Source organism: Neobacillus phoenicis (genome assembly GCF_047302305.1).
GTDB lineage: Bacteria > Bacillota > Bacilli > Bacillales > Cytobacillaceae > Neobacillus.
The window spans coordinates 4727249-4784919 of record NZ_CP154847.1; the positions used below are offsets into that span (position 1 = coordinate 4727249).

A 57671-nucleotide genomic window follows, 5' to 3' on the forward strand; every position below is an offset into this window, starting at 1 on the left:
CATCCACTTGTTGCATCAACTATGACTCTTGGACATAATCGATATTCTACTAATACGTTATCTAGTTTTTTCCGAGTACAGCCTTTTAGTGTGCTTGGTCATAACGGTGAAATCAACACGATTGCTAAACTTCGTGATGAGGCAAAAATGATCGGTGTTCCACTTGTAAAAGACGGAAGTGACTCACAAGATCTCAGCCGAACAATGGAAACATTAATTTGCCGTCAGGGCTATTCCTTATTCGAAGCGATGGACCTTTTATTCCCTCCGATCATCAATGAAATAAAGGCTTATTCAAATGAATTACAAGATTTATATACTTATTTAAGAGAAGCATGGGGACACTTTGCACAAGGCCCTGCAGGAATCATCTCCCGATATGCTGATGAAGCAGTATTTAGTGTAGATGCCCTAGGACTTCGTCCACTTTGGATGCTTGAAACAGAAAGCTCGTACCTATTCTCCTCTGAACCTGGAATCATTCCTTCCAGTGAATATGTAAATGAGCCAAAGCCTTTGGCACCTGGTGAAAAAGTAGGTTTTAAATGGAATGGCGACAAATTGGATGTATTTGAACAGAACCGCTTCCAAAATGAAGTGTTTAACCGCTTTTCAAACCGGTTAAATCTTGGAGACTCTAGACTACGCTTACAGCCACCTGTTTTAAATAAAACGGTAACAATGAGTTATCCAGACAAAATTCATAACGGACAATATAAGGCTTTTGGTTGGGAACGTGATCACATTCAATTAATCGAACAAATGGCTGAAAAAGGCGTAGAGCCTATTCGGTCACTAGGTCATGATGCTCCACTTGCTGCCCTTAACCCTGAGCGAGTAAATATTGCTGATTATATTAAAGAAAGTGTGGCAGTCGTAACAAACCCAGCGATTGACCGTGACAGGGAAACAGAACATTTTTCTACACGTGTAATCATTGGAAAACGTCCGACTTTATTTACACATGAAAGTACAGAGACTGTCATTGAACTAGCTACTCCCCTTCTCGTCGAAGGAAAGGCTGGATTCACCTGTGCAGAGTCTTTAGGCCAGCCAAGCTTTGATCAATTGGTCCAGCACTTCCAGGAACAAAAATTAGCTGCCTATATCTCCACAACCTTTAAAAAAGAAGAAACAGTTGATCAAGCACTTATCCGATTAGCTGATGAAGCGGTTAAGGCTGTAGAGTCTGGAAAAACGCTTCTTGTCTTAGACGATGCAAAAGCACACCAAGAAGACTGTTACTGGATTGATCCACATTTAGTGACTTCAGCTATCGACCAAGCGCTTGTAAAGGCAGAGTTAAGAAGAAACAGTTCTTTATTGGTTCGTTCTGCTTCCATTCGCTCCCTTCATGATATTATTACCGTGTTTGGTTTGGGAGCTGATTTAATTAGCCCGTATTACATGTTCTTAACCATTCTTGATGAATCTACTAAACCACTAGTTAACCTTTACGGTGCATTAACTAAGGGTTTAGAAAAAGTCATTTCAACGATTGGGATTCACGAGCTTCGTGGTTATGGAAGACTGTTCTCTAGCATTGGCTTACATGAATCTATCGCCAATGTATTAAATATCGTCAACTTCTTTGGCTCTAAGGAAATTGAAACTGATTTTGAAGCAATGAAGCAAGATGCTTTCTCAAGAGCAGAAGATTACCAAAATGAAAAAGAAAGAGTCGGAAAGACCTTCCACCTATTCCCTCGTATTTGGAAAGCGATTGGGGAAGTAGCAGCAACAGGTGACTATAGTGTATATAGAGATAAAATTTCCGAGCAGGAAACACAAAATCCAACTACTATTCGCCATTTAGTTCAGCTGAAGAAAGGTGCGAAAACAGTGGCTCCAACAGAAGTTGACCTTCGTGTTGGCGACCATGATTTACCGTTTATTATTTCTTCCATGTCGTTTGGGTCACAGAACGAAACAGCATTTAGAGCCTATGCTGAAGGTGCAGACCGTTTAAATATGGTCAGCCTAAATGGTGAGGGTGGAGAAATCAAGGATATGCTTGGTAAATATCCTAAAACAAGAGGACAACAGGTTGCTTCTGGAAGATTTGGAGTGAATGCAGAGCTTCTAAACTCTTCTAATCTCTTAGAAATCAAAATTGGTCAAGGAGCTAAGCCTGGAGAAGGTGGACATTTACCTGGTTCAAAGGTTACTGCAAAAGTAGCAGAAGCTCGTAATGCGACACTTGGTTCAGACTTGATTTCTCCATCAAATAACCATGATATTTATTCCATTGAAGATTTAGCACAAATGATTCTTGAATTAAAGACAGCAAATGACCAAGCAAAAATTGCTGTTAAGGTTCCAGTTGTTCCAAATATCGGCACCATCGCTGTTGGGGTCGCAAAAGCAGGAGCAGATATTATCACCCTAAGCGGCTTTGATGGCGGTACAGGGGCAGCAAGAATCCATGCTCTTCAACATGTAGGCTTACCAGTAGAAATTGGTGTAAAAGCAGCACACAATGCATTGCTTGAGAGTGGGCTTCGTCATAAAGTTGAACTTTGGGCTGATGGCGGTATGAAGAGTGCTATGGATGTAATGAAAATCATGCTACTTGGTGCGAACCGAGTTGGATTTGGAACATTAGCTATGCTTTCTATCGGCTGTACGACTTGCCGTGGCTGTCATTTAGATACATGTCACGTCGGAATTGCCACTCAAATCGAATCTGAAGCACAAGCAAAAGAACACGGTCTAAGACGTTTCGTGCCAAGACAATTAGACTTAGCTGTTCAAGGAATTATGAATCTCTTTACAGCCTTTGGTACGGAGTTAAAAGAGCTTGCAGCATCATTAGGTATTAAGAATCTACAAGATGCTGTAGGTCGTTCAGAACTATTGGAGCAAGTAAAGGGTGAAGGTCAGCTTAGCCTTTCCTATTTACTAAAACCACTTGAAATCAGTCAATTTGCAAAAACGGCAGCTTCAAAGTCAATTGAAGAGGTACAAATGCAAGTAGCTGTTGGTGCAGAGTATCTTGATGGAAGTGTAGACCAATTACATTCTTCAAGAGAGTTTGAAAGTGTAACATCTGAACAGCGCGTCCTAGGAAGCCGCGTGTCCTGTCACCGTGTTCGCGGTAGACTCGATGGTTCTTACAAGCAGCTTCCACCAGTCCAGCTGAAATATAAAGATGGTTCCATACCAGGAAACGGCTTAGGTGCCTATAATAGTGAAGGAATCGAAATTACCGTTAATGGCGGAGGTCAAGACGGTGTCGGTAAAACATCCTTTGGTGGAAATATTCACGTCCTTAAATCAAAAGGGAAAAATGGCCAATATTATAATGGATCCGTCGGTAAAGGATTTGGATACGGTGCTCAAAAAGGATTACTTGTTGCACAAGGAAATGCTGATGCCCGTGCAGGAATTCGTCTCTCTGGTGCAGACTTAATCATTGGTGGTGCTGTAAAGAAGCCAATTCCTGCTAAAGAAGCTGGGAATATTGGCTCAAATGCAAATATCAAAGGTTTTGCCTTTGAATACATGACCAATGGCCGTGGTTTAGTTTTAGGTGATCCTGGTCCATGGATTTGTGCAGGTATGACCGGAGGTGTCGTCTATATCCGACACCAACCTGAATTAGGTTTAACGAAAGAAGCCATTAAAAGACGGATTGCTAAAGGTGCAAAAGTATCCGTTGCTGACTTAAATGAAAAAGGTAAACAAGATATTAATGAGCTGTTAGGCAAATATACAGATTTGCTTGAACAAAATGGTCAGGCAGACGAAGCAAATCAACTTCGTAGTCTATTAACAGATTCTGAAAATCACTTTGTTCAGATCCTGCCTGTTAAAGAACAAGCAGATCCATCTGTATCGACAGAATGATCCAATAGTCATACAAAAACGTCCGCTCCAGCAAGCGGACGTTTTTTTTCATTTTTTTGTCACAATTAGAATAAGGTTTTCATATAATATCTCTTGATTATATTCATTAATCCATGTATAGTACTAAAATGTGTTTGAACAGACTAGTATAAATCTTATTCTTGAAAGGAATTTATTTAGATGAAGTTAGGTGCCCGCATCTTAAAAACGGGAATTGCTATTGTTCTATCCCTTTACCTAAGTCAGTTGCTGCATTCGCCTTCCCCAGTATTTGCTGGAATTGCTGCGATTTTTGCAATTCAACCGACTATTTACCGCTCTTATTTAACCATTATTGAACAAATTCAGGGAAATATTATTGGTGCATTACTTGCAGTTATTTTTGTGCTTCTCCTCGGAAATCATTTCATTGTTATTGGATTGGCTGCAATTATTGTTATTCTTCTAAATCTAAAACTAAAGCTTGAAAACACCATTGGACTGTCACTCGTTACATTAATTTCAATTATGGAAACTCATAGTGGGAGTTTTATACAATTTGCTGGAGTTCGTTTCTCCACCATTATGATTGGCGTATTTTCGGCATTTCTAGTTAATCTTGTATTTATGCCCCCAAAATACGAAAACAAGCTATATTTTAAAATTATTACCACGACAGAAGAAATAATTAGGTGGATTCGCTTAAGCACCCGCCACGACTTCGATCATAATCTTCTTAAGACAGATATCGAGAAACTGAAAGAGAACTTGATACAAATGGGACAGTTTTATTCCATGTACAAGGAAGAAAGAAGATATTTTAAAAAGAATACTTTAGAAAAATCTCGAAAGCTTGTTATATACCGGCAAATGATCTTAACAGCAAAAAAATCACTTGATACTTTGAAGCGGCTGCATCGATTTGAAAATGAACTTTTACACCTCCCTGAAAAGTTTCAACAAGCCATTCAGGAACAGTTAGATTGTCTTATTTATCACAATGAACAACTTATGCTACGATTCATTGGCAAAATACCTACCCCACCTTCCATCACAGAAGGTAGTATTTGTATAGATAAAAAGGAATTATTTGATTTGTTTTTAGTCTATCAACAAGAAACAAAAGAACAAGATTCTCCGCACCTATACCATACCATGCAAATTATTGCCTCGATTATTGATTATAGTGAGCAGGTTGAACATCTGGATACGTTAATTACTAGCTTTCATTCTTATCATGATAATGAACTATCTATTGAAGAAGAAAGTGAATAAGAAAAGCGCAAGCGCCTTGTTCAGCCCCGACAGGCAAATGTTCTTCGGCAATAAAAGTCCGCTTTTTGACTTTTATTGCCGAAGGTTATTTGACCCGAGGGGCTAGGCGCTGGAGCTGGACAATTCTCGAAGTCGAATTTTATACTTCCTTGTAATTTAAAAAAACCGAAGCAGATTATTCCTCTGCTTCGGTTTCTTTATGTTCAAGTTGTTGGACCTGAAATAATTTAAAATAATTGCCTTGCTTAGCCATTAATTCTTCATGTGTCCCTACTTCGACAATTTGACCATGTTCGATTAAAACAATTCGATTAGCATGTGTAATGGTTGATAACCTGTGAGCAACAATAAAAGTGGTCCGATCCTTAGCTAACTCTTCTAATGATTCTTGAATGGAATGCTCACTTTCTAAATCCAATGCCGAGGTAGCCTCATCTAAAATTAATATTGGAGGGTTTTTTAGAAATACTCGAGCAATGGCTACCCGTTGTTTTTGACCCCCAGATAATTTGACCCCTCGTTCCCCCACCTTAGTGTTATAGCCATCAGAAAGGTTTAAAATAAACTCGTGGGCATTGGCCGCCTTTGCTGCCCTATATACCTCTTCATCAGAGGCACCAGGCTTTCCTAACAGGATATTGTCTCTCACTGATTCACTGAATAGAATATTATCCTGAAACACAACACCAATCTTGTCCCGTAATGTTTGCACTTTAAAATCACGGATATCTATTCCATCTAGTGTAATTCGCCCTTTAGTGACGTCGTAAAATCGTGGAATTAAACTAACTAGTGTAGACTTTCCTCCACCGCTCATTCCCACAAACGCAATTGTTTCGCCCTTTTTGACATGTAGGGTTATATCTTTTAAGACCATTTCATCCGTTTGGTCGTAAGAGAAGTAAACATTCTCAAATGAAATATCCCCTTGTACGTGGTTGCATTCTCGGGCATTTGGATCATCAATAATGTCATATTTTTCATCTAAAAATTCAAACACTCGATCCATTGAGGCAAATGATTGAGTAATTGTAGTGGAAGAGTTAACTAACCTTCTTAATGGACTATAAAGCTTGTCTATATAGGCAAAAAAAGCAACCATTGTTCCAAGTGATAGCTCTCCTTGAATGACTAAATAAGCGGAATAGCCAATAACAATTAATGGAGCAATATCGGTAATGGTATTTACAGCTGAGAAGGACTTCGCATTCCAGCTTGTATGCTGGAGGGCTTTTTCTAGGAAGTTTTTATTTTGTTTATCGAATTGTTTTTGTTCATACTCTTCAATGGCAAAACTCTTAATTACCGGCATACCTTGAACCCGCTCATGGAGATAGCTTTGGACCTCGGCCAAAGCTTGTGAACGCGTTCTTGTGAGCGTACGTAGATTTCCAAAAAAATACCTAACTGAAAAGGCATAGAGAGGAAACAGCAAAACCGACACAATGGTTAATGTTACGTTCATATAAAACATAAGAATAATTGCAATTATAATTGTGGCAATATCTAGCCATAAATTCATTAATCCGGAGATCACAAATGTTTTCGTCTGCTCCACATCATTAATTACTCTTGATATGATTTCACCAGCCCGAGTGTTAGAAAAATATCGGAAGCTTAATTTCTGAATATGAGTATACATGGTGTCACGAATATCATAAAGGATTTTACTTGATGTCCATTGGGCGAAATATTGTCGGTAATACTCGATGGGGGGGCGAACGATGACAAATACAACAATCATAACACCCATTATAAGCATTAGTTTATGTACCTTTTCATCATGTGTAAGCCCATGATTTCCAACAATATCATCGACCACATATTTAATGAGCATCGGAATAATCAGTGGTATGGAGAATTTAATTACACCTATAAAAATCGTACCAATAATTTGTAAGCGATACGGTTTAACAAATTGTAGGTATCGGCGAATACTGCTCAAGCGGGTGTCCCTCTTTCATACATAAATTAAACACAAACAAAAGAGGCTAACTCCTTTGCTTTTGAGTCAGCCTTAAGGTCACTTTTCAGCGTCTATATGTTAAGTAACGTTCATACCAAATATCAATAAAATCTGGTGCAAAGGGGCCCTGACGCTGTCTTATCCATTGAATTAATTTTTCAACATTTCTTTTAAGGATTTGATCAATCACATCCGGATAGTTCATCTCGCGGCGATGCCGCTCATATTCATCCTCGTCTAATAAGTTAAAAGTCATATCAGGATACACCTTGATATCAAGGTCATAATCAATATACTTTAATGCTTCACCATCAAAGATGAATGGTGAACTGATATTACAGTAATAATAGATGCCGTCTTCCCGAATCATTCCTATTACATTAAACCAGTATTGAGAGTGGAAATAGCAAATAGCTGGTTCTCTGGTTATCCACGTTCTACCATCTGATTCTGTTACAAGTGTCCGATCATTCCCACCAATCACCAAATTCTGAGACCCTTTTAATACGGTTGTTTCTTCCCAGACGCGATGGATGTGCCCATTGTGCTTATAGCTATGTATTTGCATTGGTTCACCTTCGATGGGTACGCCCATATTCTCCCCTACCTTCATTCCTGAACGCTTTGTAACCTATTCCAACTATAAATACAATAAATAACGACAAAAGGTAACAAAGTCCAATTCCTATTTATTATTATTATAACGGTTGAGTCCAGAATTTAAAACAAAAGAGCCATATTTCGATGGCTCTTTGTAAAAATTTGCGTATTTTTTTCAATTTTTCTATTGTTTTTCTACAATGTTGGTGTTAAATTCGTTTCCCGATACGAATTTATTACCTCTTCTGTTTGCTTTTCAAAAATTAACTGAATCTCTTTTAACTCTTTTTTCATCAGTTGAATGTCTGTCTGAATGCTCTCAAGGTCTGTAGCATGCTGCAATGTCTGAAGTTCTTCTTCGATTTGTTGACAACGCTCAAGCTCGGCTTGAAGATAGAGCAATTTTTCCATAGTCACCATCTGCTCGGAAACTAATCGGTTGAAATGATTCATTTCCCTCACCGCCTTATACTTTATCTATCTTCCTACCTACTATGTATTCTTTAGTAAACCCTTTTTTCCTTTGACTACTTCTGTAGACAAAAAGGAGGTTTTGTCGAAAACCATATACACAAAGAAGGAAGGCACTCTTGCGCATAAAGAGTGCCTTCGACTTTGAAGCTTATTAGCTTTGTCCGAATTGGCCAGAGCCTTGGTTTTTTTTAGCTTGAGATTGTTGGTTTTGTTGTCTTACTTCAGCAGCATTTGTTTCGCTAGCGAATTCAGTTCCGAATTGGCCAGCTGCTCCTGCTGCACCAGCTGCACCTGCAGAACCTTGAGCAGATTGAGCGTTTTGTTGTCTTACTTCCTGGATGTTAGTTCCAGCTGAAGTTTTGTTTGGCTGTTGATTGAAGTTTGCCATTGTAATCACCTCCACGAGATTAATGTATCCCGGTACCGTGGAGATTATCCAAAAAATTATTTAAAAATAATTTAAAAATAATTTAAACCAGTAAAGAGATTCCCCCATCAACGATGATCGTTTGTCCCCTAATCATGCTTGAGTCCTCCGATAAAAGGAACATGATACAGTTAACCATATCTTCGATTTCCACCATTCTTCCTGCTGGTGTCTTATCTTTTGCTTCTTGTAGCAATTCTTCGCGATTTGGAAAATGTTTCAATGCTTCTGTGTCCACAGCTCCGCCAGAAACCGCATTGACAATAATATTTTTTGGAGCCAATTCGACAGCCAAATATCTTGTTAACGCCTCAAGAGCTGCTTTTGAAACACCCACTACTGTGTAATTCTCTAAGTAACGAATGGATCCTAGAGAACTTATACTAACAATTTTTCCTCCGCCATTTCTCTCCATCAATTTTGCTGCTTCTTGTGCACAAAATAATAATGCTTTGCTATTAATATTTAACGTCCAATCCCAATGCGACTCTTCAAGCTCCATAACAGGACGCTGCACACCAGAAGCTGCATTGTTAACAAATACATCTAACCTGCCAAATTCCTGTTCAATTTGGGCAAACATATCTTTAATCTTAGCTACGTCACCAACATTAGCTTTTACGATGAAAGCTTTTCTACCTAATGCCTCCACTTGCTCAGCCGTTTCTAAGGCCCCTTTTTTACTTCTCGCATAGTTAATAACAATATCATAACCTGCCTCAGCTAATTTTAAGGCAGTCGCTTTTCCGATTCCTCTGCTGCTTCCAGTAATTAATGCTACTTTTTGTGTCATCCTTCTATTCCCTTCTTTTTTAAAGTTCAAAGTGGATAAGTGTGTAACTCCCACGCATAGCTGCGCGCTTTTCATTTCATTTTAGCTTTTCCATGAATAGAAGACAATTAATATAGAAAACTAATGGCAAAATGATTTGAAAGGAGAGGGAAGATTATGTATGTAGGAAGAGATATGACTGAGCTTTCCATGATGTCTAAGACGGATTGGAAGAATAGCGAGCTTGCTTTTTTTCATCATTCATTGCAGCAAATTGCCCCTTATTTAAACAGCGAGGGGCAAACCATTCATCGAGAAATTATCGAAGAAATTGAAAACCGCGGGGGCATGAAAAGACAAGAAGCGGATTATACACACGGGACTAAAATTACGTATGATTAAGAAAAGCGGAAGCGCCTTGGTCAGCCCCGACAGGCAAATGTTCTTCTGCAAGAAAAGTCGCTCTTTGACTTTTATTGCAGAAGGTTATTTGACCCGAGGGGCTAGGCGCTGGAGCTGGACAATTCTCGAAGTCGATTTTTATACCTTCTGATTAATAAAGAAATGAACGCCGTTTCCGCGGCGTTCATTTAAGGTGTTTATGATCTTGAGACAGCTTAAACATTTTTTGATATGGAACTGGAAATGCGTATTCTTTCAATTCTTCAAGTGTTACAAATTTCCACTCTTCATTTTCCGGAACAAAATGTTTAACAGTGCCTGTATACACCTTGATATTCCACACTAGATGCGAAAAAACATGCTCAATTTGCCCGATTATCTGCCCAAAATGAATGTCTAAATCCAATGATTGTTTAAACAATTCAACAATCTGCTTTCGATCATTTTGTAATGGGTGATGAAGCTCTAAAGTTGGAAACTCCCATAAATTAGCGAGTAGGCCACTAGCTGGCCGTTTATGAATGAGTATTTTCCCATCCTCGTCTTCAACGACCACTGCTGCTAGTTGAACATCTCGTGTTTTGACCTTTTTCGTTTTGATTGGAAGTTCTTGTTGGACACCTTCATGAAAGGCATGACAATGCTCACGAACAGGACACAATAAACAAGAGGGAGAAGTCGGTGTACAAATCAAAGCCCCTAATTCCATTAATGCCTGGTTAAATGCAGAGGGGTCTTCATGTGAAATGATATCTCGAACTGCTTTTTCAAAAATCTTCCTTGAAGAAGCCTTCGCAATATCCTCTCGAATTAGCAAAATTCGTGATAATACCCTCATTACATTACCATCAACAGCTGGCTCCGGAATTCCATAGGCAATGCTTAAAATGGCACCTGCAGTATAGGGTCCCACTCCCTTAAGAGAGGAAATATCCTTTGGTGTGTTTGGCACTTCCCCATTATATTTCTCTTTTACTTCTCTAACGGCAGATTGAAGATTTCTAACTCTGGAATAATAGCCTAGACCCTCCCAAGCCTTTAGGACTTTCTCCTCTTCTGCTTCGGCTAAGTCTTCAATCGTGGGAAACCATTCGATAAAACGATTAAAGTAGGGTATAACCGTATCAACTCTTGTTTGTTGTAGCATGATTTCTGAAACCCAAACCTTGTATGGATCCTGGTCCTTTCTCCATGGTAGGTCTCGTTGTTCAGCTTTAAACCAGGAAATGAGATCATTTTGAAAAGCATTTATATTGATTTTTTCTGAATTTTCTTGTTCAATTATCATAACTTTTAGTCCTCCAGATTGTTAAACACAATGAAAAAAGGGAATATAATAATATGCATTTCGTTTTACAATAAGCGAATTTGTCGATTTTGACAAGAACCTAATTCATAGAAGGAGGCTATCCTTTTGGATACTGGAACTCATGTTGTAATGGGCATTGCTCTTGGCGGTCTTGCCACACTTGACCCTGTTATAGCAAGCAGCCATGCCACTGCTACCAGTGTATTGATTGCAACAATCGCCGGATCACAAATACCAGATATTGACACGGTTTTAAAGCTTAGAAATAATGCTATCTATATTCGTAATCATCGAGGAGTTACTCATTCCATTCCGGCGGTTCTATTATGGCCGCTTGTGATTTTAGCAGTGGTCTATCCTTTTTTTCCTGATGCTAATCTTCTTCATCTATGGGCTTGGACCTTTGCAGCAGTATTTATTCATGTTTTCGTTGATATCTTTAATGCCTACGGGACGCAAGCATTGCGACCTTTTTCCTCAAAATGGGTTGCTCTAGGAGTAATCAATACCTTTGACCCTTTTATCTTTGGAATTCATGTTATTGGAATTCTCATTTGGGTTATTGGAGCAAATCCAGGTATTACGTTTTCCATCATGTATTTGGTCATCTTCGGTTACTATTTAAAGCGATATCAAGCCAAGAAAAGAGTATTAGTGGAAGTAAGAACTCTGATTCCAGATGCGACAGAAATTATTATCGCTCCTACTATGAAGTTTCATCATTGGCGGATTGCCGCTATGAACAAGGAACAATTTTTTGTAGGTAGAGCAATCGACGGGAAAGTGGAAATCTTAGATCACTTCAAACGTATTCCTGTACCCAATACACCTGTTATTGAGGCAGCCAAAAAAGATAAAAATTTGTCTGCCTTTCTATCCTTCTCCCCTGTTTACCGATGGGAAGTGGATGAATACGATAATTTTTACGAGGTGAGGTTTATCGATCTTCGCTACCGAAGCAATGGGCACTACCCGTTCGTCGCCGTCGTTCAGTTAGATTGTGAATTAAATCCGATTAGCTCCTATACAGGCTGGGTGTTTAGTGAGAAAAAACTAAGAAAAAAACTAAGTATCATCTCCAGCTAAACAAAGGCTATGTTGCTCCCAGAACGCCCGCGGAAAGCGAAGCGCCTGGAACGGAAATCAACGGACAATTTTTTAAGTGACAAAACAAAAGAAAACTCGTGTTGCGAGTTTTCTTTTTAATGTGTTTGATCCTTTTCCTAATTTAAAAAATCTTTATATTTGGGATTGGTGGCGATGAAATCATGAAGTCTATTTCCATAATTTTCAATCCATTGCCTCACAATTTTCTCGGTCATTTCACTACCCTTATACTCCCTGCCAGCTTTTGCATAACTGGTTTCGAAATCATCCCAAAGCAATTCTACCCAGGTTCTTGCTTGGTCATAGGATAACTCGTTATTTTTTTCTAACAACAACCTCGTTAATTCTTCCTGATACACAATCATACACACACCCCATTGCCATTTTCTTATAACATAACCGATGTGAAAAGCGCGAATACTAACATTACGTGGTAAGCACTGAGATGCCACCTTTGCTTTTCACGTTTTTCTCATTCCCAAAATGGAGGTACAGCATGAGAAATAAAGAAACGAATTTCCCCAATCAAAATAATAACAAGTTAGAGGGCGAGCCAAGAGCGAAAGCAGAATATGCTTCTAAAAGAGCCGATGGCACCATAAATACCCATCCACAAGAGCGTATGCGTGCTTCTGGGGAACGAGATGACGAATCCCCTCAGTATTCATAGCTACCTGTTAATAAGACAAGCCAGAGATCTCTCTCTGGTTTGTCTTCATTTTAGCCCTTTTAACATTGAAATCGGGAGAGCTTCTTCTTTTCCATCGCCTTTTAATCGATAGCCCCAAGCAAACACACCATTCATATAATCTATTTTAAAATATTGGCCAGGGTCGCCTTCAATTTCATATATTTCGCCTGGTTTAAACGATTCTGGATTAATCAGATACGCTCTTGCCATTTGTACCTTTCTTTCAAGCACAGCAAACTCATTAACCATTCCCATTTGTTCTGCTTTTCGAGCTTTTTCTTGAAGTGAAGCAATTTCCTGTTTTAACTCATGCTCCGTCATATCACTGTATCGTTTCTCCTGCTGCATCCAATTCACTCCCCTTTATCTTCTTTTTTTAGTATAGTAATTTTTATAGGATTAATAAAGGTTAAAACTCACATTAAAAGGAGACCTCAATATGAAAACAATCATCGTGACTGGAGCAGGATCAGGCTTAGGCAAAGAATTAGCTTTCTTATTTTCTAAGAAGGGGTATCACCTTCTATTGGTTGGAAGAACCATTGAAAAATTAGTCCAAGCAAAACAAGAGATAGAAGCAATGGATGGAAAGGCAGATATCTTGTCGCTTGATATTTCAGACAATGAAGAGAGCGTTTCAAAGCTATCTGAAGTAAATGAGCGTTATCAAATAGCCGGCTTGGTTAACAACGCAGGTGTTGGTTATTTTGGACCGTTTACTGAGATGGATCATACACAAATAAAAGAAATGCTGGAAACGAATGTATGGGGAACGATTTTGATGACAAAAGCCATTCTTCCACTTTTATCTCAGAATGGAGAAGGTCGAATCATGAATATTATTTCTACTGCTGGCTTGCGCGGGAAAGTAAATGAAGCAGTGTATGTTGCTAGCAAATTTGCTGTAAGAGGATTTACAGAAAGTCTACAAAAGGAATACGAAGGTTCTGGAATCAAATTTAATGCTGTTTACATGGGCGGGATGGACACCCCATTTTGGGACGAAAGCACTCATGTTTCAGACAAATCACGGTTTAGGACAGCTAAGGAAGTAGCGGAAATTATTATGGATCAAATCGATCAGGATTCTATTATTATTGAGAGTAAATAAGAATTGAGGACAGTTCTGTCCTTCATTCACCCGATGAAGGACATTTTCTTCGCACTCGGGCCGAGTTTTGTCCTTCATTCACCCGATGAAGGACATTTTCTTTGCGCTGGGGCCGAGTTTTGTCCTTCATTACCTCGATGAAGGACATTTTCTTTGCACTGGGGCCGAGTTTTGTCCTTCATTACCTCGATGAAGGACATTTTCTTTGCACTTGAGCCGAGTTTTGTCCTTCATTAAATGAATTAAGAACCTCTGGGATACAATCGGTCTATATTTCTTCGTCCTCTATTTCAGAAAGAAATCTCTCAATATTATCCATTGAAAATCCTTTACGATATAAAGCTTGTTTCATCTTTTGCTGGTATTCATAACCACTTAAATGCGCATACTTTCGATGGGTTTTTTCACCTTGGAACCGAACCGCTTCCATTTCCTCATCTTCTTCTTTTTCCACTTCTGTTTCTTTCATTGCAATTCCTATAACCTCAAAAGGATACCCTTTCCTCAAAAGTAAATGTTCTAGTTTCTGCTTTTGAATCTTCAAGGATTCCTTTGTATTTTTTTGAAAAAACTTCTCACTCATTTTCGTTGCTTTTTCAATCTGCTGCTCTCGAGGATACTCCTCAAGTGCTTGCATAAGAGTCCCCTCTCCAATCCCTTTTTCCTTTAACTCTAACCTAACTAAATCAGGTCCTTTATCTGTCGTATTCGCCTGCGTCCTTACATAAGACAATGCATATTCCTGATCATTAATGTATTTTTGCGAGATTAACCTATGGAGAACCTCGTTAATGACGGGTTCATCAAGTTCCTTTTTTAAAAGGTAATCTTTGATCTCTTTTTCCGACCTCATCCTTCTTGCCAGATAATTGACCGCCAAGTTGTAGGCCTTACGGATATCGTCTTGATACTGAATTTCCAAGAAAGAAAAATCGTCAAGCTCCATCCCTTTTTTTAAATTGAATTTAATTAGCACATCGCTGTCGACACTAAAAGCAAATTCTTCACCCTTGCCCTTGCCATAATCCATAAAAACATTATATCGGTCTACATTTTTTTGCTGTGTGGTGATTTTCGTAATAATGGCCATTTCCTTCACCTCAATCTCACTTTACCATACTTTTTTATTAAAATAAGGTAAAATAAAGCAAAAGGAGGTCTTCTACATGAAAATTGCCATTGCAGGTGGAACAGGCTTTGTTGGAAGGGCACTTGTCAATGAACTAAGTAAGTATGAACATGAAATAGTCGTTTTAACTCGCCGGGCAAGGAAGTCTAACGAGAAGGCCAACATTCGATATACTCAATGGTTAACTGACGGTGCGCACCCTGTTATAGACCTCCAAGATACGGACATCTTTATTAACCTCGCAGGTGAATCGATTAACAGCGGGCGTTGGACTGAAGAAAGAAAAAATAAAATTTTGACTAGCCGAATTGAAGCAGTCGATGCAGTCCTGGACATAATAAACCAATTAGAACGGAAACCGCGGGCTCTTATTAACGCCAGTGCGATTGGTATTTATGGAACCTCCGATAAAGAAATTTTTACGGAAAATAACGAAAAACTAGGCACTGATTTTTTAGCAGAAACAGTTGTAAAGTGGGAACAAGAGGCAAGCAAGGCCGTTCCATTAGGAATTAGAACGGTCTTATGCAGATTTGGTATCATTCTTGAAAAGGATGCTGGAGCTCTTCCTAAGATGTTGATGCCTTATAAGTGGTTTATAGGAGGCAATATTGGAAGTGGCAAACAGTGGATGTCATGGATTCATCTTGAGGATGTAGTGAAAGGTATTATTTTTGCAATTGAAAATGAACAAATTCAAGGTCCTGTCAATTTCACTGCTCCACATCCTGTGATTATGAGCGATTTTGGCAAAACACTTGCTCAAGTCTTGCATCGACCACACTGGCTTCCTGTACCTAGCTTTGCCCTTCGTTTGCTCCTCGGTGAAATGAGTACTTTAGTGGTGGATGGGCAAAAGGTTTTACCCAAAAAGCTCTTAGAACATGGTTTTCAATTTCAATACCCTGAATTAAACATGGCATTAAAAAATATATTTTCTTAAAAAAAGTATCATTCATTCCTCAAAAGGTAAAAATGGAAATAAGTACATATTTAGTGCTTCATTTTTACCACTTAGCTTGATGACAATTAACAAACAAAAAATGTTGAAAGGAATGAGCAAAATGGCGGGAAAAAAGAAAAAAGATTTGGGTAGAGGGAAATATACCTTAACTAGTACACAAGAGGTTTTATATCAGCGTGACTTTAAGATGGCTGACCGTGCCGGCGGCTATCATGACAGCAAAACTAAGCTGTAAGTGAAGGAATTCGATAAGTATACCAAAAATTAATTTAAATTTTTTCCATTAATGACCCCCTTTCTAATTGTAAAAGCTATTAGGGAGTGAGAGATTCCTTTCTCCCTCTAGCTTAAATTTGAAAGGGGTTTTAGTAATGGGTCGTATGCATAATGGAGGTTCTCACAAAAATAATAAAAGCTCACTTCCACAAACACCGAAAAATTTGAAGTCTGATGGCAACGATGTAGAATACTCTCAAGAATTTGCTGATCACGCAGATCTTGAAGCACAAGCCCGTGCTAATGCCGCTAACCAACGTGTGAAGAATAAGAAAAGATAAGCATACAAAAAGAGAAGCAGGCTTTGCCCTGCTTCTTAAAGTATATAAAAGGGGGGAAAATAAATGGTATTTCAGCGAGTTCTAATGAGAGATTTCAGCGTGCTAAGCTGTTAGAACTCGGTATTACTGTTAGTTGGTATTCACATTCCTTGCAGGTGCCTTTTTGATATAGTCTTTGATGAAAGGGACTGCATAACGGTCAAGTCCGAAGTAATAAACACCAGTTCCTACGAAAAGAAGAATCATTGCTGCTGTATAAAGAATTGGGTTCGTGCTTGTTGTGCCTGCCAGCATGAAGTTTAAGTTCATAAACGCACCGGCGATTAATGCTGGAAGAGTCGCTAAACCGACAACTAATCCTAAACCAACAAGTAATTCTCCCCAAGGAATTAATACGTTAAAGATCTGAACATTTGGAATAGCAAATTGTTGTAAGAAATCTGCGTACCAGGCTTGCACTGCTGGATGATCACCAGTTGCATTTGCGAGTGCTCCTTTTAAAAATCCGCCAGCGTCAAATCCACCTGTTAATTTATGATAGCCCGCTTCAATCCATTGTAAACCAAGCCAAACTCTTAAAACTGTCCAAACAACTGCTGCTTGAGGGGTTTTATACCATCTCATCACAATCATCTCCATTTATTTTTTTGTGAAATATTTCACAAATTAATATAATAATAATTACTTTCCCCTATCGATGAGGGGTGTTCAGCTAGCTGTTTATGTAGGGAAGTTAGTTTGTGCTTCTTGGTTTGTGAATTGTTTCACTATCTTCTCTACACTTATAATATACTCTCCTGTACTTTAAATGACAACGGCTTTCACAGTTTCTTAACATATTAATGTTAGAAAATTGAATAGAATGTGAACTTACTAAGTTGTTTATATTAGAATCGTGCTTCTACATAGTTGTGGATAAATATTCTGACTTTTGTGGATATTGTGAATAAGTCTGTGGAATACCTTTAAACCGGGACTTTTGATGTTGATAACGCAGTGGATAAACACGGAAAATTCGTGACTATTGAATTAAATTTTTACATTTTGTTCAAATAAAAAAGTAGTTCTAGTGGTTTGCTACTTCTACTTTTCCTTCTTCTCTCTGAAAATAGTAGATTTAGAGGTTTGCTACTTCTACTTTTTCCTTCTTCTCTATGAAAAAAGTAGATCTAGGACCTTGCTACTTCTACTTTTTCCTTCTTTTCTCTATAAAAAGTAGATCTAGAGCCTCGATACTTCTACTTTTTCCTTCTTTTCTCTAAAAAAAGTGGATCTAGACCCTGGCTTTCTTAAAATGAAAAAAAAGAGCCATATAGCTCTTTCATTATTTGTAGACTCTTATAAAGCCTTAAGCGTTTTTATTTGTTTCACTCTCTCGTATTCTCCTATAATCGGATAATAGATAAGATTATTTTGTTTGGCCAGAAGGGCAATTTCTCTATCTGTCGCTTTGATTACAAACGTTTCCTCCGCCACTTCTTCAATCCAAGTAATGGAAGGAGTCACCTGTTTATGCTTCACTCCATGCACCAGCCACGTTTCCTTCTTGTCACTCTTACTAAACCCCGTTACCGCTACTTGAGAACACGTATTATTCTGTTTAACTGGGGAATTTTTACACACATAGACTAAATCCTCAATTACCGCACTCGCTGTAGGAAACATTCCCGCTCCTGGTCCCTGAAGTGTAATCTCTCCAACTATATCAGATTGGACATTTACTGCATTCTGGACGCCTTCTACATGGTAAAAAGGATGTTCTTTACTCAATAGGGCTGGATTGACAGTTGCAATAATTTGATCACCTAACCTTGTAATACTCGCAATATGCTTAAACCTTAGCCCTGCATTTTCTGCAGCATCAATCAATTCACTTGTTATTGAAGTAATCCCTTCACGTTTAACATCCTGCCAATTGGGTTCTTTTCCAAAAGCCAGTCTGCTTAAAATCATGGTTTTATAAAAAGCATCAAAGCCCTCCACGTCATTTGTCGGGTCAGCTTCAGCATAGCCATTCTCTTGTGCTAATACTAACGCCTGTGCAAATGACTGCTTTTTCTCCCTCATTTCTGTGAGGATAAAATTGGAGGTGCCATTGAGAATTCCTCGAATTTGCTTCACACGATTAATGTTTAATAACTGTCTAAGTGTTTGTATAACGGGAATTCCTCCAGCAACAGTAGCTTCAAAACCAACCGAAACTTTCTTCTCCTCTGCCAGTTCAAGCAGTTCTTTCCCGTGGTGGGCGAACATTTCTTTATTCGCTGTAATGATGTGGCATCCACGCTCAATCGCTGATTTCAAAAATGTAAAAGTTGGCTCTTTGTCAACAATAGCCTCCACAACAACATCAAGCTGCTCGAGGTTTAAGATATCCGCAAAGTCTGTTGTTACTAATACATTTTGACTAATATTTCTCTTTTTTTGCGTGTTTCTGATGAGAACAGCGGCAACTTCAACCTTCTTGCCTAATGCAGCAGTGAGCTCCTCACTGTGTGATTGTATTGTTCGATATACTCCTTCTCCAACTGTTCCAAATCCAAGGATTGCCACTTTGATTACAGACACATACATCCATCCCTTCACTTCACGAATTTTGACACGAAGCTTCTTTATTTTTACAAAAGAAAAACCCTCTTCAATAAGAAGAGGGTTGGTTTCCTCCTCTTATCTATCAGGTTAAATAATAACCTGCAGGAATTAGCACCTTTTCAAGGAATACCTTGAAGGTTGCCGGGTTTCATCGGGCCTAGTCCCTCCACCACTCTGGATAAGAGTTTTTATTTGATTTTTAATTAAATTTCCAAGTTATAAAGAGAATTTTAGTTGATGCAATGTTAAATGTCAATATATTCTTTCTATTCTAACTATCGTATCCCTGTAAATCTGGCATGCTCTTCTTTTACTAAGTTGATAAAATTCTCTTTCTCAAAATCCATACTGGTAATCATTTTAATATTATTCTCATTACTTAAGAACCGTTTCACCTTCCTGTTTTGGTGAATGATGTATGCGTATCTAACATCCTTTTCCAGTAAAGTAAACCACTCTTCTTCCCTTAATCTGATTATATTTTTTTCAAATTTCGATTTCGGGGACCAATCAGGAATGAAAAATTCAATGACTTCCCCTGCTAGATCAAATAGCAAATCAATAATAAAACCACTAATGGAAATTCACTCCTTACATATTTTATATCGTTTCGCGTACTGAGTGATTTAACTCTTTTATCTTATTTTTCTTCTGTTCGCTTCATTCAATATTATCCATGTTATCTTATATTTTCAGTTATAATAAAAATACTAATTACTCCCTCTTTTACTTGAATCTCGTAGGTCGCAACTTTATAGTTATAACTTCTAAATGTTTTGGATTTTCATTAATATTATTTTCTACCTCTAACTTATGCTGCATAATGATTTGTTTTCTTTGCTGCAAGGTTTCATTCCCTAATTCATAAAGATCCATATATTTTTTATATTAGAAAAATGCATTCCTGTCAAAATAGTTTTTTATTACAGGAACTGATTTATTTGACGTACGAATAGACTGATACAGCTGTTTATGAAATGCCCTCTATAAAGATAAGTGTCTACGATACTCCATCCAAAAAAGCCCGCCAATTAGGGGGGCCTTTTTAGTCTTCTTTAGTTAAAGAACGCTGATAGCAAGCTTTATATATAATATAGACGCTACCGAAATTACCTACCCCAATAGGGACGCCGCTTTTTGATCAAGGTAATAGTGGATGTTTTCATGCTGCTGAAGCACGCTTGCAGGATTAGTATTGGTAACAGGTCCTTCAATGGTAGCTTTCACAATCTCTGCCTTTTTTTCGCCGTTCGCAAGAAGGAAGATCGTCCGGCTGTTTAAAAGATGCTTCACCCCAAGTGTAATGCCTTGCTTCAGTTCCTTTTTCTCCTCAAAGTATTTCTGTCCTACACTCTGAGTGGTCTCATCAAGGTCGATAACATGGGATTTCAGGCCGAAGTCCACTCCCGGTTCATTGAAACCTAGGTGTCCGTTCATTCCGATTCCAAGAATCATCAGGTCAAATCCGCCGTATTTTTCGACCAGTTCATCTTTCTTTTTACATTCATTTTCCAGATCTTCGCTCATTGTATCAAATAAGTGAATGTTTTCTTTCTTGGCATTCACTTGATGAAAAAAATTACTGTTCAAAAATAGCTGACAGCTTCCTATATCCTCCGGACCTACTCCTACCCAATCATCGAGTCCGATGAAAGTAGCCTGTGAGAAGTCCACACGCCCAAGCTTGTATGCCTGAACGAGATAACTGAGCATTTCTTTCGGCGTGTCTCCTCCTGGAATACAAAGAACACTGTTAGGTTTACTATTAAGCAGACTGATGATTTCCTCTGCTGCGTTTTTTGACATTTCTTCATATGTGTCATATACATGTACGTTCATTCTTTCACTCCTCCTGCGGTCATGCTTGAGACCAATTGTTTTTGGAATAGAGCCACGATGATGAGCGGAGGAAGTGTCGCCAAGATTCCGCCTGTCGCGATCATACCGTAATCGACCGCGTTCTTCCCGCTAAATTCAGCAATGGCTACCGATATAGTCTTTGATTCAAGGCTTGAGGTAAACAATAGACTGAAAAAGAACTCCTCCCAAGTCAAAAGAAAACTCAATACGCCAGTCGCTAGAATCCCCGGACGTACAATCGGGATGACGACCTTCCATAAAGTCTGAAGCCTTGAGGCTCCGTCGATCATCGCAGCTTCCTCAAGCTCCTTTGGGAAACTGCGGAAATAGCTCTGCATCACCCATATGACATACGGGATAACAAACGTTAGGTCAAGAAGTACCAAGGTCCATTTTTGATCCAGCATTCCAAGTTCCGATAAAATCAGGTACAAAGGAATTACGATTACAACTGGCGGAATCATATAGGAAAACAAAAACACATATGTGATGCTGTTCCGGAAAGGAAACTGGTAACGAGCGATACTATAGGCTGCAAGGCTTCCTACAACTAAACTGATAATCATTACAGTGATGCCAACGAAAAGGGTATTCCCCATGGCTATTTTGAAAGTATAGGCCATCTCGTTCCCTTCATTCGTGAAGATGTCCACATACCGGCTGAATGTAAGATGATCCGGAATCCATTTCAGAGGGACCTTTGTTAGATCCCTTTGAAAGGAAATGCTCGAAATGAAGAGCCACAGGTAAGGAGCAATGGTGAAAAAGGTGACGAGTAAAGCAAACGTATATTGCAGTGTTTTGAATCGTTTTGAATATCTCACCCTACTCCTCTCCTTTCTTCAAGGTCTTCACGTAAACAAAGGTAAGAATAGCCACCATAATGGCAATCAGGTACGATATCGTCGCACCCTTCGAGTAATTCACTTCTACAAAACTTGTTAGATAAGCCTCGTAGGTAAGTGTCAAGGTTCCGTTTGCAGGACCTCCCCGTGTGGTCGCATAGATGATGTCGAAAACCTTGAAAAGGTCCATAGTCCTCATAACGAGTACGACCAGGATGGTTGGCTTTAAGTAAGGAAGCGTCAGGTGATAAAATCTTTTTAAAAGGCCTGCCCCGTCCATCATGGCTGCTTCGTACACACTCTTGTTTGCCATTTGGAGGCTTGCCAGCATGAAAATCGCCACAAGAGGGGTCATTTTCCAGCTGTCGGCAAACATCACCATGTGGATCGCAACCCATGGGTCTCCGAGCCAACTTTTGTATTCGTCGATGAGGCCGATTTGACTTAAAAAGGCATTCAACGCCCCATATTCTGGGTGATAAATCCACTTCCACATCGCCCCGTTTACGATCGTCGGAACTGCCCAAGGTATAATAAATATACTCCGGAGGAACGTCTTACCTCTTAAATCCTCATTTAATAAAAGGGCAATTAGTATCCCTAGGCTCAGTTGAAGGAAGAGAGAGAATCCAGTAAAGTATGCAGTTCTTCCTACAGTCTCCCAAAATCCTTGATCCCCTAACAATTGTTTGTAATTATCGATTCCCACCATTTCGCCATAGGACGAACTGGTGATGTCCATGTTTTGGAACGTGTACCAAAAGGTTTGGAGAAGAGGGAAGAGGACGATCCCGAATACCAATATGGCGGCCGGTACGATCAATAGCAAGGCGAAGGTTCTATCTTTGATTGGTCTCATTTTCCCACCTCATCTTTCTGTCTCAAAAGGGAGGAATCTCCTCCCTTTATACTATTATTTGCTTGAGATTTCTTCTGCTTTTTTCTGAAGGATGTCCATAGTTTCCTCCGGGGTCTGCTTCCCTAAAAGGGATTTTTGGACTTCCACTTGAATCTCTGTTGAAAGTGCTCCGTACCAAGGCACGCGAGGGCGGTTTTCAAGCTGTGCATACTGGGTCTTTGATGCAGCAACCACTTCTGGGTTTGTATCGATTACCTTTTGTTCTTCATAAAGGCTCTTCCAAATTGGAAGGGCATTTTTCGCATAGTTTTTTTGTACATCTTTCGAAGACAGGTACTGGATGTACTTCCAAGCTTCGTCGACATGTTTGCTTCCACTTGTCACACTAAGTCCCATTCCGCCGTTCACACTCATTGGGATAGGTGCAATCCCTACTTTCCCAGCAACTGATGATTCCTTTTCATCGTTAGCCATGTTGTACATATAAGTCCAGTTCAAAGCAAAGGCCGCTTTTCCGCTTGAGAATACTCCGCGAACGTCTTCTTCCAGGTATTCCGTTGATTTTGGATCGGTCAGTTTCTCATTCAACGTTTCAGTCATGTACTTAAGGGCCGCAACGTTTTTCGGATCGTTCAACGTCGGTTTTCCACTCTCATCAGTCATTTTTCCACCGAATGAAGAGGTGATGGCCGTGAAATCACATACAAGTGCTTCCGCCTGGCTCCAGCTCCATACAATTGGATAAGGGACCAATTTTTTCTCTTGGATGACCTTTGCCTGTTCATTCAATTCATCAAAATTTGTCGGAGGATTTTGGATTCCTGCTTTCTCTAGAATTTCCTTATTATAGAAAAGGAATTTGGTATCGTTTAGCCATGGCATTCCGTACACTTTGCCGTCATATGATACACTGTCGATGGCCCCAGTGAAAATGTCGGATTTATCGTCACTTTTCAATTTATCGGTTACGTCCTTTACAAATCCCGCTTTCGCAAATTTCGCAGTCCACGGAGCATCAATGACCACTACATCGTATCCTCCGCTTTTTGCACTTGTCTGGATCTTTTGCTCAAGTGCTTCATATGGGGCGAATGTTGCCTTAATTTTAATGTTCGGATTGTTCTTTTCGAACTCTTTCGTAATGTTATTCACGTCTTCTTCACTATATCCGGCCTGTTTCATGAAAAGTGCGTTCAATGTAACCTTTCCATCCTTTTCCCCTTTCGAACAGCCGATGATCCCAGTGATAAGGATCAAAATCATACTCATCAGAAACCACTTTTTCATGTTTATTCCCCCTCTAATATTGTTCTACTTGCATAAAAGCATAGGCAACGGCACCAAGGGCCCCCGTGTCACTCCCAAGATGAGAGCGTTCAATTGTCACAGGTATCGGGATCAATTTTTTTACCCATTCCTCGATTTTTTTCAAGTGTGGCCCCAGGCTCCTGGAGACTCCCCCGCCGAGGATTACTTTTTCAGGATTCACAACGCAAACGACGTTCGAGATGCCGATTGCAAGGTCAAGAAGGTAGTTGTCAATGACGGTGATGCTATCCTCTTTGCCCTCATCGTATTCACGGAACCAATCATAGGCAGTCTTTCCGTCCCGCTTCAGGGCACTTCCGGATGTCCGCTTTTCGAACTGTCCAAATTTCCCCACTTCATTAAAATGTCCTTGTTCGACATCCTTCCTGTCGGTCATGTATCCGATTTCACCAGCAGAAAAGTGAGCCCCTTCAAGAAGTCCACCGTTTACATAAATACCGCAGCCGACGCCTGTCCCAATTGCGATGAAAGCAAGGCTTTTGCACGACTTTCCCGCCCCGTATTGAAGTTCGCCGAAAAGGGCGCACTTCACATCGTTGTTAATAAAAATCGGAAAAGAGAAGCTTTTTCCCATGATGGCGCGGATAGGGAGGTCTTCCCACCTTAGTGCAGGTGCATCCACTACAATTCCGTTCTCGCTGTCAAGAATGCCTGGGATTCCCATCCCCATTGTGCTTATATCTTCCTCGTTAACAGGTGAACCATTAATGAAACTTTTGATGATAGTGATAATTCCCTCTAGTTCGTGTACGGTCGGATATTCCTCCTTATGGACAACATTTCCGTCAAGATCGGTCAGAACGATAAGTATTTTGGTCCCTCCTACGTCAACCCCAATCCCGTAAGAGGAAGTAGGGTTAAACACAAGATGAATACCAGGCCTTCCGCCTTCCCTTGTCGAACTGCCATACCCTTGTTCGGTGATCAGTTTCTTTCGAATCAGGTCATCCACAATTGAAGAGACAGTGGCTCGGCTCACTCCGACTTTCCGAGATACCGCCGCACGAGTGATTGGCTGGTGTTCACGGATGTTTGAGAGAATGAGGCGTGTGTTCATTTGTTTGATAAGTTCGGCATCCCCCTTTTTGTTCAAAGTCAGCCCCCCTTTCTAGGTTTGTTTGGTAAGTGAACGAACGATCTATCTCTATCATAAAATGAAAGGGGTTTCAATTTCAAGAGTTTTTTTAATATTAAATTAGTAAATATTCGAAAATGAATTTAAATAAAAAAACACCCTTGATAAAAGTGTAGATAATAGGCTGAAGTGTATAGATCTCTTAAATTCGTGTAGCTAGAACCATAAAGTAACCTTTCACAGCAAAAAGAAACCCGCCAATGGCGGGTTTCTCACATTTTAGCGCTTCAATTTACCCTCAGCAAGCACAATTTGCTTCTCCACCTGCTTTGGAGCGGTACCGCCAAAGCTGTTTCGAACCGCAACTACGTGTTCAGGAGCTAAAACCTCGTAAATATCCTCTTCAAATAAAGGACTAAACTCTTGATATTCTTCAAAGCTCAAATCTAGTAAAAACTTATTAGACTGGATTGCGTATAAAACAATTTTCCCAATCACCTCATGGGCTTCACGGAACGGCAGGCCCTTAGTAACTAGATAATCAGCAATATCTGTTGCATTCGAGAAATCATTGTTAATCGCTTTACGCATCACATCTTTATTAACCGTCATCGTTTCAATCATTGGAGCTAATAGCATTAAAGAACCTTCCAATGTTTCAACGGTATCAAACATACCTTCTTTATCTTCTTGTAAGTCCTTATTGTAGGCTAGCGGCAGCCCTTTAAGAACAGTCAGCAGCCCAATCAAGTTACCATACGTACGGCCTGTTTTTCCACGAAGCAATTCAGGTACATCTGGATTCTTCTTCTGCGGCATAATGCTAGAACCCGTACAGAATGAATCATCTAACTCAACAAATTGAAATTCCTGACTTGACCAGATTACTAGTTCTTCGGAGAATCTAGAAATATGAGTCATGATAATAGAACCAATCGATAAGAATTCAAGAATAAAATCGCGGTCACTGACAGCATCCATACTGTTAGGATACACGGTTTCAAAACCTAACAATTCTGCTACTCGTTCACGGTTGATAGGAAAGGTAGTACCTGCCAACGCACCTGAACCAAGTGGAAGCCAATTGACACGCTTCAGACTATCAATCAATCTCTCTTTATCACGTTCAAACATCCAGAAATAAGCCATTAAATGGTGCGCAAACGATACTGGCTGTGCACGTTGAAGGTGAGTATAGCCTGGAATTAAGGTTTGGACATGTTCTTTTGCCTGCTCAATTAATGCCCCCTGAACATCCTCAATCAATTTAATCAGTTCCGTCGTTTTTGTTCTTAAGTAAATATGCATATCGGTTGCTACTTGATCATTCCGGCTGCGCCCCGTATGTAGTTTGCCGCCCACCGGTCCGATTTTTTCAATCAACAGCTTTTCAATATTCATGTGAATATCTTCATCTTCTACCGAAAACTCCACTTCGTTCGCATGAACCATTTTTTGAATCGCAAGAAGTCCGTCCTTAATCTTTTCAGCATCCTCAACTGGGATAATGCCACATTCCCCCAGCATTTGCACATGAGCCAGGCTTCCGGCAATATCATCTTTTGCTAACTTTTGATCAAAAGATATGGATGCTGTGAATTCTTCTACGAGCTTGTTGGTTTCCTTTGTAAATCGTCCGCCCCATAACTTAGACATTTCCTGCTCCTCCTTAAAATGAAAGAAGATAGCCCCCGAAATAGGATTCGAGGGCAATCCGAATTATTTTACAATCGTTTCTTTTTTTGTAACCTCTGAATATACCTTTGTTGGTAAGCCCCATATCTTAATAAAGCCAACAGCGGCATTATGATCGAACGCATCACCTTTTGAATAGGTTGCTAGCTCCTCATTGTATAAGCTATATGGTGATTTACGGCCAACAACCGTATGATTTCCTTTATGAAGCTTTACGCGAATCGTTCCAGTAACGGTCTTTTGTGTTTCCTCAATAAACGCATCAAGGGCTGGCTTGATAGGGGAATACCATAGTCCTTCATAGATGATCTTTGCCATCTGCTGTTCCACCTGCGTTTTAAATTGTGTAACCTCACGAGTTAATGTTAAAAACTCTAATTCTTTATGTGCATTAATCAAGATAAGTGCAGCGGGATTTTCATACACTTCTCTTGATTTGATTCCTACTAAGCGATTTTCAATGTGGTCGATACGGCCAACACCGTGCTTACCGCCAAGTGCGTTTAAGGTTTCAATTAACTGAACTAGTGGAAGCTTCTCACCATTAAGGGCAACAGGAACCCCTTGTTCGAATTCAATTTCTACATATTCAGCTGCATCTGGAGTTAATTCAATCGGATTCGTCCAATCGAAAGCCGCTTCAGGCGCTTCTGCCCATGGATCTTCAAGAACTCCAGCCTCACAAGCACGTCCCCAAATGTTTGCATCAATTGAAAAAGGATTATCTAAATCCACTGGAATTGGAATACCGTTTTCCTCAGCATATTTAATTTCTTCATCACGTGTCATGCCCCATTCACGAACCGGAGCAACCACCTTTAAGCTTGGGTTTAACGCTTGAATGGACACTTCGAAACGCACTTGGTCATTCCCTTTTCCTGTACAACCATGAGCAACAGCTGTAGCACCTTCTTTTTCCGCCACCTCTACTAATAGTTTTGAAATAAGTGGACGGGAAAGAGCTGAAGATAATGGATACTTTCCTTCATATAAACAATTAGCCTTTAAAGCTGGTAAAATATATTCCTTTGCCAATAATTCTTTTGCATCGACCATATATGCTTTAACTGCTCCAACATTTAACGCCTTATTCTTAATAGCTTCTAAGTCTTTTCCTTCACCTACATCTAGACCTAGAGCAATAACATCATAACCGTATTTTTCCTGGATCCATTTAACCGAAACGGATGTATCTAAACCACCTGAGTATGCTAAAACAATTTTTTCTTTTGCCATCTGTATTCTCCTCGTGCTTTTGTGAATTTTTATTCAATCAACAGAATTATTATACAACAACTCTCACAAAAAGTGAAACTATTATGCTAATAAATGTTTTAAAATTGCTTTTTGCGCATGCAGACGATTCTCGGCTTCATCAAACACGACTGAATGAGTACCGTCAATAATATCTCCCGTTACTTCTTCATCACGATGAGCAGGTAGACAGTGTAAAAAGATATAATCTGATTTAGCATGTTTGCACAGTTCTTCATTGACTTGAAAACCTTGAAATGCCTTCAGTCTTTTTTCCGTTTCCTCTTCCTGCCCCATGCTGGTCCAGACGTCTGTTACCACGACATCCGCATTCTTGATTGCTTCTAGAGGATCATTTGTAATAACAACCGAACATCCTGTTTGCATACCTTCTTTAATAGCTGCCTCAGTAATTTTCCCATCAGGTAAATAACCCGGCGGACTGGCGATACTAACATCCATTCCTACTTTTACTGCCCCTTCCATCAACGAATGGGCCATGTTATTATTTCCGTCTCCAATATAGCAAATCTTTAACCCTTCTAATTTCCCTTTGTGCTCAAGAATGGTTAAAAGATCAGCTAATACCTGGGTTGGGTGCTGTAAATCGGTTAATCCATTGATCACTGGAACAGTTGCATGTTCTGCTAATTCTTTTACAGAATCATGTGAAAACGTTCGAATCATAATTCCATCTACATAGCGTGATAACACTTTAGCTGTATCGGAAATACTTTCCCCGCGTCCGAGCTGAATGTCTTTTGAACTTAGGAAAATAGCATGGCCCCCAAGCTGCAGCATTCCTACTTCAAACGAAACCCTAGTACGGGTAGATGACTTCTCAAAAATCATACCTAACACTTTCCCACTTAAGAAAGGATGTGGTTTCCCTTGCTTTTGCATTTGCTTTAGTTCAAGCGCGTCATTTAACAGGTAAAGGATTTCATCTGTAGTGAAATCCGATAGCTGTAAAAAATCTTTCCCCTTCAGTTGCGGGTTATTTTTTTCGTTCAATTTAATTGCTTCTAACATGAACGGCACCTTCTTTTTCAATAGTATAATACTCACTAACCGTTCGTACCTGGTAATCCGATGGAGATCCTTTTTGCAAACCAAATGTCGCCTCAATCGTATCTAAATGGGTAAATACAGGTATTTTGTAACGAACAGCATGTTCACGAATTTGAAAACCAAATTTCATTTTATTTCGACCCTGATTTGGAATGTTAATGACCGCTTTAATTAACTGCTTTCGGAAAAAGTTGCTTACATCCGTATCATCCTTGACCACTACCTCAACAGGAATTCCGTTACCCTGAAGGAAGAGTGCAGTTCCTTCTGTTGCAGCAATTTTGTAATTTTTAACGATAAATTGTTTAATAATTGCAAGACTAGCAGGCTTTTCACGGTCCGAGATGGAGCAAAACAGATAATTTTTCTCTGTTTCTTCACCAAGTGATTGAATTGACTTCTCTAACGCTGCATGAAACGTTACTCCTATTCCTAAGGCTTCGCCAGTCGATTTCATTTCTGGTCCAAGTACATGGTCAACACCCTTTAACTTACTAGATGAAAACACTGGTGTTTTGACAGAATAGTAGTTCGGTTCAGCTAGTAATCCTTCGATTGGTGATAACTTGGTTAACGATTGACCTAATTGAACACTCGTTGCCCACTCAATCATTGGGACGCCTGTTACCTTGCTGATAATCGGTACGGTTCTCGACGAACGCGGGTTCACTTCAAGTACATACACTTCATCTTCATAGATAACAAATTGAATGTTCATCATACCAATGACAGAGGCAGATTTAGCGATTTTCCCTGCATAATCAATTAACGTTTCTTTGACTTTTGGTGTTAGTGAAATTGGCGGGAATACCGTGATACTATCGCCAGAGTGGACTCCAGCTTTTTCTATATGCTCAAAAATCCCAGGAACCACAATCGTTCCACCATCACATATAACATCAATCTCACATTCTAAACCCGGTAAATATTTATCTACTAATAATGGCCACATGGATGCCTGCGAGTTCCCCTCAAGCTGCACAATATATTGGCTAAGCTCTTCTTCTGAAAAAATCGTAAACATCGATTGACCGCCAATTACATACGATGGACGAACTAGAACTGGATAGCCTAATTTTTCTGCCGCTTCCTTCAATTCATCTGGGTGTGAGACTGTTTGACCCTCAATATGAGGAATATTTAAGTCCTCAAGCAGCTGATAGAATTCCTTTCGATCTTCTAAACGATCGACATTTTTTACAGAAGTACCTAAAATGTTCACGCCTTCTTCTTCTAAGGCATGTGCCAAATTAATTGCCGTTTGGCCGCCAAACTGAATCAAGACTCCATCAACCTTTTCTTTCTCAATCACGTGTAGAACATCTTCCGCTGCTAGAGGTTCAAAATATAGGCGATCCGCAACAGAATAGTCTGTACTCACTGTTTCTGGGTTGTTATTGATGACAACAGCTTCATAGCCGTTCTTCTTAATTGCTTTTGCCGCGTGGACAGAACAATAATCAAATTCAATTCCTTGACCAATACGAATCGGACCCGAACCAATAACAAGAATCTTTTTCTTATCAGTTACTTCTACTTCGTCAAAACCATGCCAAGTAGAATAGTAGTAAGGTGTGACAGCATCAAATTCTGCTGAACAGGTATCAACCATTTTATAGCCAGGTTTCAAGTTTAGTTCTTTCCACTTTTTACGAATCTGTGTTTCAGGAATATCGTAAATTTGTGATAAAAGTTTATCGGACACATTATTTCGTTTTGCTTGTTTAAGCAGGAGGACAGGAACTTGCTCCCATTGATAGGACGCCAATTCCTTTTCGATCGCAACGATTGAACTAATTTTGTGCAAAAACCATGGATCAATCTCTGTTAACTGATGTACTTTTTCAAGAGTAATCCCTCTTCTAAAGCATTCGGCAATAATGAATAACCGTCTGTCATTTGCTGTTGTAAGAAGATCATAAAGGGTGGCATCTTCTGCTGTTTTATTCCCCTCAAGACAAAGACCATAAACATTCATCTCCATTGACCGAATGGCTTTGTTTAAAGCTCCCTCAAATGTGCGGTCAATTGCCATTACTTCACCTGTTGCTTTCATTTGCGTTCCAAGTGTACGATCTGCCTCTGGAAACTTATCAAATGGGAAGCGAGGTAGTTTCACCACAATATAATCAATCGCTGGCTCAAATGAAGCAAACGTGTTACCTGTTATTGGATTCACAATCTCATCCAAATGATACCCAATCGCACACTTTGCTGCCATCCGCGCAATCGGATAACCCGTTGCTTTTGAGGCAAGTGCGGATGAACGGCTCACCCTTGGATTTACTTCGATAATATAGTACTGATTGGATTCTGTGTGTAGAGCAAACTGAATATTGCAGCCCCCGATGATTCCTAATTCTCTTATGACTTTAATGGAAACATCACGAAGCATTTGATATTGAACGTCTGTCAATGTCTGTGATGGAGCAACAACAATGGAATCCCCTGTATGAACACCAACAGGATCCATGTTTTCCATATTACACACAATAATGCACGTGTCATTTGCATCACGCATGACTTCGTACTCGATTTCCTTCCAGCCTTTAATACTTTTTTCAACCAGTACCTGCCCGATTGGACTAGCAGCAAGCCCTTTTTTCAAAACGATTTCTAGTTCATCGTCGTTATGTGCAAAGCCCCCACCCTCGCCACCTAATGTATAGGCAGGTCGGATGATCACTGGAAATCCAATTTCCTTAACGAACTGCATGCCTTCTTCGTAGCTGTGAATAATCGCAGATTCAGGAATAGGTTCGCCGATTGTAAGCATCAGATTACGGAATCTCTCTCGGTCCTCTCCGTTTTTGATTGATTCAACCGAAGTTCCTAACAGCGCTACATCGTATTTTTCTAAAATCTTTTGTTCATAAAGCTGAACAGTTAAATTTAAGCCGGTTTGACCTCCTAAGGTCCCGATCACTCCATCCGGCTTTTCTTTTTGAATGATTTTTTCTATCGTAGCCACGTTTAAAGGTTCAATATATACCTTATCGGCAATGGCCTCATCAGTCATAATGGTTGCCGGATTATTGTTAATTAAAACAACTTCAATACCTTCCTCTTTCAAAGCAATACAAGCTTGTGTTCCGGCATAATCAAATTCTGCTGCCTGACCAATGACAATCGGACCAGACCCAATGACAAGTACTTTATTTAAGTTTTTATTTAACGGCATACACAGTCTCTCCCAATGAAGCTATCTGGCTTACGAATTCTTTAATAATGTGTGCGGTATCGCTTGGTCCGGGATGTGCTTCCGGATGAAATTGCACCGTTTGGATTGGATAGCTTTGATGTTTTAGTCCTTCAATTGATTGATCATTGACATTTCTGTAGGTTACATCAAAGACCGTTTGGTCGATGCTATCGTCAACAACGACATACCCATGATTTTGTGCCGTTATTTTTACTTTTCCAGTCATGATTTCTTTTACCGGGTGGTTACCTCCCCTATGACCGTAAGCAAGCTTTTCTGTTTTGGCTCCGTATGCTAAAGCAATTAGCTGATGGCCTAGACAAATTCCAAGTGAAGGATAATGCTGGCTGATCTTTTTAATTTCTGGGAACCACTTCTTTAAATCCATTGGATCTCCAGGTCCGTTGCTAAATAAAACACCATCAGGATTCAAGGATTTTACTTTTTCAAAAGGAGTATAATAAGGAACCACGGTAACTGCACAATTTTCTTCTAACAGAGCAGTAAGAATTGACTTTTTAAAGCCGTAGTCCATTAACACCACATGTGGTCCTCTATTATTAAAATATTGCGTCTTCTTAGTCGATACTTTCTCCACCCATAAAGTGGGTTTTTCGTTTGCAGAAAAATCTACTAGCTTTGTTTTGCTTAAATATCCTTTAACTGTCCCACGGCTACGAATCGTTTTAACTAGGAGCCTTGTATCAACACCGGCGATTCCCGGAACACCTGCTTGCTTCAGTTTTTCTGAAAATTTATGAATGGATTGATAATGACTTGGTGTTTCACATAAATCACTAATGATTACCGCTGATAAAGCCGGTGTAATGCTTTCATCATCCATTGCATTAATTCCATAGCTTCCAATAATCGGATAGCAGAATGTAATCATTTGCCCGGCGTAGGATGGGTCCGTGATGATTTCCTGATAGCCAGTCATACTTGTATTAAATACTACCTCCCCGAGAGAATCTTTTTCTGCACCAATTAGTACACCTTCAAACACTTCTCCCGTTTCCAAAGTAAGGTATCCCTGTTCCAAAAACACTCACTCGCCTTTCTCTATACCTTGGAATGTTTTTTCCAACGCTTCAATAAATTCATTTATCTCTTCTTTTGTTACCGTTAACGGTGGTAAAATCCGAACGACATTCGGTCCTGCTGTTAAAATAAGAAGGTTGTTTGCAATCGCTTTTTGTACGATATCAAGGGAGTTCGTTTCGACAAGCAGTCCCTTTAGCAGTCCTTTACCACGTATATTTTTAATAAATTCGTATTTTCCCTTCAACATTTCCAGCTGACTATCAAGGTATGTTACGACTTCTTTCACTTGGTTTAGTAAGTTGGTTTCAAGTATATGACTAACAGTTGCCAGTCCTGCAGCCGTCGCTAAAGGATTTCCACCAAAAGTACTGCCATGGCTGCCCGGTTCAAATCCCTTGGCTGCTTCTTCTTTTGCAATGATAGCTCCAATTGGGAACCCTGATCCAAGCCCCTTTGCAAGACTAATAACATCTGGTTCAATACCGTACTGCTCATAAGCAAATAGTGTACCCGTTCTGCCAATCCCCGTTTGGATTTCATCGACCATTAATAGTATTCCGTTATCCTTACAAATTTCAGCTAATTTTTTTACCCAACCCTGGCTTGCTGGAATGACTCCACCTTCACCTTGGACTAGCTCAAGTAAGACTGCTGCAGGCTTTCGAGTAGGTAGCTCTTCAAGTGCTTCTTCATCATTAAATGGGAGATAGCTGAACCCTGGCATTAGCGGTGAAAAGCCTTGTTGGATTTTTTCTTGACCTGTTGCTGTTAAGGTAGCTAATGTTCTGCCGTGGAAGGATTGCTGAAAAGTCACCACTTCAGAAGATCCGCTTCCCTTTACCTTGTTCGCATATCTTCTTGCGAGCTTAATCGCTGCTTCATTTGCTTCCGCCCCACTATTACAGAAGAAAACCTGATCCCCACAGCTATTAGCAGCAAGTAGTTCTGCGAGCTTTTCCTGATTTGGAATATGATAAAGGTTTGTACAGTGCCATAGGTCTTGCAGCTGTTCCTCCAGCTTTTCTTTTACAGCGTCTGGAACATGACCTAAATTACAGGTTGCAATCCCAGACGTGAAATCTAAATATTGCTTCCCCTGATCGTCCCACACATAACTTCCTTTTCCCTTCACTAATGTGACTGGGAAACGGCTGTACGTGGCCATTAATGGGGAGGATAGAGAGATGGAAGTATCGTTTACCATTTACGCAATCTCCTCTTCTAAAACAATTTTTGTACCAATCTCTTTGCCCGCAGTGTAATCTATCAAGCTATTTTTCTCAAAACCGTTAATGATTCCTACTTCAGGTATGTTGTGAACAAGGCCGTCTATGGCAGCCTTTACCTTTGGGATCATGCCACCGTAAATGGTTTGATTGTCGATTAGTTCTTCAATGGTTGATTTCGTTGCTTTATCAAGCTTTGTTTTTACACCATTTTTTTCAATTAGAATTCCCGGAATATCACTAATGAAGCAAAGATTTGCCTCCAGTGCTTTTGCAATCGCGCTAGCTGCTATATCTCCATTGATATTGTAGCGTTGACCACTCGCATCAATGCCGATGGGAGAAATAACTGGTATATACCCTTGATTGATGATTCCTTCAATGACACTTTGATTCACACCAACTACTTCACCAACAAAACCTAACGTTTTTGCATCAGCTGTCGGCATTGCTTTCAATAATCCGCCGTCTACTCCACTTATCCCAAAAGCATTTCCGCCTACCTCGACTAGGTTTCTGACCACTAGCTTATTAACCGAACCACTTAAAACCATTTCCACGATATCTAGCACATCATGGTTGGTTACACGTAAACCATTAACAAAAGTAGTTTCCACATTTAAATTTTTTAATAAGGACGTAATGAGAGGACCTCCGCCATGAACAATGATAGGTGTCCATTCACCTGATTGATGCATTTGAACGACATCTTCATAAAAAGATCTTGGCAGATTTTCTAACACACTTCCGCCACACTTAATGACTAGGTATTTCATTTTCGTCCTCCCTTACGTGCGGTAGGATGCATTAATTTTTACGTAATCGTAAGTTAGGTCGCATCCCCATGCAGTTGCACTATATTCACCCTGGTTTAATTCAACAAGTATTTTGATAACATCCAGTTGTAAGTATTCTTTAACCTCTTCTTCTACAAACATGCTTGGCAATCCGTTTTCGAATACTGTATAAGATCCGATTGATACCTTTATGGCATTCGGTTCAACAGGAACGCCACTGTAGCCAATTGCCGTCACAATTCTTCCCCAGTTTGGATCCGTTCCATAAATAGCTGTTTTTACTAGATTAGAAGAAATAATGGCTTTACCAACAGCACTTGCGGCGTTTCGGCTGTAGGAACCAGTCACTTGTACTTCTACTAGCTTGGTAGCACCTTCACCGTCACGTGCAATTTTTTTTGCAAGGGATTCACAAACCATTTTCAACCCCTGTTTAAATACATCCCAATCCGGATGATCCTTGGTTAGCTGACTGTTTTCTGCTAAACCATTGGCCAAGACGAGAACCATGTCATTCGTACTTGTATCACCATCAACCGTGATCATATTGAATGTTTGATTAGTGACATCGCGAAGGGCTGCCATCAGGTCTTCCTGTGCTATGTTTGCATCTGTAGTGACGAACCCAAGCATAGTAGCCATATTTGGATGGATCATTCCAGACCCCTTTGATGCGCCGCCGATGCTTACCGTTTTTCCATCGATAATCATTTGCACTGCAGTATGTTTAACACATGTATCAGTAGTTAGGATTGCTTCTTTAAATAAGCTCTCATTTTCATATTTTTTATTAAGGATTTGTGTAACTCCTGTTTTCACTTTATCCATCGGCATCAATTCACCGATAACCCCTGTGGATGTCACTGCAACTAGATGCTCTTGAATTCCTAGTTCATTCGCAAAATCCTTTTGCATGGTGTAGGCATCAAGTAATCCTTGTTCCCCTGTACAAGCATTCGCGTTACCGGAATTAACGATAATGGCTTGGAGTTTATTTTCTTTTGCTACGCTCTCTTGAGTAACTAATAAAGGAGCCGCTTGAAAAATATTTGTGGTATACACGCCTGCAGCAGTTGCTGGAACTTCCGATACAATGTAACCTAAATCGAGTCGTTTTCTTTTAATTCCACAGTGCATGCCACCTGCTTTATACCCCTTTGGTAAAGTGACACTTCCTTCTTCTAGTACTACGATTTCACTTGTTGATGTTGCTTGTGTCAATTTAATTTCCCCCTTCAAATCCCTATTGTTCTATCTTTACTATGGATACATTGGAATATCAATAAGCCCCGTTTGTTCATCCCAGCCATTCATCAAATTTAGATTTTGGATTGCCTGCCCAGCCGCTCCCTTAACTAAATTATCGATAACAGAGATAATCGTTAAGCGGTTGGTTCGTTCATCGACATGTAGCCCAATATCACAATAGTTTGACCCTGATACTTCTTTTGTAGAAGGGAGTGTTCCCTCAGGCCGTACCCTTATAAAATGAGAGTCTTGATAAAATTGTTTATATATATCGATAACTTTTTTAGTTGAAATTTTTTCTTTTAGATTCACATACATCGTACACATGATTCCTCGTGTCATTGGGACAAGGTGGGTAGTAAAAGAAACCGTGATGGAATTTCCACTCTCGTCTGTAAGGACTTGCTCAATTTCTGGAATGTGTTGATGTTTTCCAAGTTTATAAGCTTTAAAGTTTTCGTTGATTTCAGCGTAGTGTGCGGTTAATGAAAGTCCTCTTCCTGCGCCTGAGACGCCTGATTTCGCGTCAATGATGATTGAATTTTTATCAGCTAGCTTCGATTTTAGGATTGGGATTAGGCCCAAACTGGATGCGGTAGGATAACAGCCTGGATTGGCTATTAAATTAGCAGTCTTAATTTTTTCGCTATACATCTCACTTAAACCGTAAATTGCTTTTTCTAAATACTGCCCATCTGCAGGGGTGTGATTATACCAGGTTTCATATTCTGCACCAGAGCGTAATCGAAAGTCGCCTGAGAGGTCAATACATTTCATACCGTGCTCTAGCAGCTGCGGAACAAGTTTACTGCTGACACCAGATGGAGTAGCAAGGAAAGTAATATCGTTCGTTTCAGATAATCGTTTTGCATCAAATGTCTCTAATGGTTGATCCATTATTTTAGAAAGATGAGGATATGTTTCACTAAAGCTGAAGCCTGCTTTAGAGTTGGATACTACTGAACCAACCTCCAAGTAAGGATGCTTCTGAATCAAGCGAATAAGTTCTACAGAGCCATATCCTGTTCCACCAATGATTGCTGCTTTCATTTTTTCAACTCCCACGTTGCTCACATAATGAATTATTATACATAGACATATATAATTATTCAACATAAAAATTGCCTAATTTTCACTTTTAACTGAAAATTATTATGATTTAGTTTGTAAACGCTTTCATAAATAAATGTAAGATTATACAAAAACCATGCATATGCACTAAAAAAGCCCTTGCCTAGTAGCAAGAGCTTCGATTAGAAAAAACATAACTCTTTATTGTTGAAGAGTTCGTCTATATTTATATTGATTCCATTGGAAGTGGATGAAACAGCCAACACAAAAACCGAGAATGGCCACAAATGCTGCTAGTGCCACCATGATGGTGAAAATATAGCCAATGACATTCCACCCTAGTAAAAAGCTGATAAACCCGATTCCGAGGCAAATCACTGCAATCGTTTGATTAAATTGCTGTTGGTCCCAATCTTCAGGAATGTACGCCTTTGGATCCTTCTTTAAAAATAGTTTTCCTAGCTGCATAATCGGATTAAAACTTAAAAAAAGTCCACTTAGCCCAGAGAGTAAGGGTATCAGTAAAAACCACTCCAAACCAGAGAACCATGTTAACAGAACACTTATAACAATCACCACTTGATTTGTCTTTACAAGGGGACGAGGAATTGAACGAATAGCTTCTGACATTTTAAAACCAACCTTTCTTATTGGAATTATATGCTTATTGTTATTTTAACTCGATTAATCCTCTTTGTATAGTAATAAATTTTCAAAACAACTTTAATTAGAGCCCAAATAAAAAGGCTAAGGCTCTATTATCATTCATTGTTGATTTTCGTGTAGGTGGAGAATTCATAAGCGGAGAAATTCCCTTTAACTGCTCTAAAATAAGGCAAAATCCAACGATTTGGACCATATAAACGGAAAAACTTTCCTTATTTTTAACGAGGTATTTCCCAATTTAAGCGGAATTTTTCAGCTTATCTTTCAAAACACTGTGAAGCATCGGACTACTTTCCATTCTTGGCGATTTATTCTAAATAAATATTTAGAAGTAAATTTCCAAGTTTTGTAGAATTGTTGTGTGATTTTGTAGAAATAAATTAAAATTTTGTAGAATTCCTCTTCAATTTTGTAGAATTCTCATGATTTTGTGTAGAATAAATTAAAATTTTGTAGAATTCTCATGATTTTGTGTAGAATAAATTAAAATTTTGTAGAATTCTCATGATTTTGTGTAGAATAAATTAAAATTTTGTAGAATTCTCATGATTTTGTGTAGAATAAAACAATTTTTGTGTAGAATTCTCATCCTATTGTGGAAAATCCCATGCGCCAACTCGCAAAAATAGGCAGTGATTGGCCCAAATTGTTTACTATATCATAAAAAACCAGGCTGGGAGCGAGTTCCCTGCCTGGTTTTTTTAAATAAAGCTCTAAAACACATTAATATGTCTCTGACTCTTCAAGGCGGAACCCCTCTACGACCACTTCTTCATCTATTTCCAACAATAAGCATCGTTTACCTTGGAACGTAATGTATTTTACATATTTCAGATCTTTTGGGTTGATCGAAAGATTGGCAACCTTTGTCTCAATTTTGATAGTTTTCGGAACTAAGCTGCTGGCCTTAAATTCGTGTTTTTCATCATCAACGATAGCCTTCAGAGCATGTTCCACTTTGGCCGTCTCTACATTTTCAACGCCGCTCACCGTTAAAATGCGTTCTATATCCCGAGAATCCAACGTAGGGATTTCACTTTCTTCATTCTCTTGATTCTCCTGAACCAGCTTATCAATTTCCTCATACACATTGGAAATCACGCGGGAATCTACTTCGTCTCCTATCACTTCTTTTAAGATGAAATCGAAGCAGTCCTTATCTTCCTGAGCAGTTATAATCTCTTCACAATTAAGTACTTCTTCCATGAATTTAAAATCCGGTTGATTTGCTTTCCCTGCACAGTAGAGAATACGGTTTACATCCGCTGCATTATCGTTTAAGGCAGGGAAAAGGAAGCCTGATAAAGGAGAATCTAAATTAATAATGGGATCAAAGACATTGTAGGATTTGTATTCCTTCTCAATATAATCAAACATCAGGGCTTTTTTCGGCACATCCGTTTTATTTAGACTGCATAGAATAAAACCGTTGGAATAGACCTGGTCATCCCCGCCTTCTTCAGATTCCGCATTGCGTTTTCGGGTCGGCTTTCGATATTCTCCGCGGATAAACGTCACCACGGTATCAAATTCATAAACCGTGTTAGCAAACATTTTCACGACGATTTCCAACATGTATTCTTTCCAGTCTTCCGTTGTTTCTTGTTGTAATCCTTCGTAAAGGAACATTTGAGTACTGTCTTCCACATCCCGCATGAATTTCAGCTCAAACAGTTTAGCATCCAGCTGACCTGTTAACACTTTTTTAAAGTTGGTTAAAAACAATTCCTGTGCTTCCTGTTCTAACATGGGAAACGGCTGACTGACTTGATGATAAATCTCGCCTGATTCCTTTTGGACATACACATTAAAGATTTCTCGAATTTGCAGATTGTAATTGTCTAGTTTAAATTGCTTGCGAATATTAGCGATATCTTTTTTATTCATTTGGTCTCAACTCCTATTCTTGATTATACTGTTCAGAAATATAAATTGTAATAATTGAGACCAAGATATTAGAAAAAAATGAGCATACAAATCGGTAAGATTTGATGCTCCATTTAACTTTACAGATTTAGATTAAAATGCATTAAGTTTAAAACGCTTCGCAATTCCTGAACAGGTACCTGCCCTGGGGCAGAGGCTTTCTTGGCTGCACCAAACGTAAGTGCAGAGCCAAATACTTCTCCCGTCAATCGACTAACAACCCCTTTGCCTGCCATAGACATGGTAATAAATGGCCGATCAGCGTATTCTTCATTCATTGTATTAGTGGCATCGAGGAGGGTCAGCACATCGGTTGAACTGGTCGGCATGACAGCAATTTTAGGGATATCTCCCCCTAATTCCTGCGCTTTACACAAACGATAGATAATTTCTTCTTTCGGTGGGGTCTTATGAAAATCATGGTTTGAAAGAATAACGAAAGCCTCTTGTGCATGCGCCGCTTCAATTACGGTTTTAACTTCATTTTCTTCATTAAATAACTCAATATCAATCAAATCTACTAATCCAGTTAGCACAACAGTTTTGTTTAATTCGAAATAGTAAGCCGGGCTGATTTCCTTTTCGCCACCCTCTTTTGCACTTCTAAACGTGAAAATCAGAGGGATCTCAGATAAAACCGTACGAATTTCCCTTAATGCCTCTTTCACTGCATCAATTTGTTCGACCTGTTCAAAAAAATCAACACGCCATTCCACCACGTCCGCTCCGAGAGTTTTAACATGCTCGGCTTCCTCCAATAACTGTGCCACTGAACTTCCCATCATTGAAACGCATATTTTAGGCTGCCCTTCTCCAATCGTAACCCCTTTAACGGTAATTGTTTTTCGTGTCATTTTCTCACCTTTTCTTTACACCGAAGTTCGTTCCTAGTATATCTATTATTTCGTCTGCAATTTCACTCGGAGCCTTGTTATCTGTTTCTATTTTTAAATGATGCTGTGAATAGATTGCTTGTCTTGTATAAAATAAATCTTCCATTTCTGCTTTTGATTTACCTTGTAACACTGGCCGGCTCTCAATAATCAATTCCAATCTATTTTTCCAGTTTTCCAAAGATATATTGAGGTATATGACAATGCATGAAGTTAAACATACCTGTCTGATTTCTTCCTGTAAAAAAGCACCTCCGCCAACAGAAATAATCTTCTGTTCTTGTTCAGCTAGATTGGAAATCAAACTTTTCTCTCTTTGTCTAAAAGCCTTTTCACCAATTTGATTGAAAATCTGTGAGACGGGCATTTGATATTCCTTTTCAATTTCTTCATCTATATCGATAAATGGACGATTAAACTTTTTGGAGACAAGCTTTCCAACTGTTGTCTTTCCAACACCCATAAACCCAATAAATACAATACTTCTTTCACCTTTTTTCACCCTTTGCTCCCCCTATGGACAACCCGCATGTTTTACATCATTATAATGCTTAATTGAAAATTTAGAAACTAACAGTGGTGCCTGACACCAAAAGAAAAAGACCCCAATGGAGTCTTGTAATGGAACCTTTATTAATTTTTCATTTTGGGATCAAGGATATCCCTTAAGCCATCACCCATAAGGTTAAAACCAAGGACCGTCAGCATAATGGCGATACCAGGAAAGAATAAGGTCCATGGAGCCTGTGTGATGTAATTTTTTGAATCGGCCAGCATTTTTCCCCACTCAGGTGTTGGAGCCTGTGCCCCCATTCCAAGGAAGCCAAGAGCTGCAGCCTCAATAATGGCAGTAGCGATGGCAAGTGTCGCTTGGACAATAACAGGAGAAATACTATTCGGCAAAATATGGCTTAGGAGAATCCGTGTATCTCTCATTCCAACTGCTTTAGCAGCCATAATATACTCTTCTTGCTTCACACTTAGTACTTTTGAGCGAACGAGTCGTCCAAAGTTTGGAATATTAATAACAGCAATCGCAATCAAGGCATTTTTCAATGAAGGCCCAAGGATAGCAACGACCGCGATAGCTAATAGGATACTTGGAAACGCGAGCATGATATCAAAAATCCGAGAGATAATTGCATCCACCCAACGGCCATAATAGCCTGCTACAATTCCTAGCATGGTTCCAAATACAACAGATCCTAATACAGAGAAAAAACCTACCCATAAAGATATTCTTGCACCATACAGTATTCGCGAAAAGATATCTCGTCCAAAATCATCTGTACCAAACCAATGTTCACTGGAAGGTGCCAGCATTCGGTCGGACAGCACCTGCTCCTTATAACTATATGGGGCAATGACAGGAGCCAAAATTGCTATGATAATAAAGAAGACAACAATTCCTAAACCAGCAACTGCTAATTTATTTTTTCCAAAAGACTGCAAGGCTTCCTTCCAGGGAGGTGTCAGCTTTTCTTCAACAGCTTTTACAGATAAATCTGCTGCGCTTTTTGCAAGTTCTGCCACTACTCATCCCTCCTCTATTTCGTATATTTAATTCTTGGATCCACAAATACATACAAAAGATCCACGATTAAATTAATGAGTACAAAGATCGCTGCAATAATTAAAATCCCTGACTGGATAACAGGATAATCTCGATAAGCGATGGCATCGTACAAATACCTGCCTATTCCCGGCCACCCGAAGATGGTCTCCGTCAGTATAGCTCCTCCCAAAAGCAGCCCCGTTTGTAAGCCGATGATCGTCAGCACTGGAATAACTGCATTTTTTAAAGAGTGCTTATAAACCACCCAAAACATACTTACTCCCTTTGCTCTTGCTGTCCGGATGTAATCTGATTTCATTACCTCAAGCATCGTTGCACGGGTCATCCTTGCAATAATGGCCATCGGGATTGTCGCAAGGGCCGAAGCTGGCAAAATGATGTGCTTGAGAACGACAACGAATTGATCAAATCTTCCCTGCATAATAGTATCAAGCAAATAAATATTCGTTATCGCTGTAACAGGGTCCCTGGCATCCTCCCTTCCAGTCGTTGGAAGCCACCCTAAGTCAATAGCAAATGCCCATTGCAGCATTAAACCAAGCCAAAATATTGGCATCGAAACCCCGATTAGAGCAAATACCATTGCACCATAATCGAACCATGATCTTGAGAACCAGGCACTGATAATGCCGGCATTTACACCAATGATAATGGCAATAAGCATAGCTACAATTGTTAATTCAAGTGTTGCTGCTAAATATGGCCAAACCTCTGCATTTATTGGCCCTCTTGTTCGGAGGGAAATTCCTAAATCCCCATGAAGGAGGGCATTAATATAATCTCCATATTGTATGTACCAAGGCCTGTTCAATCCTAATTGTTCTGTTAGCGTGGCAATCGCTTCTTTCGTTGCCCTTTGTCCAAGAATTACCTGTGCAGGATTACCGGGAATCGCATGGATAATCGCAAAAACAATGAGAGTCATTCCAAATAATACGGGAATTAATGAAAAAACACGACGGACCGTATAAGTAAACAACCTTCTCACCCCTTTTAAAAAGATACTGGATCTTACTTTTGGGTAATAAAAGGGGAGGTAAAACCCCTCCCCTTTTTACCGCTTATTTTTTAAATTCGACTTTGTCGAGAGCTTCAGAACCTGTTGGGTGCGGTAAATAATTGATAACATCTTTACTTGCTGCAGATAGTGGTCTAGAGTGAACAAGCGGTACCCATGGAGCATCTTCATGGATGATTTCTTGAGCTTGCTTGTAAAGATCGTTACGCTTCGCCTGATCAGTTTCTTGCTGTGCTTTTATTAAAATGTCATGTAATTGGTCGTTACTATAGAATGAATAGTTATTTGCTCCAATGCTGTCTTTATCTAACAATGTGTATAAGAAGTTATCAGGGTCACCATTGTCACCTGTCCAGCCAAGCATATAAGAGTCAAATTCGCCTTTTGCAGCTTTGTCTAAATAAGTAGCCCAGTCAACAGATTGGATTTTAGCTTTTACGCCAATCTTGCTAAAGCTTTCCTGAATAACCTCAGCAACCTTTTGTGCTTCAGGCATGTAAAGACGTGCAACCGGCATTGCCCATAGATCCATTTCAAATCCATCTGGGTATCCAGCTTCTTTTAATAATGCTTTTGCCTTTTCTAAGTCAAAGTCATATTCTTCTACTGCATCATTGTACCCTTCAATTGAAGGTGGCATTGGATTTTTAGCAGGCTCTGCTTGACCGCCGTAGAATGCATCAATAATTGCCTTCTTATCAATCGCATGGTTTAAAGCTTGACGAACAAGCTTGTTGTCAAATGGTTTACGAGTTAATGTAAAACCTAAGTAGCCTACGTTCATCGAAGGACGTTCGATTAATTGAAGATTAGGGTTATCCGTTACCGTTTTGGAATCAGAATTGTTTAAGCCGTCCATCATATCCACTTCGCCATTTACTAAGGCATTAAGTCGTGCTGTGTTTTCTGGAATAACACGGAAAATAACTTTGTTTAACTTAGGTAATCCCTTTTGCCAGTAATCAGCATTCTTTTCAAGGGTAATTCGGTCATTTTGTTTCCACTCAACAAATTTGAATGGACCTGTTCCAACTGGATGGCTTCTGAAATCGTCGCCGTATTTCTTAAGAGCTGCTGGGCTGGCAATTCCGAATGGGGACATTGCCAAGTTCTTTAAGAATGGGGCTTGAGGTCTTTTCAACACAAATTGAACCGTATTGGCATCAACCGCTTTTACCTCTTTAATAACGTGACCTTCGTCCGCTTTGAATCCGCCAAACATGGTGTAGTAAGGGAATTTATCAGCGTCGCCATTCATCCAGCGATCAAAGTTATACACAACTGCATCGGCATTGAAATCCGTGCCGTCATGGAACTTTACTCCCTCTTGTAGCTTGAATGTATAGGTCAATGAATCTGCACTAACTTCCCAGCTTTTTGCAAGTTTCGGGTGTACTGTTGTATCTTGATCGCCGTAATCTAATAACGTATCGAAGATATTTTCTGTTACTTTGAAGGTATCCCCTTCAGTTGTTGTGATTGGGTCAAGTGACGTAGAATCTACACCGCGGGCATAGATTAACGTATCTTTTCCTTTACTTGTTTCTTTGCCATCTTTTTCATTACTATTGCTTTTGCTGTTGCAGCCAACCAGGAACATGCTGACGGCTAATAAAGAAACTAACAGCAGCTTAAACGTTTTTTTCTTCATACGTGTTTTTACCCCCCATAAGCTTTGTTTTTATATCATCAATGCAGCTAATCACTGGTTATATAAGTGACAGGCTACAAAATGACCATTGAGATTACTTTCCTGCGGTCTAGTGGTTTTACAAATATCCATGCATTCCTTGCATCTTGTATGGAAGGCACAGCCTGAAGGAGGATTGGCTGGACTAGGCAGCTCCCCTTCTATTAAAATCGTTTTCTTCTTAACATCAGGATCTGGTATCGGTACGGCAGAAAGAAGTGCTTTTGTGTATGGATGCTTGGGATTCTCGTAAAGCTCCTCACTTTCTGCTAACTCTATTAATCTTCCTAAATACATAACACCCACACGATCACTAATATGACGAACAACACCAAGGTCGTGTGCGATAAATATGTAGGTAAGTTGGAATTCCTTTTGGATCTCCTTCATCAGGTTCAGAACTTGAGCCTGAATTGATACATCAAGTGCAGATACAGGTTCATCCGCAATAATTAACTTGGGTTTTGTCATTAATGCTTTGGCAATCCCTATACGCTGACGCTGCCCGCCGCTAAATTGATGCGGATATCTTTTCGCATGGTAGCTACTTAAACCTACCACCTCGAGCATGTCCCTAACCTGCTTCTTGCGTTCTTCTTTTGTCCCTATTCCATGAACAATCAAAGGCTCTTCAAGGATCTGCTCAATTGAATGCCTTGGGTTTAATGATGCATAGGGATCCTGGAACACCATTTGGATATCTCTTCGTGTTTTTCTTAACTCAGACTTTGACAAGCTGGTAATCTCTTTATCTTCAAAAACAATCTGCCCGTCACTTGCTTCAATTAAGCGCATGAGTAATCGGCCAGTCGTTGATTTCCCGCAACCACTTTCCCCAACGATTCCTAATGTCTCTCCTTTTTTTACATAAAAAGAAACATCATCAACCGCTTTGACTTCTCCTTGCTTCCTTCCCAAAAGGCCACCTGTAATTGGAAAGTATTTTTTCAGTCCGTTTACCTCAAGAAGTAACTCCGACATGTTTGTCACTCCCCTTCAATGTATGTAGGAAACAACGTACTTCATGTCCGTCTTTTTCCGTTTTATATAATTGTGGTGATTCTTCGTGACATTGAGAAAATACCTCAGAACACCTAGCGGCGAATCGGCACCCTTTATGGACAGATCCAGGTGTAGGAACTGTTCCTGGAATACTATAAAGCCTCTCCTTTTTCCCTCTTAGGTCTGGAACGGATTTTAGCAGGCCAATTGTGTAAGGATGTTGAGGATTCTTAAGTATAGTCCGGACATCGCCTTGTTCAACGATTTGACCAGAATACATTACAATGACGCGCTCACAAATTTCTGCTACCACACCTAAATCATGGGTAATCAAAATGATGGAGGTGTTCGTCTTTTGGTTTAGATCCTTCATTAATGCAAGAATTTGTGCCTGAATCGTTACGTCAAGGGCAGTTGTAGGCTCGTCCGCAATCAGCACCCTTGGATTACAGGCCATGGCCATAGCAATCATGACCCTTTGTCTCATCCCCCCTGATAATTGATGAGGGTATTCTTTAAGAATTCCTTCTGCTCTTGGAATTCCGACTAATTTTAGTAGTTCTATACAACGCTGCTTAATTTGGACCTTTGTTAGGTCAGTATGTAATTTGATGGCTTCCATTAGTTGATTCCCTATCGTAAATAAGGGATTTAATGACGTCATGGGTTCCTGGAAGATCATTGATATTTGATTTCCACGAATCTTCCGCCATTCTTTTTCCGATATGTTTTTCAGGTCTCTTCCTTCAAAAATGATTTCTCCATTCTCGATTTTTCCTGGTGGAGAAGGAATTAGACCCATCGTAGCTAGGGACGTTACACTTTTCCCACTTCCTGATTCCCCTACGATTCCAAGGATTTCTCCATCCCTTAAATCAAAACTGATACCATCCACAGCTGGGACAAGCTTCTTCCCTGATTGAAAAGACACCTTTAAATCCTTTATGCGAAGAATAGGATCTTTGTCCACATTTACACCTACTTTGACTATTTATTTCGAAAACCAAAATATTCTTCTAAAATATTAAAATTTAATAAATTTTAAAACTATTATGACATATATTACTTTAGAGTTACTATCGAAATTTGTCAATTAAGTAAAAAAAATTAAAAAAAGCACCTGATACCGCGGCGCGCTACCGTATTAACGCACCGGGGGTCAGGCACCAAAGAAAGTATTCATTCTTCTTTTGGATTTTTAAATTGAACCCTTTGGATTTTTTCTGTTTTAATAGTTTTGATAAAGGATAGGATCATAAGAATCATTATTATAGTAAAAGGAAATGCTGCAATGATGGAGGCTGTTTGTAATGCACCTAATCCCCCCGCCCAAAGTAATACAGCTGCAGATGCCGACTGGATAACCCCCCAAACTAATTTTACTCCATTTGGCGGATTAAGATCTCCTCCCGTAGATTGCATCCCTAGGACGAAAGTGGCCGAATCTGCTGATGTAATGAAAAAGGTGCTGATAAGAAAAATAGCGATATATGACATAACATTTCCGAATGGAAAATGCATCAGGACCGAAAACAAAGCAATTTCCTGCCCCTTCTGATTGATAATGTCCATGATATTTTGATGTTGGAAGTACTCCAAGTATACCGATGAACCACCAAATACGGAAAACCATAAGGCTCCAAATACAGTGGGAACCAATAAGACACCAATGACAAACTCTCTAATCGTTCTCCCTTTTGAAACCCTAGCTATAAAGGTTCCGACAAATGGAGCCCAGGCAATCCACCACGCCCAGTAAAAAATGGTCCAATCCTGAACCCATGTATTCTGTTCAAACGGGCTTAACCTAAAGCTCATTGCTGTCAGATTTTGCAGATAACTCCCAATGGTGGTTGTGAACAAGTCCATAATAAAATTGGTTGGTCCCGAAAATAACAGAAACAGCATGAGAGCGATAGCCAAAATGATATTCGCATTACTTAAAAATGCAATCCCTTTATCCAATCCGGTAGATGCAGATAACATATAGAGAACAGTAACCACTATGATAATGATAAGCTGGGTCGTAAAATTATTTTGTATTGCAGGAAACATATACGATGCCCCGCCGCTAATTTGTGTAGCTCCAAATCCCAATGATGTGGCGACCCCGAAAATGGTAGCAAAAATGGCGATAAAATCGAATACGATCCCCAATGGACCTTCCACTCGATTCCCGAACAGCGGTTTTAGTATTTTACTAACAACTCCGGCAGTATCCTTCCGAAAATTGAAATAGGCTAGAATTAATCCGATCACAGCATAAATAGCCCATGGATGTAATCCCCAATGAAAAAAGGAAAATCTTATGGCCATTCTTGCTGAATCTGCTGTTTGTCCCTTTCCAACAGGCGGCTCATAATAGTGTGATAACGGCTCTGCCACACCCCAAAAGACAAGGCCAATGCCCATTCCTGCACTGAATAACATCGCAAACCATGTTAGACTACTGAATTCGGGCACATCTGTATCTTTCCCAAGCCTTATGCTTCCATATTTAGTAAAAATCAACGCAAGTGCAAAAACTAAGAACCCACTGGCGGAAAGAAGATAAAACCAACCAAATTTTTCGATAATAGAACTTTGAATTATACTTGTTACATGTTGAAGGTTTCCATTTGGTAAATATCGTTCAGGAATGGTCCCCCAGATAATAAATAGTAGACAAATAATAACTGCTATCCAGAACACTGGCGTTACTTTCTTCATATTTGCACCCCTCAATTCAGACCTTCTGTTTAAGTATTCATTAAGGGCTGGATAAGTATACAAAAAGGATGGCGAATTAGCACCATCCTACGATTCGTTAGTTTATTTCTGAAAGCGCGATTTTTTGGTACATTTTAAAGAACCCATCACAGAATTGGTCCCATTCTGTTGCTGCTTCTAAGGACGCTTCGCTTACCTCTCCTAACACAGGTCTTTGCAGTAAATCTTCTAATTGTTCGGTGAACTGCTTAATCGTTTCTATAGATGCCCCTTGCAATACACTTTCGACAAAATCAGCGGGGGCATACCATTCTGATACTCTTTGGAGATCACGGTATACTTGCGTTAACAATAAATTACGCGGCCCTTCCCATTGCTCATTGACCACTACATCTCTGAAAATGCGTGGTAGCGAGGAGAACTCCTCCATTACTCCATGTCCAGCAAAAACGGAAATAGCCTCACGTAATACCTCTGCACCTTCATTAGTCACACACATTTTTTGCAATAAAATCAGTTCCCGTAGATTGAAGAGCTGTTTTCGAACTTCCAGAGGATGATTCGATTTTATTCCTGGGTTTAGTGGTTGCTCTAGCTTCAAGAACAAATCATATACTTTAAATGCCCCTGCTGTGGTCCGCTCGGCCGCATTTTCAATCCGTTTTAATTTACTAGCAGCCAGCGGATAATCTTTCACTTTTTTTCCAAAAACCGTCCTAAAATCACTGTATAGCTTTGCTTCTCTAGATGCTCGAAGCATAAACCCTGCACAGGCAATCCCAATTTCCAAACGGGACAGAGTAAGAACGATTCCTACCGCTACCGCCACGCCTTTATCTAACGGCCCGATTGGATAAGCAAGTGCACCATTGTATTGAATTTCACCTGTTGGTACTTCCGATGTCCCCATTTTCCATTTTATTCGATTAATTTGATAGCTATTTCTCTTTTCCTTTTCTTTATCCCCCGGCAACCAGGACGGGACAATAAATGTTGAAACTTTATTCGTGCCAGTCACTTTTGCTGTCACAACAGAATAATCAGCATGGGCTACCGAACAGAAGAATTTATTCCCATATAAGCGGAAATTCTTTCCTTCCGGAACGGCCTCAAGAAGATTAGCAGGTAAGTCAGAACCACCTTGAATTTCTGACATAAACTGTGCCCCAATGGCAAACTCTCCATTTATTCCTTCTTTTGAATGCTGTAAAATATCTTGAAGTTCTGGATATTCTTCATTTGGAAATTGATCTAGGAGGGCAATGAGTCCATGTGTACATGTCATTGGGCAGGTTACTCCAGCTTCTCCTAATTGGTGAATTAACATTCGCTTCACAAAGCTCTCCCATGACTCCATTTGACTAGAAAATAACCCTTCACCGAAAACACCTTGTTCAAGCTTGTGGACTTCCATGGGACGAACAACCCGGTCAATTCGATGGTTAAATGCATCAAAGTGGAGCATATACGGACGTACCTCAGGTCTCGCAGTTCGTTCAGCTAGACGATTCCATTCATTGGAAACTATGGGTGAAAACCCTATTATCTTTTTATGGATTTGTTCATATCGATTTGCAGTAAAATGTTTCACTGCTTTTTGTAAAAATGGCTCATCACGATACCAATCTAGGTTTTCACGTTTTTCAACAAATGCATCAAATGTATAGGTATTTTCCCCTCTTTTATCTGTGCCTTGGGAAGCGATGTTCATAGTTCATTCACTCCTTTTTTGTTAAATTATTCTAAAAATTCAATTTAATTATAACTGTTCACCCTCGCGAAGGACAATGACATTTTTACGAAATAACATTTTCAACTTCTTACATAAAAAAACCCTGTGCTGGCGACTTGCCTAGTATCAGGGTTTTAGTTATCCTATTTTTTCAAGCCTGTGTAAATGTGAATGGCATCTCTTAAAAATTCTGCCGTACCAGGTTGTTCTTTATCATAATAAGCGGTGAATCTTTCATCATCTACATACATTTGAGCGAGGCTGGCATGTGCCTCCTTGCTATATTTATTCCAATAATAACATAACCACTGCTTGTGAAGATCGGCCGCTTTTTGAGCAAGTTCACCTGCAGCATCTCCCGTTTTGAACGCCTCAGCTAAGGTTTTGGTCACTTCTTCTGCTAACCTTGTTGCATGGTCATATTGTTCTTGTGTCATGTTCTGCAGTTTCGCATTGGATTGGTCAACCGTGTCATTTCCGTACTTTGTACGGATTTCCTTTCCGTACTTTTTCTCGTTGTCTTCAATCATTTTTTTCTTAAAGCCTTCGAATTTTTCTTTATTAGACATCTCTATTCTCCCTTCTGTTGATGCAATTGTTTTATCTACATTGGCAATTAAGTGCTCTAATTGTTCTTTTCTCTCAAGGAGATTTTTACGATGTTCTCTAAGCGCAATAGCTCCATCAAAATCAGGGGCAGTTATGATTTCCTTTATGCTTTCTAGGCTGATATCCAGTTCTCGATAAAACAAGATTTGTTGCAGTTGGTCCACTTCTGCTTGCCCGTAAATTCGATAACCTGATGAATTGATTCTTGCCGGCTTAAGAATTCCAATTTCATCATAGTACCGAAGGGTTCTGGTGCTGACCCCCGCCAATTGTGCCAGCTTTTGCACTGTATACTCCATTCGTTCACCTCCCATAACTAAACGATACACCTTTACGTTGCGTTAATGTCAATCACTAGATTGCCTATTTTTTATGCAAAATTGGTGTCAGGCACCAAAAAAGTTGTCGATTTGTTTTGATAATAATAGTGCATTTCTCCTTTATAATAGTGTTAGGTAAAAATCCCCATAATAAAAGGAGAGATTTGATGGCTAAACTTTACGTTATTTATAATCAACCTAAGGATCAGGAGGGATTTGAACAATATTATTACAATGTACATATTCCTTTAGTGCAAAAACTTCCTCATCTTAAAGGTGCTGAAGTTCATCGTGTCTTACAAGCTCAAAACACGACTGAACCTTTATACCTATTTGCCGAACTTCATTTCGATAATCCCGCAGATTTGAGTCAATCGTTATCATCCCATGAAGGACAGGAAGTTCAGGGAGACGTTTTAAACCTGATGAAATACTTGGATAAACCACCCGTAATTTCAATAGTAGAATAAGCTTCACAAAAAGGTCCCTTAAAGGGGCTTTTTTTCGCGTACTATCTGATTCTTTTTGTGATGTTTGACCTCCTATAGTCATACAGTTTTACTAAAGGAGGATGGACATGTACACTTCTTTATCAACGATGAAGCTAATCCGCTATTCTGTCGCATATGTATTTATAATCTCCGGTGTTATGAAATTAGTTAACACTGAACTAGCCAATGGGTTTCTCAGTTTAGGTTTACCTTATTCCCACATCCTGTTAAAAGCTGTTATCCTACTTGAGATTGGATGTGGGGTATTACTATTGGTAAATAAGGCAGTTAACCATGCCGTAATCCCCTTAATCGCCATCATGATTGCTGCGCTTCTATTAACTAAATTTCCACTCTTGCACACTGGCTTGTTAACATTTGCATTTCATGCACGGTTAGATATTGTGATGCTTGTCCTACTGATAATTCTTTATAAACGATATTCACATTAACTACGACAGTACTTTGAACTGACCAAGCCGGTAAACAATCCATTTGTTATGGTAAAATGAAAGAAACGGTATAAAAGAGGCAAGCATCCCTATGAAACTAATAGATAAGGTAAAAAATCTCCCCTCTTCCCCTGGGGTTTATCTAATGAAGGATTCCTCTGACAATGTCATTTATGTGGGGAAAGCCAAAAACCTTAAAAATCGAGTACGTTCATACTTTCAAAACACTAAGGCACATTCTCAAAAGATAAAAAAATTGAAGGCAAACATCAATGATTTTCAATTGATACTAACCGATACCGAATTCGAAGCAATTATGTTGGAATGTAAACTGATTAAAGACATCAAGCCCATTTTTAATAAAAAAATGAAAAATCCCACTTCCTACACTTATATCCGGTTCCAAAAAAGAAACACCCATTGGATTGTTGATATATCAAACACTATTGAAAAGGATGGCAGCCTTTATTTCGGTCCCTATCCAAGCAAACAAACAGTTGAAAAAGCACTTCAAGGAATGAAAGAATTTCTAAAAATAGACTGTGGTAATCCGAACAAGGGCACGCCTTGTTTGAACTACTCTTTAGGTTTATGTATCGGTATATGTTTTAATGAAGATTCACGTAAGCAATACAATGAACGATTGAGAAAAATGATGGATTTTCTTCACGGGACGGATACTGAAGTCCTTCAAGAATTGAAACAAAAAATGATAGATGCCTCAAACAACTTTGATTTTGAAAAAGCAGCAAAATACCGAGATACACTAGATGCGATTCAATCGCTTATCTATAAAGAAAAAGTGATAGATTTTACAGAAGCAAATAAAAATATCGCTCTTATCGAATATATAGAAGATGCCACCTTGAAACTTTTTCTAATCAAAGGGAACCTTGTTCTTTTTAGTGAAAAATATAAAATAAAGGAAGAGAATTCAGAGCAGTTGGTCGATAAAATTAAAGCGAATATATTAAAGCATTTTAAGAGTTTAAGCAATCTTTCATCCATTGAAGTTAGCAGAGACGAAATCGATGAAGCACAAATCATTTATAGTTATTTAAACAGCAGTTCGTGCAAATATGTGATTATAGACGAAGATTGGTTAGAATTCGAACACCAAAAAAATCTAGATTCTTCTATAATAAACTCACTGCTAAATTGAATTGATTTCATCTATTATCCTCGGTTTTTAAACCGGGGTTTTTTTTGTTATCCAGACTTATAAATTTTACCAAATTCCTCCTAATTCGGACAACTCTATGAAACTATTAGTTAGAAAAATAAATCTAATCAAAATTTATATACTATTTTAAAAAAACTTTCTTTTTTTCTTAATAAATGTAGTAATTCAGTATTATCAAGCTTTTTAAAACGCATACAGTTGAATTACCAAAAAAAGTTTTTGACAATTCAAAACCATAAAAAGTATTATAAAATAATAATAAAGGAGGTAGAAACATGTCAAACTTAAATAGGCAGAAAATTGTGGATAGTGTACCTCAGAAGGGATTCGTTGGACATCCTAAAGGATTATTCACTCTTTTCTTTACGGAATTCTGGGAGAGATTTTCTTACTATGGTATGAGAGCAATCCTTGTATTCTATATGTACTACTCAGTTTCTAAAGGTGGATTGGGCATTGATAAAACGCTCGCACTTTCCATCATGTCCATATATGGATCACTAGTTTACATGTCTGGTGTTATTGGCGGATGGCTAGCTGACCGCGTATTTGGTACTTCAAAAGCAGTATTCTACGGTGGAATATTAATCATGTTTGGTCATATTGCACTTGCTATTCCTGGCAGTGTCTCCATGTTCTTTGTATCCATGGTATTAATCGTACTTGGTACAGGACTATTGAAGCCAAACGTTTCAACTGTTGTTGGTGAATTGTACAGTGAGAAAGACGAACGTCGTGACGCTGGTTTCACCATTTTCTACATGGGAATCAACATGGGAGCATTCTTATCTCCATTAATCGTTGGATCTGTTGGCAACTTCCACTTAGGTTTTGGTATTGCTGCAGTAGGTATGTTCTTAGGATTAATTATGTTTATTGCTACTAAGAAAAAAAATCTCGGCCTTGCTGGAACAATGGTTTCAAATCCATTGTCACCATCTGAAAAGAAAAAAGTCTATACTTATATTGGTTTAGGTGTCGTTGTTCTTGCAGTTATTTTTGCTATTTTAATTCCAAAAGGCATCTTAACATTTGAAGGATTTATTAATTTAGTTACTGTTCTTGGTGTGTTAATTCCAACCATGTATTTCATTGTTATGTATCGTAGCCCGAAAACAACTGCAGTAGAACGTTCACGTGTTATTGCATACATCCCATTATTCATTGCATCTGTTATGTTCTGGGCAATTCAAGAGCAGGGTTCTACGATCCTTGCAAGCTACGCAGATACGCGTACTCAATTGCATTTTGCAGGAATTGATATTAAACCAGCTTGGTTCCAATCATTAAACCCATTATTTATTATCACTTTAGCACCATTATTTGCTTGGATTTGGGTTAAAATGGGGGACCGTCAACCAACAATTCCGCAAAAATTCTCATTATCATTACTTTTCTCTGGGGTATCTTTTTTAGTAATTCTATTGCCATCCTATCTAGGAGGCACAGATTCTTTAGTTAACCCATTATGGCTTGTTCTTAGTTATTTAATCTGTGTAATTGGTGAATTATTGCTTTCACCAGTAGGACTATCCGCTACAACTAAACTAGCTCCTGCTGCTTTCTCTGCACAAACAATGAGCTTATGGTTCTTATCTAGTGCAGCAGCACAAGCACTCAATGCACAAGTGGTTAAATTCTACTCTGAAGATACTGAAATGGCTTACTTCGGCATCATCGGTGGAGCATCTATCTTACTAGGTATTATCCTTTTAATGCTTTCTCCAAAAATTCAGAAGTTCATGCATGGTGTAAAATAAATAAAAAAGCGGCTGATTCAGCCGCTTTTTTTATTTATTCAATAGATGCTTTACAGAATATATAGGATGGTACAGCATCATCCACTTCCCAGAGTATCGCATGACTGCCTTCATCTTTTCGCGATATCTTAGCTTATAGCAGTGTACTTTACAGTTAGAGCAGGCCGTTTTATCTTCACCAAAGCGGCAGAATGAGAGTCTTAGCAGGGCATAGTTTTTTAGGTCCTGACAATCCTTACATAAATTTTCACGATTATGCTTTTTTCGGCAATAAAGTTCAATCATTTCCTTTACAATCTCTTTTTCCTTTAGAATATTTGGACCATTATTAGGCTCAATTAATTTTGCCCTCATGATAGTAAACCTCCCTTTTCAGATTTACTTAAGCAAACTTCTTACTCTCACCATATCATACGATTCTTCAAACGGACGGTAGAATCATTACAAATTCCGTACAATTACATCCTGACAGTCGTTGGAACATTTCGCCCCTTTTCGGCGTTGGGTTCAGCTATCTCCGGATGTGCCTTCCTAATAACAGATGGTCTTGCAAGGACCAAAACAACACCAATGAATAAAGAAGCAGATAGAAGCAGGATCCATTGTGCAGGAAAAAGATCATAAAGAAAGCCGTACAATACCATTCCTAATGGCATTAACGCCATCGCCATCGTTTCAAGCAGCGAAAATATACGTCCCTTAAAATCATCCTCAATTTTTTTCTGTAGCATCACCTGTAGGGGTGTATTGACGATAATGATTAATGCTCCAAGTCCGAACATGATTACCAGATAAAAAACGAAAACCGAAGTAGACGTTAGACCCACTAATAATGGAAAGGAAACTGCCGCCATCACACATCCCATACCAACAATGGCCCACTTTGAAACAAGCAGCGGATACCTTACTTCTTTTCTAATAGAAAAATAAATGGATAGAAGCAGCATACCAACGGCAAATGCTCCTTGGGTAAATCCAAAACGCTGGGAAACCATTTTCATTTTTTCAATAAGAATGAACGAATAGCCAACCTCAAATGCTCCAAACAGGAAGTTAATCAATAAAGAAATCCAAACAATCGTTACCAAGATTGGCTGCAGCTTTAAATAGATAATTCCCGCCTTAATACTCACCCACATGGATTCCTTCTGCCCCGCAATCTCCTTTTCCTTTCGGTTGGCGAATAGCGTAAAATCCATTGTCGATTCAAGTACAACGGCAAGACACGAAGCAATCATATACATAATGAGAAAAGTCTGCATTGATACAGCACCGTACAAAAGCCCACCTACTGCCGGGCTGGCAATGGCTGCAAAGGAGATGGACATTTGGTTTAAAGACATAGCTCTTTGAACTCTCGCTTCATCCACAAGACCAGATACGGAGGAAGTAAAGGTCACCCCGGAAAACATGGAAGTGATGGATAATATACAGGAGGTGATATAGATTGCAGTTAACGATAGGTCGGTGATGAAACTTACCAGCAGTAATCCCCCAACTGCTATGGTTGTTGCAACTTGTGATAAAACAACAATCAATTTTCTTGAGTATTGGTCAGCAAGGTATCCAGCGAACGGGGCAGCGAGGGTACGTGGTAAAATATTGCAGATAAGATTAGCAGCAAAACTAGTGGCCGAACCAGTTGCTTGTAAAATATAAAAACTTATAGCAAAAGAATAAACTTGTGCACCAAAGGAGGAAATAAGTTTACTTATTGTGAAAGTCCATAGATGGTAGGTTGCTTTTTTTAGCTTTAGGCCATCATTCATACAATCCACTCTCCAAAAAGTTTAATTTAATTAAACAAATCATACCACACCAAATACTTCCATTTCAAGAAAAAGTTTAATATAATTAAACTACC

Annotated in this window: 52 protein-coding genes and 1 riboswitch (1 of these 53 cut by a window edge); of the genes, 13 read left to right on the forward strand and 39 right to left on the reverse strand. The window is 39.3% G+C overall.

Going from position 1 to position 57671, the window contains the following annotated elements:
- Window positions 1–3849 carry the 3' portion of a glutamate synthase-related protein gene (locus AA0X95_RS24235; RefSeq protein ID WP_413302540.1) on the forward strand. It extends 621 nt beyond the left edge of the window, so 3849 of the gene's 4470 nt are visible here — the last part of the coding sequence; the start codon falls outside the window, past its left edge; it ends in the stop codon at window positions 3847–3849.
- A gap of 180 nt (window positions 3850–4029) precedes the next feature.
- Complete coding sequence (locus AA0X95_RS24240; RefSeq protein ID WP_413302542.1) at window positions 4030–5103, forward strand: FUSC family protein; 1074 nt, start codon at window positions 4030–4032, stop codon at window positions 5101–5103.
- 175 nt (window positions 5104–5278) lie between these two features.
- On the opposite strand, the gene AA0X95_RS24245 is transcribed toward AA0X95_RS24240, so the two are convergent.
- The 5 genes from AA0X95_RS24245 to fabL form a co-directional block, all read right to left on the reverse strand.
- Window positions 5279–7048, reverse strand: coding sequence for an ABC transporter ATP-binding protein (locus AA0X95_RS24245; RefSeq protein ID WP_413302545.1), 1770 nt, complete (start codon window positions 7046–7048; stop codon window positions 5279–5281).
- Between the two features lie 85 nt (window positions 7049–7133).
- Window positions 7134–7664: a DUF402 domain-containing protein gene (locus tag AA0X95_RS24250; RefSeq protein WP_307289779.1), complete on the reverse strand. Its 531-nt coding sequence runs from the start codon at window positions 7662–7664 to the stop codon at window positions 7134–7136.
- Between the two features lie 200 nt (window positions 7665–7864).
- Complete coding sequence (locus AA0X95_RS24255) at window positions 7865–8122, reverse strand: YgaB family protein (RefSeq protein ID WP_413302549.1); 258 nt, start codon at window positions 8120–8122, stop codon at window positions 7865–7867.
- A gap of 172 nt (window positions 8123–8294) precedes the next feature.
- Window positions 8295–8531, reverse strand: coding sequence for a gamma-type small acid-soluble spore protein (locus tag AA0X95_RS24260; RefSeq protein WP_413302552.1), 237 nt, complete (start codon window positions 8529–8531; stop codon window positions 8295–8297).
- Between the two features lie 82 nt (window positions 8532–8613).
- Complete coding sequence (gene fabL, locus AA0X95_RS24265; protein ID WP_413302554.1) at window positions 8614–9363, reverse strand: enoyl-[acyl-carrier-protein] reductase FabL; 750 nt, start codon at window positions 9361–9363, stop codon at window positions 8614–8616.
- A 156-nt stretch (window positions 9364–9519) separates the two neighbouring features.
- Here fabL and AA0X95_RS24270 point away from each other — a divergent pair, with 156 nt between their 5' ends.
- Window positions 9520–9744: a hypothetical protein gene (locus AA0X95_RS24270; RefSeq protein WP_413302557.1), complete on the forward strand. Its 225-nt coding sequence runs from the start codon at window positions 9520–9522 to the stop codon at window positions 9742–9744.
- A gap of 184 nt (window positions 9745–9928) precedes the next feature.
- Here AA0X95_RS24270 and mutY read toward each other — a convergent pair whose 3' ends face one another.
- Window positions 9929–11032: an A/G-specific adenine glycosylase gene (mutY, locus tag AA0X95_RS24275; protein WP_413302559.1), complete on the reverse strand. Its 1104-nt coding sequence runs from the start codon at window positions 11030–11032 to the stop codon at window positions 9929–9931.
- Window positions 11033–11158: 126 nt separating this feature from the next.
- Between mutY and AA0X95_RS24280 the strand changes: the two genes are divergently transcribed.
- Window positions 11159–12139, forward strand: coding sequence for a metal-dependent hydrolase (locus AA0X95_RS24280; protein WP_413302561.1), 981 nt, complete (start codon window positions 11159–11161; stop codon window positions 12137–12139).
- Window positions 12140–12276: 137 nt separating this feature from the next.
- Here the strand turns inward: AA0X95_RS24280 and AA0X95_RS24285 are convergent, their stop codons facing one another.
- Window positions 12277–12525: a YfhJ family protein gene (locus tag AA0X95_RS24285; RefSeq protein ID WP_413302563.1), complete on the reverse strand. Its 249-nt coding sequence runs from the start codon at window positions 12523–12525 to the stop codon at window positions 12277–12279.
- 131 nt (window positions 12526–12656) lie between these two features.
- Between AA0X95_RS24285 and AA0X95_RS24290 the strand changes: the two genes are divergently transcribed.
- The gene (locus tag AA0X95_RS24290; RefSeq protein WP_309866312.1) at window positions 12657–12830 is read left to right on the forward strand and encodes a small, acid-soluble spore protein K; all 174 of its coding nucleotides are present in this window, start codon (window positions 12657–12659) and stop codon (window positions 12828–12830) included.
- A gap of 45 nt (window positions 12831–12875) precedes the next feature.
- Here the strand turns inward: AA0X95_RS24290 and AA0X95_RS24295 are convergent, their stop codons facing one another.
- Window positions 12876–13199 (reverse strand): YfhH family protein, encoded by a 324-nt coding sequence (locus AA0X95_RS24295; protein WP_413302566.1) that lies wholly within the window; start codon window positions 13197–13199, stop codon window positions 12876–12878.
- Window positions 13200–13290: 91 nt separating this feature from the next.
- Between AA0X95_RS24295 and AA0X95_RS24300 the strand changes: the two genes are divergently transcribed.
- Entirely contained in the window at window positions 13291–13962 is a 672-nt protein-coding gene (locus AA0X95_RS24300; RefSeq protein WP_413302569.1) for an SDR family NAD(P)-dependent oxidoreductase, read from the forward strand.
- A 268-nt stretch (window positions 13963–14230) separates the two neighbouring features.
- Here the strand turns inward: AA0X95_RS24300 and recX are convergent, their stop codons facing one another.
- Window positions 14231–15052: a recombination regulator RecX gene (recX, locus tag AA0X95_RS24305; protein WP_413302572.1), complete on the reverse strand. Its 822-nt coding sequence runs from the start codon at window positions 15050–15052 to the stop codon at window positions 14231–14233.
- A gap of 76 nt (window positions 15053–15128) precedes the next feature.
- Here recX and AA0X95_RS24310 point away from each other — a divergent pair, with 76 nt between their 5' ends.
- From AA0X95_RS24310 to AA0X95_RS24320, 3 genes are all read left to right on the forward strand, one after another.
- The gene (locus AA0X95_RS24310) at window positions 15129–16034 is read left to right on the forward strand and encodes a TIGR01777 family oxidoreductase (RefSeq protein WP_413302574.1); all 906 of its coding nucleotides are present in this window, start codon (window positions 15129–15131) and stop codon (window positions 16032–16034) included.
- Window positions 16035–16155: 121 nt separating this feature from the next.
- Complete coding sequence (locus AA0X95_RS24315; protein ID WP_413302577.1) at window positions 16156–16290, forward strand: YfhE family protein; 135 nt, start codon at window positions 16156–16158, stop codon at window positions 16288–16290.
- Between the two features lie 136 nt (window positions 16291–16426).
- Window positions 16427–16612 carry a YfhD family protein gene (locus AA0X95_RS24320; protein WP_413302580.1) on the forward strand — a complete coding sequence of 62 codons (186 nt, stop codon included), beginning with the start codon at window positions 16427–16429 and terminating at the stop codon, window positions 16610–16612.
- Between the two features lie 129 nt (window positions 16613–16741).
- On the opposite strand, the gene AA0X95_RS24325 is transcribed toward AA0X95_RS24320, so the two are convergent.
- From AA0X95_RS24325 to AA0X95_RS24460, 28 genes are all read right to left on the reverse strand, one after another.
- A complete protein-coding gene (locus AA0X95_RS24325) occupies window positions 16742–17236 on the reverse strand; it encodes a DoxX family membrane protein (RefSeq protein ID WP_413302582.1) in 495 nt (164 codons plus the stop codon).
- 714 nt (window positions 17237–17950) lie between these two features.
- Window positions 17951–19180, reverse strand: a complete 1230-nt coding sequence (locus AA0X95_RS24330; RefSeq protein ID WP_413302584.1) for a homoserine dehydrogenase — start codon at window positions 19178–19180, stop codon at window positions 17951–17953.
- A gap of 96 nt (window positions 19181–19276) precedes the next feature.
- A riboswitch (SAM riboswitch) is annotated at window positions 19277–19389 on the reverse strand.
- A 928-nt stretch (window positions 19390–20317) separates the two neighbouring features.
- Entirely contained in the window at window positions 20318–21043 is a 726-nt protein-coding gene (locus tag AA0X95_RS24335; protein WP_413302587.1) for a glucosamine-6-phosphate deaminase, read from the reverse strand.
- Complete coding sequence (locus AA0X95_RS24340; protein WP_413302589.1) at window positions 21040–21888, reverse strand: carbohydrate ABC transporter permease; 849 nt, start codon at window positions 21886–21888, stop codon at window positions 21040–21042. Before AA0X95_RS24340 ends, AA0X95_RS24335 begins: the two co-directional genes overlap by 4 nt.
- A 1-nt stretch (window position 21889) precedes the next feature.
- Window positions 21890–22651: a carbohydrate ABC transporter permease gene (locus AA0X95_RS24345; RefSeq protein WP_413302592.1), complete on the reverse strand. Its 762-nt coding sequence runs from the start codon at window positions 22649–22651 to the stop codon at window positions 21890–21892.
- A 171-nt stretch (window positions 22652–22822) separates the two neighbouring features.
- Window positions 22823–24055 carry an ABC transporter substrate-binding protein gene (locus AA0X95_RS24350; RefSeq protein ID WP_413302594.1) on the reverse strand — a complete coding sequence of 411 codons (1233 nt, stop codon included), beginning with the start codon at window positions 24053–24055 and terminating at the stop codon, window positions 22823–22825.
- A 13-nt stretch (window positions 24056–24068) separates the two neighbouring features.
- Window positions 24069–25154 (reverse strand): ROK family transcriptional regulator, encoded by a 1086-nt coding sequence (locus tag AA0X95_RS24355; protein WP_413302597.1) that lies wholly within the window; start codon window positions 25152–25154, stop codon window positions 24069–24071.
- Window positions 25155–25451: 297 nt separating this feature from the next.
- Entirely contained in the window at window positions 25452–26828 is a 1377-nt protein-coding gene (argH, locus tag AA0X95_RS24360; protein WP_413302599.1) for an argininosuccinate lyase, read from the reverse strand.
- Between the two features lie 63 nt (window positions 26829–26891).
- Window positions 26892–28103 (reverse strand): argininosuccinate synthase, encoded by a 1212-nt coding sequence (locus tag AA0X95_RS24365; protein ID WP_413302601.1) that lies wholly within the window; start codon window positions 28101–28103, stop codon window positions 26892–26894.
- Between the two features lie 81 nt (window positions 28104–28184).
- Window positions 28185–29153: an ornithine carbamoyltransferase gene (gene argF, locus AA0X95_RS24370; protein ID WP_413302604.1), complete on the reverse strand. Its 969-nt coding sequence runs from the start codon at window positions 29151–29153 to the stop codon at window positions 28185–28187.
- A complete protein-coding gene (gene carB / locus AA0X95_RS24375; RefSeq protein WP_413302607.1) occupies window positions 29137–32373 on the reverse strand; it encodes a carbamoyl-phosphate synthase (glutamine-hydrolyzing) large subunit in 3237 nt (1078 codons plus the stop codon). Before carB ends, argF begins: the two co-directional genes overlap by 17 nt.
- The gene (locus tag AA0X95_RS24380) at window positions 32360–33436 is read right to left on the reverse strand and encodes a carbamoyl phosphate synthase small subunit (RefSeq protein ID WP_413302610.1); all 1077 of its coding nucleotides are present in this window, start codon (window positions 33434–33436) and stop codon (window positions 32360–32362) included. Before AA0X95_RS24380 ends, carB begins: the two co-directional genes overlap by 14 nt.
- Window positions 33437–33442: 6 nt before the next feature.
- The gene (locus AA0X95_RS24385) at window positions 33443–34642 is read right to left on the reverse strand and encodes an acetylornithine transaminase (protein ID WP_413302613.1); all 1200 of its coding nucleotides are present in this window, start codon (window positions 34640–34642) and stop codon (window positions 33443–33445) included.
- Window positions 34643–35440 (reverse strand): acetylglutamate kinase, encoded by a 798-nt coding sequence (argB, locus tag AA0X95_RS24390; RefSeq protein ID WP_413302615.1) that lies wholly within the window; start codon window positions 35438–35440, stop codon window positions 34643–34645. It abuts the gene before it with no gap.
- 12 nt (window positions 35441–35452) lie between these two features.
- Entirely contained in the window at window positions 35453–36682 is a 1230-nt protein-coding gene (gene argJ / locus AA0X95_RS24395; protein WP_413302617.1) for a bifunctional ornithine acetyltransferase/N-acetylglutamate synthase, read from the reverse strand.
- A 39-nt stretch (window positions 36683–36721) separates the two neighbouring features.
- Complete coding sequence (gene argC / locus AA0X95_RS24400; protein WP_413302620.1) at window positions 36722–37759, reverse strand: N-acetyl-gamma-glutamyl-phosphate reductase; 1038 nt, start codon at window positions 37757–37759, stop codon at window positions 36722–36724.
- 222 nt (window positions 37760–37981) lie between these two features.
- The gene (locus AA0X95_RS24405) at window positions 37982–38410 is read right to left on the reverse strand and encodes a DUF4395 domain-containing protein (RefSeq protein ID WP_413302623.1); all 429 of its coding nucleotides are present in this window, start codon (window positions 38408–38410) and stop codon (window positions 37982–37984) included.
- A gap of 759 nt (window positions 38411–39169) precedes the next feature.
- Window positions 39170–40333, reverse strand: a complete 1164-nt coding sequence (locus AA0X95_RS24410) for a DUF4317 domain-containing protein (RefSeq protein WP_413302626.1) — start codon at window positions 40331–40333, stop codon at window positions 39170–39172.
- Between the two features lie 119 nt (window positions 40334–40452).
- On the reverse strand, window positions 40453–41226 hold the full coding sequence (gene aroD / locus AA0X95_RS24415; protein ID WP_413302629.1) for a type I 3-dehydroquinate dehydratase: 774 nt from the start codon (window positions 41224–41226) through the stop codon (window positions 40453–40455).
- A 4-nt stretch (window positions 41227–41230) separates the two neighbouring features.
- Window positions 41231–41728: a shikimate kinase gene (locus AA0X95_RS24420; RefSeq protein WP_413310218.1), complete on the reverse strand. Its 498-nt coding sequence runs from the start codon at window positions 41726–41728 to the stop codon at window positions 41231–41233.
- Window positions 41729–41898: 170 nt separating this feature from the next.
- Entirely contained in the window at window positions 41899–42798 is a 900-nt protein-coding gene (gene nikC / locus AA0X95_RS24425) for a nickel transporter permease (protein ID WP_413302632.1), read from the reverse strand.
- 14 nt (window positions 42799–42812) lie between these two features.
- Window positions 42813–43820: an ABC transporter permease gene (locus tag AA0X95_RS24430; RefSeq protein WP_413302635.1), complete on the reverse strand. Its 1008-nt coding sequence runs from the start codon at window positions 43818–43820 to the stop codon at window positions 42813–42815.
- Between the two features lie 82 nt (window positions 43821–43902).
- Window positions 43903–45510 (reverse strand): ABC transporter substrate-binding protein, encoded by a 1608-nt coding sequence (locus tag AA0X95_RS24435; RefSeq protein WP_413302638.1) that lies wholly within the window; start codon window positions 45508–45510, stop codon window positions 43903–43905.
- A 51-nt stretch (window positions 45511–45561) separates the two neighbouring features.
- Entirely contained in the window at window positions 45562–46530 is a 969-nt protein-coding gene (locus tag AA0X95_RS24440; protein WP_413302641.1) for an ABC transporter ATP-binding protein, read from the reverse strand.
- A complete protein-coding gene (locus AA0X95_RS24445) occupies window positions 46511–47521 on the reverse strand; it encodes an ABC transporter ATP-binding protein (protein ID WP_413302644.1) in 1011 nt (336 codons plus the stop codon). The genes AA0X95_RS24440 and AA0X95_RS24445 overlap by 20 nt, the downstream gene beginning before the upstream one ends.
- Window positions 47522–47730: 209 nt before the next feature.
- A complete protein-coding gene (locus AA0X95_RS24450) occupies window positions 47731–49260 on the reverse strand; it encodes a BCCT family transporter (protein WP_413302646.1) in 1530 nt (509 codons plus the stop codon).
- Between the two features lie 97 nt (window positions 49261–49357).
- A complete protein-coding gene (locus AA0X95_RS24455) occupies window positions 49358–50971 on the reverse strand; it encodes an acyl-CoA dehydrogenase family protein (protein WP_413302648.1) in 1614 nt (537 codons plus the stop codon).
- Window positions 50972–51135: 164 nt separating this feature from the next.
- Window positions 51136–51900 carry a MerR family transcriptional regulator gene (locus tag AA0X95_RS24460; protein WP_413302650.1) on the reverse strand — a complete coding sequence of 255 codons (765 nt, stop codon included), beginning with the start codon at window positions 51898–51900 and terminating at the stop codon, window positions 51136–51138.
- Between the two features lie 188 nt (window positions 51901–52088).
- On the opposite strand from AA0X95_RS24460, the gene AA0X95_RS24465 reads away from it, so the two are divergent.
- From AA0X95_RS24465 to AA0X95_RS24480, 4 genes are all read left to right on the forward strand, one after another.
- Entirely contained in the window at window positions 52089–52391 is a 303-nt protein-coding gene (locus tag AA0X95_RS24465) for an EthD family reductase (protein WP_413302653.1), read from the forward strand.
- A gap of 107 nt (window positions 52392–52498) precedes the next feature.
- Complete coding sequence (locus AA0X95_RS24470) at window positions 52499–52864, forward strand: DoxX family protein (RefSeq protein WP_413302656.1); 366 nt, start codon at window positions 52499–52501, stop codon at window positions 52862–52864.
- 91 nt (window positions 52865–52955) lie between these two features.
- Complete coding sequence (locus AA0X95_RS24475) at window positions 52956–54026, forward strand: UvrB/UvrC motif-containing protein (RefSeq protein WP_413302658.1); 1071 nt, start codon at window positions 52956–52958, stop codon at window positions 54024–54026.
- Window positions 54027–54322: 296 nt separating this feature from the next.
- Complete coding sequence (locus AA0X95_RS24480; RefSeq protein WP_413302661.1) at window positions 54323–55807, forward strand: peptide MFS transporter; 1485 nt, start codon at window positions 54323–54325, stop codon at window positions 55805–55807.
- A gap of 30 nt (window positions 55808–55837) precedes the next feature.
- Here the strand turns inward: AA0X95_RS24480 and AA0X95_RS24485 are convergent, their stop codons facing one another.
- Window positions 55838–56161, reverse strand: coding sequence for a nitrous oxide-stimulated promoter family protein (locus AA0X95_RS24485; RefSeq protein WP_413302664.1), 324 nt, complete (start codon window positions 56159–56161; stop codon window positions 55838–55840).
- A gap of 104 nt (window positions 56162–56265) precedes the next feature.
- A complete protein-coding gene (locus AA0X95_RS24490) occupies window positions 56266–57576 on the reverse strand; it encodes an MFS transporter (RefSeq protein WP_413302667.1) in 1311 nt (436 codons plus the stop codon).
- Window positions 57577–57671: the final 95 nt, after the last annotated feature.

Bases quoted from the DNA above. Each gene is read 5' to 3' on its own strand.
- AA0X95_RS24240 (WP_413302542.1), top strand. From the start codon at position 4,030: ATGAAGTTAGGTGCCCGCATCTTAAAAACGGGAATTGCTATTGTTCTA.
- AA0X95_RS24250 (WP_307289779.1), bottom strand. From the start codon at position 7,664: ATGGGCGTACCCATCGAAGGTGAACCAATGCAAATACATAGCTATAAG.
- AA0X95_RS24255 (WP_413302549.1), bottom strand. From the start codon at position 8,122: ATGAATCATTTCAACCGATTAGTTTCCGAGCAGATGGTGACTATGGAA.
- AA0X95_RS24260 (WP_413302552.1), bottom strand. From the start codon at position 8,531: ATGGCAAACTTCAATCAACAGCCAAACAAAACTTCAGCTGGAACTAAC.
- fabL (WP_413302554.1), bottom strand. From the start codon at position 9,363: ATGACACAAAAAGTAGCATTAATTACTGGAAGCAGCAGAGGAATCGGA.
- AA0X95_RS24270 (WP_413302557.1), top strand. From the start codon at position 9,520: ATGTATGTAGGAAGAGATATGACTGAGCTTTCCATGATGTCTAAGACG.
- mutY (WP_413302559.1), bottom strand. From the start codon at position 11,032: ATGATAATTGAACAAGAAAATTCAGAAAAAATCAATATAAATGCTTTT.
- AA0X95_RS24285 (WP_413302563.1), bottom strand. From the start codon at position 12,525: ATGATTGTGTATCAGGAAGAATTAACGAGGTTGTTGTTAGAAAAAAAT.
- AA0X95_RS24290 (WP_309866312.1), top strand. From the start codon at position 12,657: ATGAGAAATAAAGAAACGAATTTCCCCAATCAAAATAATAACAAGTTA.
- AA0X95_RS24295 (WP_413302566.1), bottom strand. From the start codon at position 13,199: ATGCAGCAGGAGAAACGATACAGTGATATGACGGAGCATGAGTTAAAA.
- AA0X95_RS24300 (WP_413302569.1), top strand. From the start codon at position 13,291: ATGAAAACAATCATCGTGACTGGAGCAGGATCAGGCTTAGGCAAAGAA.
- recX (WP_413302572.1), bottom strand. From the start codon at position 15,052: ATGGCCATTATTACGAAAATCACCACACAGCAAAAAAATGTAGACCGA.
- AA0X95_RS24310 (WP_413302574.1), top strand. From the start codon at position 15,129: ATGAAAATTGCCATTGCAGGTGGAACAGGCTTTGTTGGAAGGGCACTT.
- AA0X95_RS24315 (WP_413302577.1), top strand. From the start codon at position 16,156: ATGGCGGGAAAAAAGAAAAAAGATTTGGGTAGAGGGAAATATACCTTA.
- AA0X95_RS24320 (WP_413302580.1), top strand. From the start codon at position 16,427: ATGGGTCGTATGCATAATGGAGGTTCTCACAAAAATAATAAAAGCTCA.
- AA0X95_RS24325 (WP_413302582.1), bottom strand. From the start codon at position 17,236: ATGAGATGGTATAAAACCCCTCAAGCAGCAGTTGTTTGGACAGTTTTA.
- AA0X95_RS24335 (WP_413302587.1), bottom strand. From the start codon at position 21,043: ATGAACGTACATGTATATGACACATATGAAGAAATGTCAAAAAACGCA.
- AA0X95_RS24345 (WP_413302592.1), bottom strand. From the start codon at position 22,651: ATGGACATCACCAGTTCGTCCTATGGCGAAATGGTGGGAATCGATAAT.
- AA0X95_RS24350 (WP_413302594.1), bottom strand. From the start codon at position 24,055: ATGAAAAAGTGGTTTCTGATGAGTATGATTTTGATCCTTATCACTGGG.
- AA0X95_RS24355 (WP_413302597.1), bottom strand. From the start codon at position 25,154: ATGAACACACGCCTCATTCTCTCAAACATCCGTGAACACCAGCCAATC.
- argH (WP_413302599.1), bottom strand. From the start codon at position 26,828: ATGTCTAAGTTATGGGGCGGACGATTTACAAAGGAAACCAACAAGCTC.
- AA0X95_RS24365 (WP_413302601.1), bottom strand. From the start codon at position 28,103: ATGGCAAAAGAAAAAATTGTTTTAGCATACTCAGGTGGTTTAGATACA.
- argF (WP_413302604.1), bottom strand. From the start codon at position 29,153: ATGTTAGAAGCAATTAAATTGAACGAAAAAAATAACCCGCAACTGAAG.
- carB (WP_413302607.1), bottom strand. From the start codon at position 32,373: ATGCCGTTAAATAAAAACTTAAATAAAGTACTTGTCATTGGGTCTGGT.
- AA0X95_RS24385 (WP_413302613.1), bottom strand. From the start codon at position 34,642: ATGGTAAACGATACTTCCATCTCTCTATCCTCCCCATTAATGGCCACG.
- argB (WP_413302615.1), bottom strand. From the start codon at position 35,440: ATGAAATACCTAGTCATTAAGTGTGGCGGAAGTGTGTTAGAAAATCTG.
- argC (WP_413302620.1), bottom strand. From the start codon at position 37,759: ATGAAAGCAGCAATCATTGGTGGAACAGGATATGGCTCTGTAGAACTT.
- AA0X95_RS24405 (WP_413302623.1), bottom strand. From the start codon at position 38,410: ATGTCAGAAGCTATTCGTTCAATTCCTCGTCCCCTTGTAAAGACAAAT.
- AA0X95_RS24410 (WP_413302626.1), bottom strand. From the start codon at position 40,333: ATGAATAAAAAAGATATCGCTAATATTCGCAAGCAATTTAAACTAGAC.
- aroD (WP_413302629.1), bottom strand. From the start codon at position 41,226: ATGACACGAAAAACAATTACCGTTAAAGGGGTTACGATTGGAGAAGGG.
- AA0X95_RS24420 (WP_413310218.1), bottom strand. From the start codon at position 41,728: ATGGGTGTTGGAAAGACAACAGTTGGAAAGCTTGTCTCCAAAAAGTTT.
- AA0X95_RS24435 (WP_413302638.1), bottom strand. From the start codon at position 45,510: ATGAAGAAAAAAACGTTTAAGCTGCTGTTAGTTTCTTTATTAGCCGTC.
- AA0X95_RS24440 (WP_413302641.1), bottom strand. From the start codon at position 46,530: ATGTCGGAGTTACTTCTTGAGGTAAACGGACTGAAAAAATACTTTCCA.
- AA0X95_RS24450 (WP_413302646.1), bottom strand. From the start codon at position 49,260: ATGAAGAAAGTAACGCCAGTGTTCTGGATAGCAGTTATTATTTGTCTA.
- AA0X95_RS24455 (WP_413302648.1), bottom strand. From the start codon at position 50,971: ATGAACATCGCTTCCCAAGGCACAGATAAAAGAGGGGAAAATACCTAT.
- AA0X95_RS24460 (WP_413302650.1), bottom strand. From the start codon at position 51,900: ATGGAGTATACAGTGCAAAAGCTGGCACAATTGGCGGGGGTCAGCACC.
- AA0X95_RS24465 (WP_413302653.1), top strand. From the start codon at position 52,089: ATGGCTAAACTTTACGTTATTTATAATCAACCTAAGGATCAGGAGGGA.
- AA0X95_RS24470 (WP_413302656.1), top strand. From the start codon at position 52,499: ATGTACACTTCTTTATCAACGATGAAGCTAATCCGCTATTCTGTCGCA.
- AA0X95_RS24475 (WP_413302658.1), top strand. From the start codon at position 52,956: ATGAAACTAATAGATAAGGTAAAAAATCTCCCCTCTTCCCCTGGGGTT.
- AA0X95_RS24480 (WP_413302661.1), top strand. From the start codon at position 54,323: ATGTCAAACTTAAATAGGCAGAAAATTGTGGATAGTGTACCTCAGAAG.
- AA0X95_RS24485 (WP_413302664.1), bottom strand. From the start codon at position 56,161: ATGAGGGCAAAATTAATTGAGCCTAATAATGGTCCAAATATTCTAAAG.
- AA0X95_RS24490 (WP_413302667.1), bottom strand. From the start codon at position 57,576: ATGAATGATGGCCTAAAGCTAAAAAAAGCAACCTACCATCTATGGACT.